Raw genomic sequence first — 54,472 nt, forward strand, 5'->3', positions numbered from 1 at the left:
CGAACAGGACCGTGAAACGACTTTGCGCCGATGATAGTGCTGCAACCAGTGTGAAAGTAGGTCATCGTCAGGCTCTTATTAAAAAACCCTCTGAACTAATCATTCAGAGGGTTTTTGCTTTGCGCGTACGTTTTACACCGCAGCTTGTCCGGACCGGCCGATTCTTAATCAATCTTGGCATGAGAATGCGGCCTGAGTGCGCTGGGAATCTCATGATTATCCAGTCCGCCAGCCGCCAGCCAACGACGGGTTTCGGCTGCCGCGCGGTCTATCAGCATGCCGCACTGGCTGTAGTCGTAAGGCGAGACGTCCAGCGGACATAACGGCGCCACCACGGCTATCGCTGCCTGTGATGCCCAACGCTCCAGATCGGATACCAACTGACGCGCTACCAACAAGTTGAGCGCGCTCATGGCGTGCTCAAGCGCTCCCTTGGGTTGCCGTCGCTCGGCACAACTAAAGCCGGTAGTAAGCACGATGAGGCGCGTCGCGCCAAGTCGTATCGCCGTGGAGATTGGCGTATTGTTGGCCACGCCGCCATCAATCAACATGTTTCCAGCCAGGGAAACTGGTGGGAAAACACCTGGGATCGCTGTGCTCGCCAGCACTGCTTCAACTGCCGGTCCGGAGGAAATAACTATCTCGTTGCCGCTGCTCATCTCAGTAGCGACAACATGTACCGGGAGATCGGCATCTTCCAGCGCACGACTGCCAAAGTGTTCATAAAGAAGAGCGCGCAATTTCGCCGGATTGACCAGGTGTGTGCCTCGGGCAGCGCCAAGGATCGAAAGAATCGACCACGGCATGATCTGTTGGCGGCGGATGCCGCGCCATAAATATTCCAGGCGCATCGTGCCGGCGGTATGCGGTTGATAAGCGAAGAACACGCTGTTGATCGCGCCGGCAGAGGCGCCGACCAGGAAATCCGGATGTATGCCGGAAGCGATCAGTTCTCGCAGCATGCCGGCTTCGATGGCGCCAAGACTCCCTCCACCGGCGAATACAAATGCGGTCTTTTCCATAGTGGCAACCTGCGAACGGCCATCGCTGGTACATGGCAATGTGTATAGCCTACCCCAGCAGGCGTCAATGCGCTAGCAGCCTGAGGTGGGAGGCGTTAGATTCAGATAAAATTGCCGAATCAATTGAAAGAGGATTCTGAAAGCGCACATGTCCGTACCGAACACACCACACGTCATTCTGGTTCCGGCAGTTGAAACGGATTTTGACGAACTCGTCGCATTACGCATAGCTGCCATGCGCGACAGCCTGGAACGCATCGGCCGGTTTGATCCGGTTCGCGCAAGAGAACGATTTCGCGCCAGCTTTTCGGCGATGTATACACGGCATGTGACGGTTGAAGGCCGGCGCGTAGGTTTTGTGGTCGTTAGACCTGCTCAGGATCAACTGCTGCTGGAGAATCTATATATTCGTCCAGGTAACCAGGGGCAGGGAATTGGGGCAGCGGTGCTTGCCCAAGTCTTTAAAGAAGCAGATGCGTTAGCCATGCCGCTACGCGTAGGTGCCCTGAGGGAAAGCGATGCCAATCGTTTCTACCAACGCAATGGTTTTGAATTTCTCGCAGAAGAGGAATGGGACCTTTACTATCTTCGCCCCAGTCGGTGAGTTTGACGTGGCGTGGCGTCTGACGACGATCTGATTGATTAAATCTAGCTCTAACGCAGCGTGAGTTTTAGCGCCGGTTTTTCGCCGTAATCTTCGTAGCGCTCATTGATTGCCGCGATGCAGAATTCCAGTTCTTCGACGATTTCAGGAGCGCGCTGGCGTAGTTTTTCACTGTGCAGTATCTCGATGTTCAGCACTTCGTTTTCTTGCAGACGGAACTTGCTCATTCCATCTTCATCGCGCAGATAGCTGAGGCAGTCTATCCAGGCGCTCATATTGCGGCCATAAAATTCGGGAAAACCGAATACCTCTGCACACTCGGTATGAAAGCTGTCCCAGTCGGTGATGATTTCGCCATTCAGGCGGGCGCTTGGCATAATGGTTTCTCCTGCTTAAATTCCAGATCGTTCGCACAACTTATCATATCTGCAGCGACAATTTGCGCGATTCATTTCACAGTATCCAGATCTTCAGGATCAAACCGGATATCGCACACCCGGCAATCACGTGAATCACGTTCCGCTTGAAGCGGAACAGCGCTATAGCCGCGCCCAATGCGATCAATGCCGATAGCCAGTCAAAGCGGCCGTCAAAGCAGAAAAAAACAGGCTATCAGGTCCGAATATGGCTTTCACGTAGCCGATTGCACTTCTGCTTGGCTCATTGAAATGTCGGATTCGTATAAACATTGTTGAGACGGTGGCAATGGCCACGACCTCAAGCGCATATTAAGTATCTACGCGCATTACAGCATGTTGCGGACATAAAAAACGTCTCTTTTGCGTGGTGCGGGAGACGTGGGTTTTACACAAACTGGTTCTGCAAAGAAAAAAGGATTCCGATTGTGGAATCCTTTTTAATCCGGTGCAGGTTGGCCCTGCCGCCTTATTCGACAGCGCTATGCAACACGCTGTCGGGCAACGGCGCCTTGAACCAGCGTTGGGCATTGACGTTGAGCATGCCGTTTTGTTTGATGCGGCTCAGCATGGTGTTGATCTTACTGAGCAAGGCTGTTTCGTTTTTGTTAACACCGATAAAGCAGGGAGAGTCTTTCAACACTATTTTCAGCTGGGTTGTTTCCACCTGTTCCTTGGTGAAGGCGGAAATCAAGACATTGCCCGCCGCCAGCAACTTGGATTCTCCCTGCAGATAGGATTTCACGGCCTCCGGTTCGGTGTCGAAGCGTTTGATGCTGGCTGACGCCGGTGCAATCTTGCTCAACTCACCGTCTTCGATCGACCCTTTGAGTACGGCGATGGTCTTGCCAGCCAATCCCGCAGCATTCTTGACATCGAGATCCGGTGCACCGAAGACGCCAAGATAAAACGGCGCGTAAGCCTGTGAAAAGTCGATTTGTTTCTGACGTTCCGGATTTTTACCGAGGCTGGAGACCACCAGATCGACATGCCGGTTCAACAGCGCCGGGATACGATCGCCACTAGCCAGCGGCACCATGTCCAGCTTGACGCCCAGTTCCAGCGATATCATCTTGGCGATCGATACATCAAATCCTTCCAGCGTCTTGTATTGATTTGCCGAGCCGAAAGGCGGCGTATCTTTAGGCACCGCAATGCGAATCGCGCGGCGGTTTTGCACATCTTCCAGTGCATCGGCGCGGCTTTCACGTACCGGCAGCAGGGTGCCAGCCAAGGCGATGGAATAGACAAGAATGCATGCAAATACACCGGCGTAACGCTTCACAAGAAGACTCCCAGAATTAATTGAACGAACCCATGCCGATTTTTCAATGGCTCAAGATGCTGCTGCAACGCTTGCTGCGCACAAGATTTTATGTCTGCACAGAAAGTTTGTATACGGAATAATCGGGAATTGTTTCGCGCTGTTTCTTTCCCGCAAATTGACGCGGAAATTACCAGCATGCCGTGTGAAAAGTCATGGAAGATGCGTCAAATCTGACGTGACCCATTGTTTCTTTATCGCATCGGATTGAATCCAGATGCGAGGTTTTGAAGCGCAAAATAAAACGGCCCCCATTTCTGGAGGCCGCATACGCCGGTCATTGATGTTAATGAAATATTGGTGGAGGCGGCGGGAATCGAACCCGCGTCCGCAAATCCTCTACAGACAGTTCTACATACTTAGTGCTGCCATTTGATTTAACCCAGCCGACGCGGACGCACGCGCTTCGTTCAGGCGAGTCACCTAAATTTAACCGTTAGCCAAGTAACCCGACCAACAGCGATTCCCTGTATATGACTCTACTGCTGTTTTACCAGCCCACCCCAGGGACGAGATGGTGTAGAGCTAACCGGTTATTAAGCGGCTAGTGCGTACGAGTTATCGTTTGCAGTTAGATCTATTCCGATTGTATTTACGAGGTAGTCGGTCCTCGGTATGCCCTGCGCTGCTTTGTAACCCACGTCGAAACCAGGTCGCCCCCAAGCAGAATGCTATTGTAGCGTACTTGGGGTTTCCATGTCAGTGCGTTGCCGGCATTGAAAGTAGTGCGGTACAGCCTTATTTCAGTGCGAAATCGACACGGTTCGGCTGGCCCTTGTCCTTGATGCCGTCGGCGGTCAGTTTCGGCGCTATCAGGAAGATGCGTTCCAGTGGGATCTGCCCCTTGGTTTCCAGATACTTGCGGACCGCCTCGGCGCGCCTGGTTGCCAGTGCGCTCAAAGCGTCCTGGGTTACCGCGGTATTGGCGACGATCAGTTTTTCCATGTCCGCGGCCGGCAGCGATTTTGTCAGGCCGATGACGTTGCGCGGCTTGTCGAATTTTTCCGAGCTATATACCTTCCCCATGTATTTCTCTTTATCGGCATCGGTCAGGGCGACATCGTCCGATTGCGCATCGTCGCTTTGGTTGACCGAATCCTTGAGTTTCAACGCTTTCAGCTTGCGGTTGAGGATTTGCTGACGGACGCCCTCGGTATCGCTTTTCGGATCGACCCGGCCGATCAGGTCCAGCTTCAGGGCCGGGCGGTCGGTCAGCGCCTTGGCGATAGTGTCCAGCTTGCTTTGCGTGGTCGCGGTGAGGGTGGCTGAGCCGGGTGCGAACTCAGCGTAGCCGAGTTCGTCGCCGCCGCTGCCGCCGAAGGCCGAACTGATGAGTGCGAATGGCGAGGTGACGGCTTTGACGATCAGATTGACGAAGATGCGGACGATGATGCCGCCTATCGAAAATTCCGGATCGGACAAGGTGCCGGAAATCGGCAGGTTGATGTTGATCTGGCCGTTACGGTCTTTCAGCAGAGCGACCGCCAGCAGCACCGGCAGTTTGGTGGCGGTCGGGCTGTCGATCTTGTCGCCGAAGGTCAGTTGGTCGATGCGGACACTGTTCTGGGCTACCAGCTTGTCGTTCTCGATGTGATAGTTGACGTCCATCGACAGCTTGCCCTTTTCGATGGCATAGCCGGCGTACTTGGCGGCATACGGCGTCAGGCGCGGCAGTTCAACGCCATTGGCGCTGGCCTTGATGTCGAGGAACATCGGTTTGAACAAGGGGTTCAGGGAACCGGAAATGGCTACCGGCGCGTCGTTGTCGATCTTGCCGTTTAGGTCTATCGGCGCTGGCTGCGGCTTGTCGGAGGCGATCGCGCCGACGGTGCCGTTCATGCCGGTCATGTTGGCGGTGTAGTTCGGCTTGACGAAATTATCGGTGTAGTTGATGTTGCCGCCCTTGATGACGACTTGGCCGATCTTGATCATCGGCGCGTTGGGCTTGGGCGCGGCGGGTGCGATCGGCGCCACGGTGGTGCTGCCTTCGGAGGTGGCTTTCGTGGTTTTTTGCGGTGCCGGGCCTGGTTCAGTCGAGGTTAGCGAAGGCGTCGGCGCGCCTGTCGGTGCGTTCTTCGACGCCACGATATCTTGCAAGTTGAGTTTGGCCGACTCCGACAAGATGATGCGCGCATAGAAATCGTTGAGGGCGACTTTTGCCAGAGTAACGTATTGCTGGGCGCCGCCGATACTGGCGTTGATGCCGCTGACGTCAAGCAGTTTCCACTTCAGGAAATCCGCTGAATTTTCCTTGTCGAGCACGCGGAAATTGGCCAGGCGCAGGTTGCCGTTATAACTGGTAGCGAGTTGCTGGCGGCCGCTAGGCGGCGTCAGTAATAATTTGCCTTTGGTGCTGGCCAGGCCAGAGGTCAGCGTCACATTCAGGTAATCGGTGAAATACGGCTGCAGTGCGGCGACCGGCAGATTTTGCGCATCGAGGTCGAGAGCGATGGATTTCATTTGCGCTGCGACGTTGCCGTCGACCGATAATTTGCCGGTTTTATTGAGTTGGCTGCGCAGCGAAATCTTGATCGGCTTATCAAGCTTGCTGGAGATATTGTCGGCGCTCAGATTGAGGCCGTCGGCGCGCAGATTGACTGCTGGCTTCACCGCGTTATCGAGATAAGTCAGACTACTGTCGCTGACGGCAAACTGATTCAGAGTGGCGACCCAGTCCGGTCCGGCTTTCTTGGCGGATGCGCCAGGGGCTGCCTTGCTTGAACTACCCGTAGTGGCGACGAATTGTTGCAGATTGAGTTGACCCTGGGCGTCGCGACGCACATCGCCCTGTATCCCGGCCAGTCGCAATGCATCGGCATTGAAAGTGTGCGCTTCGGTATCGACGCTGGCATTTTCCAGGCTGATTTTCTTGGCGCCGATGCTGCCGCCGGCACTGGTTTTTGCCGCCACTTTGAGGTCATCTACGTCGATGCCTAGCTGATGCAGCCGGACGCGGCTGCCGTCGATTGCGAGCAAGGTGTTGAGCGATAACTGACCGGACAGCACCGCCGCCAGGGAGCGGTTGACATAGGGCTGGTACTGCGCAAGCGACAAGGCATTGATGCTGGCCTTGCCGGCGACGATGCCTTTGGCGGGAGTGATCTGGCCGATGAACTGGATGTGCTGATCGTTTTCCGTGCCGCTTGAAAGTGTCACGGTTGCAGGTTTGGCGTCAGCTGCCAGCGACAGCTGGGTCGCATTCAGCGCCACGTTTTTTACCTGCAGGTTCAGTGTCGGCGATGCGTTGGCTGCATCCAGCCAGTTGACCGTGCCGCCGTGGATACTGAGCTTGGCCAGCGTCATTTGCGGTGGCGGGCTTGCTGTCTTTTTCGGCGCGTCTTTCACAATTTCCTGCTTGGCAGCCGGTGTGCTCAGCGCTGCCCAGTTCAGGTTGCCGTTGGCGTTCAGATTGACCCAGACTTCCGGTTGCTGGATCTCGATCTGATCGAGTGCGGCGCTGCCGGTGAGTACATTGAGTTTGTTGATCTGGGTGTTGATCGCCTGCGCTTTGAGCAGCGGCGCCGCATTCTTGTCGGCCAATGCGACGTCAGCCAGCTTGATCGCACCGGACAGCAAGACTTCGGGCTTGTCCTTGTTACGCAAGAACGACAGATCGAGCTTGGTCGATAATTTGGTGCTTTGAATCGCCAGCGGCAGCGCCACCGGAGAAAACGCCACGAAGCTGGCGACATCAAGCTGGTCGATATCGATCGCCAGAGCGGTCTCCAGGCTGCCGGCGAATGGTTTGCTGCGTCCTTTCAGATCGAACGGCGTGCCGTTGATCTTGGCCGAGACATGCGGCTGCACGAAAGTGTCGACCTTGCTGGGGAAGTTCGATATATAGGGCAGGCCGATGTTGAGCGCTTGTATATCGACCAGCTTGCTGGTTACTTTGTCGTCGAATTTGATGCTGCCGTTTTCGAGCTGGATATTCGACACTGAAAACAGAGCCGGCTTCTCGCTTTTTGGCATCGCCAGGATACGGTCTATGATGTCGGAGAAGTTGTAGCGGCCGATGCCGTCGGCGCTGCTGCGCACGATATGCAGATTGGGATTAACCAGTTTGACTTCATTCAGCACCGGCGCCAGTCGAAACAACGAAGCGGATGAAGCATTGACCAGCAGTGTTTTTGCCGAGAATGCCGCGGTGGTTTTATCCTGCTCATAGAGAGTGAAATCGGATGCCGTGAGCGTCAGGATGAAAGGGTTGAAGGCGATGTTGCCGACGCTTGCCTTGCGGCCGATCTGAGTTTCAATTTGTTGTTCTATCAAGTGTTTGGCGACAGGCGGCACCGCCAGCCAGCTGATGAGCGCCAGCACCAGTAAAGTGACGACCGTGACGCCGGCCCAGCGTATCGCGCGTGGCAGCCATGAGGGACGAGGGATATTTACCATTTTTTTCCTTATGGGCAAGGATGTCGACAATATACCGTCAGACAGTATTGCCCGCTGATTTATTCAATTCTTCGGAACGGCTGGCGGCAGGCTGCCGTGGGACCGATCAATCTTCAGTCATGCGCAAGCGTATGCGCCGATTCTGTACGTGGAAATTACCGTTGCGGCAGCAAGGCCAGCAATTGGAGCGGAGTATCGATCAGGGCGTCTGCTTCCCAGGAACTCGGCGCGCTCTCGCCGCAATAACCCCAGGCTACGGCCACGGTCGCCATGCCGGCTGCACGGCCGGCTTGGATGTCGCGCAGATCGTCGCCCACATACCAGCATTCCCGTGGTTGCAAATTGAGGCGCCGGGCGGCTTCCAGCAGCGGCGCCGGGTGGGGTTTTGCATGGGCGGTGGTATCGCCGGAAATGACGCAATCCGCATCTGCCAGGCCGATTTGTGAAACCAGGGGATCGGTAAACCTGGCCGCCTTATTAGTGACCACGCCCCAGCCTAGATTGCGCTGGCGCAAGTCGTTGAGCAAGGCCGGAATGCCGTCGAACAGGATGCTGTCGACTGCCAGCGCGGCGGCGTAATGATCAAGGAAGCCGACCCGCAATTCTTCATAGTCAGGATCGCCCGGTTTCAGGCCGAAGGCGGCGCCTATCATGCCGCGCGCACCGGCAGAAGTATGCGGCCGCAGTTGTTCGTATGGCGTGCTGCTCAAGCCGCGGTCGTTGCGCAGGCGGTTAAGCGCCGCTGCCAAGTCAGGCGCAGTGTCGGCAAGCGTACCGTCAAGATCGAACAGAATGGCGCGCGGCATCGGCAGGGGCATGGGAATTCCTAAAATACAAAAAATGGCTGGCAATGCGATGTCACAATGCAATGTCTAGCAGAGCGAGGCTTTATCCGGGCCGGGTGCAGGCCATCAGATAGTTGACGCTGGTATCCTGGTTGAGCGAATAGATCTGAGTGAGCGGGTTGTAGTTCATGCCGCGCATGACATCGACCGTCAGTCCGGCGTTGCGGGCGAATTGCGCCAGTTCCGCCGGCGTGATGAACTTGCCGTAGTCATGCGTGCCTTTGGGCAACATGCGCAACAGGTATTCGGCCGCCAGGACCGCCTGCAGATAAGCTTTCAGATTGCGGTTTATGGTGGAGAAAAACACTTGTCCGCCGGGTTTCACCAGCGTGGCGCAGGCGCGCACGATGGAGGCCGGATCTGGTACATGCTCCAGCATCTCCATGCAAGTCACGACATCGAATTGCCCGGCTTCGCGGCTGGCCATTTCCTCAGCGGCAATTTTCTCATAACGGACATGAATGCCCGATTCCAGGCTATGCAGATCGGCCACCTTCAATGCTTTGTCGGACAGATCGATGCCGGCAACGGTAGCGCCTTTCCTAGCCATGGATTCTGCCAGGATGCCGCCGCCGCAGCCGATATCCAGCACATTCCTGCCGGCCAGCGAGGCACGCGAATTGATCCACTCCAGGCGCAAGGGATTGATTTCATGCAGAGGGCGGAATTCGGATTCAGGGTCCCACCACCGGTGAGCCAGGTCGCTGAATTTCTTGAGTTCTGATGGGTCTGCGTTCATAGGCTGAATCATAGCTGGAAAGTACGGTGTTGCGGTTTGTTACCTGATTAAAAACCAGCGCCGAAAGTTTCCAGGTTGCCCGAAGTTTCTTGCGAGGTTTCTTATTTATGCGAAAAAAAACCCCGCCGAGGCGGGGTTTTGATCGAGTTTGAATCGATTACTTGTTTGTACCAACAACTTCGATTTCAACGCGACGGTTTTTAGCGCGGCCAGCAGCGGTCTTGTTATCAGCGACCGGTTGCGACTTGCCTTTACCTTCGGTGTAAACACGGTTAGCTTCGACACCCTTGTGTACCAGGTATGCCTTAACAGCTTCAGCACGACGAACCGACAGTTTTTGGTTGTAAGCAACCGAACCGACCGAGTCAGTATGGCCAACAGCGATGATGACTTCCAGGTTGATTGCGCCCAGTTTCGATGTCAGGTCATCCAGTTTTGCTTTGCCTTCTGGCTTCAGGACAGCTTTGTCGAAGTCAAAGAATGCGTCAGCAGCAAAAGTAACTTTTTGCGAAACTGGAGCTGGTGCTGGAGCAACTGGTGCTGGAGCTGGTGCAACTGGAGCTGGTGCAGCTTGAGCGATTTCGCCGTCGCAACCTGGAACCGAGTCAGCTGGTGTCCAGTAGCCGGTGTGCCAGCACAGACCGTACGGGTCACGTGCGATTACACCACGTGCATCTTGCACGTAGGCACTGTTTGGAGTGTTTGCCTGGATATCTTTGATTTCCTGCGCGGAGGCAGAGAGTGCGACGACTGCGGACGCAGCGAAGACGAGTTTTGCTAATTTATTCATGTTTCTCCTCTCGGTTGAGATATCCGCAGATTAACTGCGCAACTAATATACGACATCAAAAATTGGATAGTACCACGTGGTTCAGGCCGTTACGTGTGGCATTGACCACACGCAATGAACTTGACCACCATTCTGCCACAGGCTTCAAGCGCTAGCGAAGGATGCCAAATGATCCAGCTCACGTTTTGCCTGCTTCGTTGTTTTCATACAACATAGCATTATGAAAACACCACCACGGGCGACATATTACATCGGCGCAAGGAAACTATCTATTTTATTTTAATTTTCTTGCACTTTTATTATGGCTCTGCGATTTGGGCTGAGGCAACTAATGAGTTTTTTACGGTTCAGTTTGTTGCTGCAGCTCAATATCGGCTCGGATGCTCCGGCACCGGCAACCTCGATTTTGTTAGTGACGCCTTTGCTCTTCAAATAACTGGCGATATTGGCGGCGCGTTGCATTGACAATTTTTGGTTATATTTCTCTGAGCCAAGGCGATCGGTATGGCCGGTTACTAATATATAGCCCGCGCCAGCGCAGCCGGTTAATTTAGCAATCACCTGCTGCTCAATACGCTGCTTGGCAGCATTCGTCAGTGTTGCTTTCCCGAAACTGAAATTCTGGTCGCTCGTCAGCGTTACGCTGCCATTGCACTGTGTGCTGACAGTTGCCGGGGCGATTTCATTGCCTGCAATCGTCGGGTTTGCGACCAGAGCCGGTGCGCTGGCTTTCATTACCGGCGCCACCAGGGCGCCGTCGCAACCGGTAACGGCATCGTTCTGCTCCCAATAACCTGAGCGCCAGCACAAACCATCCTGGCTGCGCACAATCGGACCGCGTCCGTCTTGCAAATAAGCACTTTTTTCAGGGTTGGCCTGAACATCGGTGGTTTGGGCAAAACCGGAATTGGACGCAGAGCCGAGAGCCGAGCCTAATAACAGGCAGAGCGCAATTGAATAACGCATGAATTATTTCCTGAGAGAAATGGTGGCGGCGGGATTGTTTTTAAAATCGCCTGATTGCCGGGCAAGGCGGCATTTAAACATATTTTTTTCCGGCAAGCCGGTTTTCGGCCTTGGCACAGAGGATTTCGTCTCGCCTCTGAAAAGCCGGAACAGGCCTCCCCGCGTGCTAAAATCATACGTCTTATTATCAGCGTTCCGAGCAGCATTCGACTAGGCGTCGGTATTGCAACTCTGAATGCTGGTTTATACCGGATATAGATATCTGTGATCGATCAACCCAAGTAAAGACTCGCCGACTCGCTAATGGATCAATTCGCTAAAGAAACAATCCCAATTTCCCTCGAAGAAGAAATGCGCAAGAGCTATCTCGATTACGCGATGAGCGTGATCGTTGGCCGTGCGCTGCCGGATGTGCGTGACGGCCTCAAGCCGGTGCATCGCCGGGTCTTGTTCGCGATGCATGAAATGAACAATGTCTGGAACCGCCCGTTCGTGAAATGCGCGCGCGTGGTCGGGGAGACCATGGGTAAATACCACCCGCACGGCGACGCCTCGATCTACGACACGCTGGTGCGCATGGCGCAACCGTTTTCGCTGCGCTACATGCTGGTCGACGGCCAGGGCAACTTTGGTTCGATCGACGGCGACGGCGCGGCAGCGATGCGTTACACCGAGTGCCGTCTGGACAAGATCGCCGGCGAACTGCTGGCTGATCTGGACAAGGAAACCGTCGATTTCGTGCCGAACTACGACGGTAAGGAAAAAGAACCGTCGGTGCTGCCGACGCGCATCCCCAACCTGCTGATCAACGGTTCGTCCGGGATCGCAGTCGGCATGGCAACCAATATTCCGCCGCACAACCTGACCGAAGTGATCGACGGCGCCTTGCACGTACTGCGCAATGCCGATTGCACGATCGACGAGCTGATTGAAATCATCCCGGCGCCGGATTTTCCGACCGCCGGCATCATCTACGGCGTGTCGGGCGTGCGCGATGGTTATCGCACTGGCCGCGGCCGTGTGGTGATGCGCGCCAAGACGCACTTCGAAGAATTCGGACGTGAAGGCCGCACCGCGATCATCATCGACGAACTGCCGTACCAGGTAAACAAGAAGGCATTATTGGAGCGCATCGCCGAACTGGTGCGCGACAAGAAGCTGGAAGGCATTTCCGATCTGCGCGACGAGTCGGATAAATCCGGCATGCGCGTGGTGATCGAGCTCAAGCGCGGCGAAGTGGCCGAAGTAGTGCTCAACAATCTGTACAAGCAAACGCAGCTGCAAGACACCTTCGGCATGAACATGGTAGCCCTGGTGGACGGCCAGCCAAAACTGCTGAACCTGAAGCAGATGCTGGAGTGCTTCCTGTCGCACCGCCGCGAAGTCGTCACACGCCGTACCGTGTTCGAACTGCGCAAGGCGCGCGAACGCGGTCACGTGCTGGAAGGCCTGGCGGTTGCGCTGGCGAATATCGACGATTTCATCGCCCTCATCAAAGCCGCGCCGACGCCGCCGGTAGCGAAATCCGAGCTGATGGCGCGTGCCTGGGATTCGTCCATGGTGCGCGAAATGCTGGCCCGTACCGGCGATGAAAACATCGGCGGTATCGAGTCCTTCCGTCCAGAGAATCTGCCTAAGCATTACGGTATCCAAAGCGACGGTTTGTACAAACTGTCGGACGACCAAGCGCAGGAAATTCTGCAAATGCGTCTGCAACGCCTGACCGGTCTGGAACAAGACAAGATCGTCAACGAGTACAAAGAGGTGATGGCGCAGATCGCCGACTTGCTGGATATCCTGGCCAAGCCGGAACGCGTTACCGTCATCATCACTGATGAAATGACGGCTGCCAAAAACGAATACGGCATCGGTAACAAGGACGAGCGCCGTTCTCAGATTGAACACAATCCTACCGATCTCGGCACCGAAGACCTGATCACGCCGCAAGACATGGTGGTGACCTTGTCGCATACCGGTTACATGAAGGCGCAACCGGTCTCCGAATACCGCGCGCAAAAACGCGGCGGCCGCGGCAAGCAAGCGATGGCCACCAAGGACGACGACTGGATCGACCAGCTGTTCGTCGGCAATACCCACGATTACATTTTGTGCTTCAGCAATCGCGGCCGTCTGTACTGGCTGAAAATCTGGGAAGTGCCGCAAGGTTCGCGCAATTCGCGCGGCAAGCCTATCGTCAATATGTTCCCGCTGCAGGATGGCGAGAAGATCACCGTGGTGTTGCCGTTGTCAGGCGCCAACCGCAGCTTCCCTGAAGATCGTTACGTCTTCATGTCGACCAGTTTGGGTACGGTCAAGAAGACGCCATTGTCGGATTTCAGCAATCCACGCAAGGCCGGCATTATCGCGGTCGACCTGGATGAGGGCGATTTCCTGATCGGCGCCGCACTGACCGACGGCCAGCATGACGTGATGCTGTTCTCGGATTCCGGCAAGGCCGTGCGCTTCGACGAAAACGATGTGCGTCCGATGGGCCGCACCGCGCGCGGCGTGCGCGGCATGAACCTGGACGACGGTCAGCAGGTAATCGCCCTGCTGGTCGCGGAAAACGAACAGCAATCGGTGCTGACGGCAACTGAAAACGGCTTCGGCAAGCGTACGCCTATCACCGAGTACACCCGCCATGGCCGCGGCACCAAGGGCATGATCGCGATCCAGACCAGCGAGCGCAACGGCAAGGTAGTCGCTGCGACCTTGGTTGAGCCTAGCGATGAAATCATCCTGATCACCACCGGCGGCGTACTGATCCGTACCCGGGTTGCCGAGATCCGCGAAATGGGCCGCGCCACGCAAGGCGTGACGCTGATCGCGGTGGAAGACGGCACCAAGCTGAGCGGTTTGCAGCGCGTGGTTGAGTCTGATGCCGAGGTGGAAGTTGAAATCGAAGCCGAGGCCGATGCTGGCGGCAACACCGAAGAAGGTGGAGCCACCGACGCCGCAGCTGAATAAAGAAGGTGCCAAAAAGTGTTGCGTCCTGGCTTGCAAGCCGGGACGCGCGAGATCCTGGGTTTAAACACTAGTAACAACACCGTAACGCCATCTGTTGGTTCGTAATCAATCTCGGTTTTTTATCTGACGACATTCATCATGCCTATCTATAATTTTTCTGCCGGCCCCGCTGTGTTACCGCAAGAGGTGCTGCAGCAAGCTGCCGCCGAAATGCTGGATTGGGAGGGCAGCGGCATGTCCGTGATGGAAATGAGTCATCGTGGCAAAGAGTTCATGTCGATTCTGGCGGCGGCCCAGCACGATTTCCGCGAGTTGTTTGCAGTCCCCGCCAACTACAAGCTGCTGTTCATGCAAGGCGGCGCGATTGCCGAGAACGCGATTATTCCGCTCAACCTGCTTGGCCGCAAGAGCCAGCCGGCGACCAGCGATTACATCAATACCGGCTCGTGGTCGACCAAGTCGCTGAAGGAAGCGCGGCGCTATGGCAACGTCAATGTCGCCGCTTCTTCCGAGGACAGTCATTTCGCGCAAATTCCCGAGCGCGATAGCTGGCAGTTATCCAAAGATCCGGCTTACGTCCATATCTGCACTAATGAAACCATTGACGGCGTCGAATATCAGTTCACGCCCGACATCGCAGCTGAAACCAATGATGCACCGCTGGTGGCCGACATGTCGTCGCACATCTTGTCGCGCGTGGTGGACGTCTCCAAATACGGCGTGATCTATGGCGGTGCGCAAAAGAATATCGGCCCGGCCGGATTGACTTTGGTGGTGGTGCGCGAAGATTTGCTCGGCTACGCCTTGCCGGCTTGTCCTTCCGCATTCAACTGGAAAATCGTGGCCGACAACGATTCGATGTACAACACGCCGCCGACCTATGCGATCTATATCGCCGGACTGGTGTTCCAATGGCTCAAGAAGCAGGGCGGCGTCGCCGTGATGGAGCAGCGCAATATCGCCAAGGCAGCGCTGCTGTATGACTATCTGGATTCCACCGATTTCTATCGGACCAAAATCGCCAGCAACAGCCGCTCGCGCATGAACGTGCCATTCTTCCTCGCTGATGAAGCGCTGAACGAAGCGTTCCTGGCAGGCGCCAAAGAAAACGGTTTGTTGCAATTGAAGGGGCATAAGTCGGTCGGCGGCATGCGCGCCTCGATCTACAACGCGATGCCTTTGGCCGGCGTACAGGCCTTGGTGGCGTACATGAAAGAATTCGAAAAGCAGCGCGCTTAGCCTTAGCGATGATTTGCTTAGCCAAGTAAGAGAACCAGAGATAGAAACACAGTTAACATGAGCGAAGATAAACTCCTCCCCCTGCGTCAGCAGATCGATGCGATTGATGCCGAAATCCTGGCCTTGTTGAATCGTCGCGCCCAAATTGCGCAGGAAGTCGGGCACGTCAAGGCCGAGACCAATGCGCCGGTGTTCCGCCCTGAGCGCGAGGCGCAAGTCTTGCTCAAGGTTGCCGAGCGCAATCCCGGACCGCTGCAAGGCAGCGATGTGCAAACCATTTTCCGTGAAGTGATGTCGGCCTGCCGCGCTCTTGAAAAGCGAGTCACGGTAGCCTATCTTGGTCCGGCCGGCACTTTTAGCGAGCAGGCGGTGTACCAGCAATTCGGCCATGCGGTGGAAGGCCTGGCTTGTGTGTCGATCGATGAAGTGTTCCGCGCGGCAGAAGCCGGCACTGCGGATTTCGGCGTGGTGCCGATCGAAAATTCATCCGAAGGCGTGATCAATCGCACTCTCGATTTACTGTTGCAGACCACGCTCAATATCAGTGGCGAAGTATCAATCCCGGTGCATCACAGCCTGATGAGCAAGGATGGCAGCATGGACGCTGTCACCCGCATTTGCGCGCACTCGCAAGCGCTGGCGCAATGCAACGCCTGGCTCAACCAGCATTACCCGAACATTGAACGGCAGGCGGTCGCTTCCAATGCCGAAGCGGCGCGCATGGCCAGCGAAAATGTCACGGTGGCCGGGATTGCCGGCGAGATCGCCGCGGAAAAATACGGTTTGCAAATTGTCAGCGCCCATATCCAGGACGATCCGCACAATCGCACCCGCTTTGCCGTAATCGGCCGCTTGAAAAACGGCGCCAGCGGCAAGGACCAGACTTCGCTGGTGTTGTCGGTAGCGAACAAGGCTGGCGCGGTATACAAGTTGCTGGCGCCGCTCGCCAAGCACGGCGTGTCGATGACGCGTTTCGAGTCGCGGCCTGCGCGCATGGGCGCGTGGGAATATTATTTCTATGTCGACGTCGAGGGCCATGCGGACGACGACAAGGTCGCCAAGGCGCTGGCGGAATTGCAACAGAACGCCGCGTTCTACAAGCTGCTGGGATCGTATCCTCGCAGTTTTTAAGCAGGCATCTACATCAATATTTCGCAATATTTGATTTTAATAATTTGTTCTGAAAGCAGACAATGTCAATTAAATTTGGTCCAGAATATGTGCGTGCTATCGCCCCATATCAAGGCGGCAAGCCGATTGCAGAAGTGGCGCGCGAGTTCGGCCTGGACGAAGCCAAGATCATCAAGCTGGCGTCCAACGAAAATCCGCTAGGCATGCCGGAATCCGCCCAGCTGGCAATGCAAAAGGCGGTGGCCGATATCGGCCGTTATCCGGATGCCAACGGCTTTGAGTTGAAAGCAGCAATCACCGCCAAGTACGATGTGCCGGCGGAGTGGATTACGCTTGGCAACGGCAGCAACGATATTCTCGAATTGGCTACCCACGCTTTCGTGCAAGCGGGGCAAGCCGCCATGTATGCGGAATACTCTTTTGTGGTGTATGCGCTGGCTACCCAAGCTGTCGGCGCCCGCGCCATCGTGGTCAAGGCTAAGGATTACGGCCACGACCTGGAGGCGATGGCAGCCGCCATCACCGACGATACCAAGCTGATTTTCATCGCCAATCCGAATAATCCTACCGGCAGCTTCGTACCGGCTGCTGAGCTTGAGGCTTTCCTGGCCCGGGTGCCGGCGCAGATCGTGGTGGTGCTGGATGAAGCTTACAACGAATACCTGCCGCCGGAACTGCAATACGAATCGATTGCCTGGGTCCGCAAATATCCTAACTTGCTGGTTTCGCGCACCATGTCGAAAGCTTACGGTCTGGCCGGCTTGCGCATTGGCTTCGGCATCGCCCAGCCGGCGATCACCGATTTGCTGAACCGGATTCGCCAGCCGTTTAACGTCAATTCCTTGGCGCAGGCAGCCGCCGTGGCCGCCTTGAACGATACGGCTTTTCTGCAGCGTAGCGCACAGCTGAATCGTGACGGCTATAAGCAGCTGACACAGACCTTCGACGAAATGGGTTTGGAATATGTGCCGTCGTTCGGTAATTTCGTGATGGTCAAAGTCGGCGAGGATGAAGCTGCCGGCGCTCGGGTCAATCTGGCGTTGTTGAAGCAGGGCATCATTGTGCGGCCAGTCGCCAACTACGGCCTGCCGCAGTGGCTGCGAGTCACCATCGGTTTGCCAAATGAAAACGCGGCCTTCATCGATGCGCTGAAAAAGCTGCTGAGCTGACGTTAACTCTGGTTTCGATTAATTTTTATTAAAGCGTCATTCGTGTTCAAGAAAATCGCAATATTCGGCGTAGGACTGATCGGCGGTTCTTTTGCCCTGGCGTTGAAAAAGGCCGACGCGGTGGAACAGCTGGTCGGAGTCGGCCGTCAGCTCTCGACCTTGCAGCGCGCCCGGGAATTGGGAATTATCGACAGCATCGCCAGCACCGTGGCCGACGCCGTCGCCGGCGCTGACCTGATCCTGATCGCGGCGCCGGTGGCGCAGACCGGCGCTATCCTGGCCGGCATCCGGCCGCATCTGCAGGCAGGCACTATCGTTACCGACGCCGGCAGCACCAAATCCGATGTGGTGCAAGCAGCGCGTGCAGCGCTGGGCGACAAGATTGCCCAGTTTGTGCCAGGGCATCCGATCGCCGGCCGTGAGCAGAATGGCCCCGAAGCGGCGTTGGCCGATCTGTATGTCGGCAAGAAAGTGGTGCTGGCGCCGTTGCCGGAAAATGCCGAGCAGGATGTCGCCAGGGTCGCCGCCGCATGGCAGCAGTGCGGCGCGTTGATACATCGTCTGTCGCCGCAGCAGCATGATGCCGTGTTTGCCGCGGTCAGCCATTTGCCGCATGTGCTGGCGTATGCATTGGTGGACGATATTGCCAACAAACCGCATGCCGCTTCGCTATTTCAATACGCCGCCAGCGGCTTTCGCGATTTCACGCGGATCGCCGGATCATCGCCGGAAATGTGGCGCGATATTTCATTGGCAAACCAGAGCGCCTTGTTGAGTGAACTAGATGCTTATCTGCTGCAACTGACGCGCTTGCGCGGCTTGCTGGCTGCCGGCGACGGCCCTGCGCTGGAAGCCATCTATAGCAATGCGCAACAGGCCAGGCACAACTGGATCAGCACCATCGAGGCGGCGGAACAACAGAATAAGGAAGGTGGCGATTAATGAGTACGCAACGCAAGCAACATTATCCCAAGTACATCGATTTGCATCCGGTAGCGAGGGTGCAAGGGGCAGTCCGGCTGCCCGGCTCCAAGAGTATTTCCAACCGCACCTTGTTGCTGGCGGCGCTGGCCAACGGCAGCACGCAGATTCTTGATTTGCTGGCATCCGACGATACGCTGGTCATGCTGATGGCGCTCAAACAATTGGGCGTGGTCTGGGAGCAGGCGGAAGGTACCCAGACTTATACGGTGCAGGGCAGCGGCGGCAGTTTTCCGGTGCATCAGGCCGATCTGTTCATGGGCAATGCCGGCACCGCAATTCGTCCGCTGACCGCAGCCTTGGCGGCAATGGGCGGCGACTATACCTTGCATGGCGTGGCGCGCATGCACGAGCGGCCGATCGGCGATCTGGTCGACGCCTTGAATGCCGTCGGTACCCGGATCGCCTATACCGGCGTTGCCGGTTATCCGCCATTGCATATCCAGCGCGGCCAGTTGCATAGCCAGCGCATGCAGGTGCGTGGCAACGTATCGAGCCAGTTCCTGACCGCCTTGTTGATGGCTGCGCCATTGATGGCCAAGCACGATGCCGTCACGATCGAGGTGATCGGCGAATTGATTTCCAAGCCTTACATTGAAATTACCCTGAACCTGATGCAGCGTTTCGGCGTGACAGTCGAGCGCGATGGCTGGCAATCGTTCACGGTCGTCGCCGGCCAGCAATACCAAAGCCCCAAGATCATCCATGTCGAAGGCGATGCTTCGTCGGCCTCCTATTTCCTGGCGGCCGGCGCGATTGCGGGCGGCCCGTTGCGGGTCGAAGGCGTTGGCAAAAACAGCATCCAGGGCGATGTCCGTTTTGTCGAAGCCTTGCAACAGATGGGGGCCACCATCACGCTGGGCGACAACTGGATTGAAGCGTCCTCAAGCGGTGTGTTAAAAGCCATCGACGCCGACTTCAACCATATTCCGGATGCTGCGATGACAATCGCGGTCGCGGCGCTCTACGCCGACGGCCCCAGCACCTTGCGCAATATCGCCAGCTGGCGCGTCAAGGAAACCGACCGGCTCAGCGCCATGGCGACCGAGTTGCGCAAACTGGGCGCGATCATCGAAGAGGGCAGCGACTACCTGCGCGTGACGCCGCCGTCGCAACTGCAAGCGGCGACTATCGATACCTATGACGACCATCGCATGGCGATGTGTTTTTCGCTGGCTTCGCTGGATGGCGCTGCGTTGCGCGGCACTACGGTGCGCATCAATGATCCGCAATGCGTCGCCAAAACCTTCCCCGATTATTTCACCGTGTTCGCGCAAATCGCCGAGCAGACTGTAGGGTAGCGGGCCGCGCATGAATTTGACACTTGCCGATGTGCGCGACGTGTTGCACCAGGCAACCTATGATCGCGGTCAGGAATACGTCCGCCAGCGGCGCGTGCTGGCCGTTGAGCAGGATGGCGACGTTCTCAACGCAAGGGTTCAGGGTAGCGGCAGCAACATCTATCAACAGGAAATCACGCTGTCCGTATTTCGCGATACGCCGGACATCGATAGCGTCTGTTCCTGCCCGGTCGGATCCAATTGCAAGCACGTGGCGGCGGCCTTGATTGAATATCTGCAGCGGCCGTCCACGGATCAGCTGGCGGTCCCTGTCGACGAGCTCTCATTGCCGCAACCGGCCGCTCCGGCAAAGCCTGCACTCGCACCAAAATCCAATCTGACGCCAGTGCTGGCACGGCCGATGGAGGCCTGGCTGACACGGGTTGAAAGCGAAATCGCAGTGGCCGGATCGGCTCCGGCGCAGCCGTCCGGATTGCGCCAGAAAGCTGCCACGCACCAGGTATTGTTTGTACTGTCCGCTGCGTATAACGGCAAGAAAGCCGTGCTGCATTTATGCAAGGCGCAGCAGCGTCCGAACGGCCAGTTTCTGTCAGCGCAGCCGGCCACTGATGTGCCGCGCTTGCTGTCGGACCCCGCCGTATTCGTGCGCCCGGAAGATCGTGATCTGATTGGCTTGTTCGTTGCCCAAAATGACGGCAACCATGCGCAGCATGCGGCCTGTGAATTGAGCGGCAAACTTGGCGCGCAATTGCTGCGTGCTTTATTGCAGCAGCAGCGTTTGCTGTGGGCCAATTCCCTGGCCGACCTGGCCAAGGGCACCGCCTATCCTTTGCAGCTTGCCGCTACGCGTTGCGCCAGCCTGGCTTGGCATGAAGCGGTGGACGACAGCCGCGACGCTGCGCGCGACAGGTGGCAACTGGGCTGGCAATTCGAAGCGGAGCCAGAGGCCGACGCCGAGATCAAATCCAGCTACACACGGAAAAATCTCGATTACCTGCTGCCGACCGAGCCGCCCTGGTACGTGGATAATCTGTCGTGTGGAGAGCTGCTGCTGCCGCATCTCGACACCAGGATTTCCAGCAAGGCGCTCAACGATCTGGTGATACAAGCCCCTTTGCTGGATCCAGATGACCGCTTGACTGTCGCCCAGCAATTGCTGAGCCAGGGTTTGAACGATGTAATCCCGTTCCCGCCGCAAGTGCCGCAGACGATTCGCAAGAATATTGCGCCGCAGCCCTTGCTGGTCCTGGGAAGTTTGCCCAGCGTTAGCAATCCGCTGATGCAGGATTTCGCCGAACTGCATTTTCGCTACGACGGTGAAATCGTCTCGACCCAGTTTACGCCGGCGCTGAGCCGCAACACGCCGGCCGGTATCGAACAGATCGTGCGGAACCAGGAAGCCGAGAGCGCTTTCAAGCAGGCATTGATGATGCTCGGCATGCAGCCTCTGCAGGGTACGCAACATCCCCTGGCGATGATGCCCGGCATGTTCATGCAGCCGGACCAGGCATCGTGGTTGCGCTTTGCCAAAGAGGGTTTGCCAAGCCTGGCAGCGCAAGGCTGGCAGATCGATAAGCGTGCCGAATACCGTTTCGATGTGGTCGCGGTCGAAGACTGGTATGCCGAGATTGACGAGGCAGTCGATCAACCAGCCAACACGTCGTTCGATCTTGAGTTAGGGATCGTGGTCAATCATCAGCGCGTGCCCTTGCTGCCTTTGCTGGTCGATCTGATCCGCCAGGCTCCTCAGGATTTCGATCCGCGCAACATGGCTCAGCGCGACGATCAGGACGAGTTGCTGGTGCGCCTGTCCGACGGCGTTCATGTTGCCATGCCCTGGGGCCGGATCAAGCCGATCCTGAACACCTTGGGTGAGCTGTATTTCGCGGAAAAATCGGATGGCCCGGTGCGTTTGTCTGCGCTCGACGCCGCCCGCCTCGCGGAGCTGGATGCCGGCGCCAAGTTGCGCTGGGTAGGCGGCGATCGCCTGCGCAGCATGGGGCAGAAACTCCACACGTTTGGCGGCGTCAGGAAGATTGCCGCACCGGCTGGACTGCAAGCGACATTGCGCGATTATCAGCTGGACGGCCTGGCGTGGATGCAGTTTCTGCGCGAATACGACCTGGCTGGCGTCCTGGCCGACGATATGGGTTTGGGCAAGACGGTACAGACCCTGGCGCATATCCTGGTTGAAAAACAAAGTGGGCGCCTGACTGCGCCGGCGCTGGTGATCGCGCCCACCAGCCTGATGGATAACTGGCAGCAGGAAGCGGTGCGTTTCGCGCCCGAACTGCGTGTGCTGGTGCTGCAGGGAAAGCAGCGGCTGGAACAGTTCGAGCAGATCGCCCAGTTCGACCTGGTGCTGACCACGTATGCCCTGCTGCCGCGCGATGAAGAGCGCTGGCGCCAGCATGTCTTTCATTTACTGATTCTGGATGAAGCGCATTACATCAAGAATCCTCGTTCCAAGGTGGCGCAAAGCGCGGCCTTGCTGAACGCACGCCATCGCCTCTGCCTCACCGGCACGCCGGTGGAAAATCATCTGGGCGAGTTGTGGGCGCAATTTCATTTCTTGCTGCCGGGTTTGCTTGGCGATGAAAAAACCTTCAACCGCGATTTCCGGCAGCCGATCGAAAAACAGGGTGACGCTACCCGACGCACACTGTTAAGTCGCCGCATCAAGCCCTTCCTGCTGCGCAGAACCAAAGACAAGGTGGCCAAGGAGCTGCCGCCGAAAACCGAGATGCTGCGCTCCGTGGCACTGAGCGGGGCGCAACGCGACCTGTATGAAAACGTCCGTCTGGTGATGGATAAAAAGGTGCGCGAAGAAGTCGCCAAGAAAGGCGTCGCGCGCAGCCATATCGTGATCCTCGAAGCCTTGCTGAAATTGCGCCAGGCTTGCTGCGATCCGCGTTTGCTCAAGACCGATCTGCCCGAAGCAGAGGCGGAAGAAGGGAAAGAGGCGGCCGAGGTGCCGTCAGCCAAGTTGCTGGAACTATTGGAAATGGTGGACGAGTTGCGCCAGGAAGACAGGCGGATTCTGGTGTTTTCGCAATTTACCAGTATGCTGACGCTGATTGCCGCCGAACTGCGGCAGCGCGATATCGGCTATGCCTTGCTGACCGGCGCCACGCTGGATCGGGCCGAGGCGGTGCGCAGCTTCCAGGAAGGCGAAGTGCCGGTGTTCCTGATCAGCCTGAAGGCCGGCGGCGTCGGCCTCAACCTGACCGCGGCGGATACCGTAATTCACTACGATCCATGGTGGAATCCAGCGGCGGAAAGCCAGGCTACCGACAGAGCCTGGCGCATCGGCCAGGACAAGCCGGTATTCGTGTACAAGCTGATTGCCAAAGGCACGGTAGAGGAAAGCATCCAGTTGCTGCAGCAGAAGAAAGCCGATCTGGCGCGGGCCATGCTGTCTCCCGAAGGTGAAACCCAGAATATCGGTTTGACGCAAGACGATTTACAGGCAATTTTTGCCCCCTTGTCCGAGTGACGGCTGCGTTTCATGCTGGCAATAATTTTCAATAATAACCATCGAATGCTCCTATGCCTAATCCCCACATCCCTGTTATCACGATCGATGGCCCAACGGCGTCCGGCAAAGGCACGGTGGCGCAGAGGGTTGCGCAGCACCTGGGTTTTCATTATCTCGACTCCGGCGCCCTGTATCGGCTGACGGCCTTGTCCGTGATACGGCGCGATACGCCGCTGGACGATGAACATGCCTTGGCCAAGGCTGCCGAGCATTTGCATTGCCATTTCAACGGCGCCCATATTTTCCTGGCGAACGAGGATGTATCGAATGCTATCCGGGCCGAAGAAGTCGGTAATCTAGCCTCGAAAATTGCCGCCATACCAACAGTCAGGCAAGCATTGTTCGGCCTGCAGTTAAGCTTTCGGCAACATCCTGGGCTGGTCGCCGATGGCCGTGACATGGGCACGGTGATTTTCCCGCACGCCGGTTTGAAAGTATTTTTGACCGCCAGCGTCGAGGCCAGAGCCGAACGGCGCTATAAGCAATTGATTGACAAGGGTTTTTCTGCTAATATGGAAGACCTCTCAAAGGATTTGGCGGAGCGTGATGCGCGCGATAGCAACCGCAGCTCGGCGCCGTTAAAGGCCGCGGAAGGGGCGTATTTGCTGGATACTTCTGCAATGACTGCCGATCAGGCGGTCGAACAAGTACTCCGTTGGTACGCTGCTACCAAGCCAATCTGAATGAAGTCGTGAGGGGTGTTTAAGTCTCAGGCATTAATTAATACGTTTTTTATTAATATTTTTATTAATACGTTTTTGCAGTACCTTGGTGTTCGGTCTGACGCAAAGTCTGGCCGGACGTTGAAAAACCTAACCCTTTATTGACCGCATCCTAGTAAATACCTTGCGCGGCAATACTGGCCAACTAGTCAAAACTATGTCCATCACTGTTCTGTCCCCTGCATCTGCCGGCGCTAATGAATTCGCCGCGCTGTTTGAAGAATCGCTGTCACGTCAAGACATGCGTTCTGGTGAAGTGATTTCTGCTGAAGTCGTGCGCCTTGACCATAACTTCGTTATCGTCAACGCTGGCCTCAAGTCGGAAGCCTTCATTCCAATTGAAGAATTTAAAAATGACAACGGCGAACTCGAAGTAGCTGTCGGCGATTTCATCTCGGTCGCTATCGAATCGCTGGAAAACGGTTTCGGCGACACCATCCTGTCGCGCGACAAGGCCAAGCGTCTGGCATCGTGGCTCTCGCTGGAAAAAGCGATGGAGTCCGGCGAGATCGTGACAGGTACTGTCAATGGCAAGGTCAAGGGCGGCCTGACCGTTCTGACCAACGGCATCCGTGCCTTCCTGCCGGGTTCGCTGGTCGACACCCGTCCGGTCAAGGACACTACGCCGTTCGAAGGCAAGACCATGGAATTCAAGGTCATCAAGCTCGATCGCAAGCGTAACAACGTTGTGCTGTCGCGTCGTGCAGTTATCGAAGCGTCGATGGGCGAAGAGCGCCAAAAGCTGATGGAAACCTTGAAAGAAGGCACCATCGTTACCGGTGTCGTCAAGAACATCACCGACTACGGCGCATTCGTGGATCTGGGCGGCATCGACGGCCTGTTGCACATCACCGATCTGGCATGGCGTCGTGTGCGTCACCCGTCGGAAGTGCTCACAGTCGGTCAAGAGATCACTGCCAAGGTTCTGAAGTACGATCAAGAAAAGAATCGCGTTTCGCTGGGCGTCAAGCAACTGGGCGACGATCCTTGGACCGGTCTGTCACGTCGTTACCCGCAAAGCACACGCCTATTCGGTAAAGTCACCAACCTCACCGACTACGGCGCATTCGTTGAAGTCGAACAAGGCATCGAAGGCCTGGTTCACGTTTCCGAAATGGACTGGACCAACAAGAACGTGGCGCCAAACAAGGTCGTTCAATTGGGCGATGAAGTTGAAGTCATGGTTCTGGAAATCGACGAAGACCGTCGCCGTATCAGCCTGGGCATGAAGCAATGCAAGGCTAATCCTTGGGACGATTTCGCTGTTACCCACAAGAAGGGCGACAAAGTCAAGGGCGCGATCAAATCGATCACCGACTTCGGTGTGTTCATCGGCCTGGCCGGCAACATCGACGGTCTGGTGCATCTGTCCGATCTGTCCTGGACTGAAACCGGCGAAGAAGCCGTGCGTCGCTTCAAGAAGGGTGACGAGCTGGAAGCCATCGTGCTGGCAATCGACGTTGAGCGCGAGCGCGTTTCCCTGGGCGTCAAGCAACTTGAAGGCGATCCATTCAACAACTTCGCTGCAATGAACGACAAGGGCGCACTGGTTTCCGGTACCGTCAAGTCGGTTGAGCCTAAGGGCGCAGTGATCCAGTTGTCGGACGAAGTCGAAGGCTACCTGCGCGCTTCCGAAATCTCCCGCGATCGCGTGGAAGATGCCGGTACGCACCTGAAGGTTGGCGATACTGTCGAAACCATGGTCATCAACATTGACCGCAAGGCTCGCAGCATCCAGCTGTCGATCAAGGCGAAAGACAATGTTGAAACCCAAGAAGCAATGCAAAAGCTGTCTTCGGACTCCAATGCTGCTTCCGGCACGACCAGCCTGGGCGCACTGTTAAAAGCAAAACTCGATAACAAGAACTAAGCAATAACTAAGTGAGCGAGTCAAGCTAATGACAAAGTCGGAGCTGATTGCCCGCTTGGCCGAGCGTTATCCGCAGCTGGTAGCTAAAGATGCGGATTACGCGGTGAAAACCATACTCGATGCGATGACGGATGCCTTGGCAACCGGCCAGCGTATCGAGATTCGTGGGTTTGGCAGTTTTGCGCTGAATCGGCGGCCGCCGCGGATCGGACGCAATCCCAAGTCCGGCGACAAAGTGATGGTGCCCGAAAAACGGGTGCCGCATTTCAAGCCTGGCAAGGAATTGCGCGAACGGGTCGATGCGATGGTCGGGCAACCGATTCAAGAAGACTGAGTTGTAGTTGCTGAGTTAGTGTTAGTGCGTGAGCAAAATCGAAACGGCATCTTCGGATGCCGTTTTTTTTCACGTACAATTTCGCATCGTTTAAAGTTATATTGTTTGTGTATTAGTTGTGAATTTGTAAAAATGGCAAGAGTAAAGCCAGCCAACTGCAAAGTAGCTCGCCTGCTACCCACTATTACTCAATCGCACGGAAAGGCATCATGAAAATTATTTCCCGAATTCTTTCGATCTTGCTCTTTATTGTATTTTTCGGATTCGCTTTGCAAAACAAAGGTAACGTCGATCTCCAGTTCTTCCCTGGCACGACCATGCAAGGGCCGTTGGTATTGTTTCTGCTGGGTTTCTTTGTTTTTGGCGCGATCCTTGGCGTGCTGGCGATGGCACCATCCGTATTCCGTCACCGCCGCAACGCCGCAAAGACAAAAAAAGCGCTGACTTCCATGCAAAAAGAGCAGGAAGCACAACGGCTGGCCGAGTCACAAGCACCGCAACCGGACAGCATCAAGAATATATAATGCCGCTAAGTATCAAATTGAGTGAGCCGTTGTCATTGCAACGGCAGCTTCGATTTGCCGGCATTTTTACACCTGGGTTTTAGCTAAGGCTCAGGTCACGCATAAAGCACAGCCCGTATGGAATTTGAAATTTGGTGGTTACTCGGTATCCCGGTCTTTTTTGGATTAGGCTGGATCGCCGCACGGGTCGATATCAATCAGCTGATATCCGAGTCACGCAGTTTGCCCCGTGGTTATTTCAAGGGGTTGAATTTCCTGCTCAATGAGCAGCCGGACAAGGCCATCGATGCCTTTATCGAAATCGTCAAGCTTGATCCTGAAACCGCCGAGCTGCATTTCGCACTAGGCAACCTGTTCCGCCGCCGCGGCGAAACCGAGCGCGCCATCCGGGTGCACCAGAACTTGCTGGCGCGTCCCGATCTGGCGCAAGAACATCGCCTGCACGCTCAATATGAACTGGGGCAGGATTACCTGAAAGCCGGTTTGCTGGATCGCGCCGAAGAGAGTTTCAATTTACTCGCCGGCAGCCAATACGGCGCGCAAGCAGGGCGCGCCTTGCTGGAAATTTATCAGCGCGAAAAAGAATGGCTGCGGGCGATCGAGGCGGCCCAGACCTTGCAGCAATCGGGCGCCGGCGGCCGGCAAAAGGAAATCGCGCAGTTTTATTGCGAGCTGGCGCAAGATGAATTGGTGGACGGTCACCCCGAAGCCGCCATGTCCTTGCTAGAAAAAGCCTTAAGCAATGACCGCAACAGCGTGCGCGCCACCATGTTGCTGGGCGACGTGCATCTGGCGCAGGGCGACGTTGAGGCGGCCTTGCAGGTTTGGCGCCGGGTCGAGCAGCAAAGCGTGCCGCATGTGGCGCTGGTGGCGCAGCGTCTGATGGATGGCTATCGCGCTGTTGGGCGGCCGCATGAAGGCGTCAGCTTGCTGCGCTCTTATCTGGCCGAAGCATCTTCCATCGATCTGCTGGAAGTGGTGTTCAAGGCGGTGCTGGAGCTGGATGGCGTGGAAGCCACCAATCAGCTGGTGAGCGATGAGCTGCGGCGTACGCCGACCTTGCTCGGGCTGGATAAACTGCTGGAAGCGCGCCTGATGAAAATAACGCCGGAAATGCATACCGAGCTGTCGGTAGTCAAGAACCTGGTGCATGGCTATACCCAGAAACTGGCGCGCTACCAGTGTAGTCACTGTGGTTTCAAGGCGCGCCAATTCTATTGGCAATGCCCTGGTTGCAGCCGATGGGAAACCTATCCGCCGCGTCGTACTGAAGAGTTGAATGTAATGAATTAAATCGGCTGGCCCGTAATGAAAATGGCAGTCGCATGGCGATTGCCGGGGTCAGCGTAGCGCTTTCACGGAATAACATGAAAATTACTATTATCGGTACCGGTTATGTCGGTTTGGTCACTGGAGCTTGCCTGGCCGAATTGGGCAACGATGTATTTTGCCTGGACCTCGATCAACGCAAGATCGCCTTGCTGAATGGCGGCGGCATACCGATCCACGAACCGGGCCTGGCTGAGATCGTCAGCCGTAACCGTGCAGCCGGACGCCTGCATTTCTCCACCGACATCGCCGCCAGCGTGGCGCACGGCCAGGTGCAGTTTATTGCGGTGGGTACGCCGCCGGATGAAGACGGCTCCGCCGATCTGCAATACGTGTTGGCCGCGGCGCGCAACATCGGTAAATACATGAACGGCTTCAAGGTGATTGTCGACAAGTCGACGGTGCCAGTAGGTACTGCCGACAAAGTGACGGCAGCGATCCAGGCCGAACTGGGCGCACGCCAGTTGAGCTGCGAGGCGCTGCAATTTTCCGTCGTCTCCAATCCGGAGTTCTTGAAAGAGGGCGCCGCAGTTGAAGACTTCATGCGCCCCGACCGCATCGTCATCGGTTGCGACGAGAGCGCCTCAGGCCAGCAGGCACAAGCGCTGATGAAGCAGTTGTACCTGCCATTCAATCGTAACCACGAACGTACTTTCTGGATGGATGTGCGTTCCGCCGAATTCACCAAATACGCAGCGAACGCCATGCTGGCGACCCGCATTTCATTCATGAACGAGTTGGCCAATCTGGCCGACAAGGTAGGCGCCGACATCGAAGCCGTGCGCCACGGTATCGGCTCCGATCCACGCATAGGCTACAGCTTCCTGTATGCCGGCTGCGGTTATGGCGGTTCCTGTTTCCCCAAGGATGTGCAGGCGCTGGAGCGGACCGCGCGCGACTATGGGCAGGAATTGCTGATCTTGCGCGCAGTGGAACAAGTCAATAACAACCAGAAGCATGTGCTGGGCCAAAAGATTACCGAGCGTTTTGGCGTAGACTTGAGCGGTAAGCATTTTGCTTTATGGGGCCTGGCTTTCAAACCGAATACCGATGACATGCGAGAAGCTTCATCGCGCGTGCTGTTGGGTGAACTGATCGGGCGCGGCGCCACGGTGGCGGTGCATGACCCGGTTGCGATGACGGAGGCGCAGCGTGTGCTGGAGCTGGATTTTGCCGCAACCCCCGGCGCTTTTGAGCGCATACGGTTCTGCGAAAATCAGACCGATGCCTTGCAAAATGCCGATGCACTGATGATCGTTACGGAATGGAAGACCTTCCGCAGTCCCGACTTCGATCAGCTTAAGACGCTGCTGAAAGCACCGATAGTGTTCGACGGCCGCAATTTGTATGAACCGGAAGTGATGCGCGAGCTCGGTTTCGAATATTACGGTATCGGCCGTTCGATGCTGGCGCGTGGATAAGACGATGAGTAAACCTGCCTACAAGCTGCCTGCTTCATTTGAAAATGTCCGGATCCTGGTGGTCGGCGACGTCATGCTGGATCGTTACTGGTTCGGCGAAGTCAGCCGGATTTCGCCGGAAGCGCCGGTGCCCGTGGTCCGTATTGAACGGCGCGAAGAACGTCTGGGCGGCGCCGCCAACGTGGCGCGCAATATCGCCACTCTGGGCGGCGGCGCCGGTTTGCTGGGGGTGGTGGGCCAGGACGAAGCCGGCGACACCGTCGACAGCATGCTGAGCGAGATGGGGGTCAACAGTTTCCTGACCAGAGATCAGACCATCTCGACCATCATCAAGTTGCGCGTGATAGGCCGCCAGCAGCAATTGCTGCGCATCGATTTTGAAGAGGCGCCGACCGATGCCGTGCTGCGCGATAAACTGACGCGTTTCAATACCTTGCTGCCGCAATATCAGGTGATAGTCTTGTCCGACTACGCCAAAGGCAGCCTGGTCAACGTGGCGGACATGATTGCCGCTGCCAGGCAAGCCGGGAAATGCATTCTGGTCGATCCCAAGGGCGACGATTTCTCGCGCTATGTCGGCGCCACCGTCCTGACGCCGAACAAGTCGGAGATGATCCGCATCGTCGGCAGCTGGAAGAACGAAGAAGAGCTGACTGCGAAGGCGCAGAAATTGCGCACCTCCCTGCAACTCGATGCGCTGCTGTTGACGCGCTCGGAAGAGGGAATGAGTTTGTATACCGAGAAGGAAATCAGGCATTTCCCAGCCATGGCGCGCGAGGTATATGACGTCTCCGGCGCCGGCGATACCGTGATTGCCACGCTGGCAGTGATGCTGGGTGCGGGTTTGCCAATTGCCGACGCCGTCGCGCTGGCGAATCGCGCCGGCGGCATTGTGGTCGGCAAACTCGGTACGGCAACCGTCAGCCGCGACGAGTTGCTAGGATAGTGCTTCTTCATTTGCGCAGCATCGCCCTGAGCTAAGTCAACTCTTGTTTGTGGTGTAAACGTCAATTTTCCATGTATCCGTGACTATAATCAACCAGACGTTTTCGCGTCTGGCTGATCGCTTCAGTCACCAACACATTCATGGGAGAAAGACGAAATGCTGAAAAAATTATTGCTGATAGTTTGCATGTTGATGGCCACCGTCAGTTTTGCTCAGGTCGATGTCAATAAGGGTGATCCGGCTGCCTTGGGCAGTATCAAGGGTATCGGCCCCGCCACCGCCAAGCGTATTGTCGATGAACGCAGCAAAGGCGGCAATTTCAAAGACTGGACCGATTTCGAAAGCCGCGTATCAGGCATAGGCGAGAAAAAATCCGTCAAGTTGTCGCAAGCCGGTTTGCTGGTAAACGGCAAGCCGAAGAGCGGGGAGGCAGCAACGCCCACCAAAACTGCCGCCAAGAGCAAATAGGAGGTCCATCCAATCCCGGTGGATAAAATGCGTAGTGAGTTTGCCTGGCCCCGTCTTTGATTCCGGGGCTTTTTCTTTTCTGGGAGGGCTTGTGAGCCAGCCAAGTAGCGTAAGCATCCGGTTTGTCAGGCTTTCATACGCGTAGCAAAGTCTCATATTAAAATGGACTCTTTGCACAAGACGCTTGATCACACTATGCCTTATCTGACTATCGAAGACACAATCGGCAATACGCCTCTGGTACAACTCAAACGTATCCCCGGCAGCGACGCCAAGCAGCGAAATAACATTATCCTGGGCAAGATGGAGGGCAATAATCCCGCCGGATCGGTGAAAGACCGGCCGGCATTGTCGATGATCAAACGCGCTGAGGAGCGTGGCCGGATAAAGCCCGGCGACACCTTGATTGAGGCAACCAGCGGCAACACCGGCATTGCGCTGGCGATGGTGGCGGCCATGCGCGGCTACAAGATGGTGCTGCTGATGCCGGAAAACCTGAGCGAAGAACGGCGTCAAAGCATGGCGGCGTATGGCGCCAAGATCATTCTGACGCCCAAGACCGGCGGTATGGAATATGCGCGCGACTTGGCTGAAAAGATGCAGAAAGATGGCGAGGGGCTAATTCTCGACCAGTTTGCCAATCCGGATAATACGCTGGCGCACTACGAAACCACCGGCCCGGAAATCTGGCGCGACACTGAAGGACGCATCACCCATTTTGTGAGTGCAATGGGCACTACCGGCACCATCATGGGTGTTTCTACTTATCTGAAGGAACAGAATCAGGCCATTCGCATTATCGGCGCACAACCGGAGGAAGGTTCGCAAATCCCGGGCATCAGAAAATGGCCGGAAGCCTATCTGCCAAAAATATTCGATCGTTCGAGAGTGGACCAGATTGAGTCAGTCAGTCAGGCCGCGTCCGAACATATGGCGCGCAGACTGGCGAGTGAAGAGGGGATTTTCTGCGGGATATCCGCAGCGGGAGCTTGCGAGATAGCGTTAAGGATCTCGCAGCAAGTAGAAAACGCGACGATTGTTTTCGTCGTTTGCGATCGGGGCGACCGCTACTTGTCTACCGGCGTCTTCCCTGCCTAAAGCAAGGCGCTTCAGGCAGGGGCGGGGGCGATATGCCGATTACTTCAGCTTTTCGGCTTCGATCTTGCTCTTTGGCTTGAATTGCTTGTCGCTGATACGGAATTTCTCGCGACGATCGCCCATCAAGGCGCGCAACTCACGAATCGTCAGATCGCTGACTTCATGCATACGAATCAGCAGCGAGGCGCCAACCGGCAAGCGACGATGACGGATTTTGCTGATGACCGGTGGCGCCACTTCGAGTGAGCGCGAGAGTGCCGCATCATTTTTCAAATGCAACTTGTCGATCAACGAATCAAGCAGGTGATTTGGGTCATAGGTCACCTGTTCATCGAGCTTGTTGCTGGTAGGTGCGTCTGGGGTAGTGTTAATAGTCATAATCAATTGATTCCGTTATCCTAGTTGATATATGGGAAGTGTTTGTGCAATTTGTACCGAACTATTACCAAATGCACCTCCCAGTTTTATTGGCGAAACTATATGTTTCGTATTTTATACTGATTTTGAGCACATATTTATCATAAAGAAACTCCCTATCTTTTTCTTCATGGAACAGCTGATACTGCTAAGTATATTGCACAGCATCTTGTACATTTGATCGGTAATAAACAACCTACCTCTGTTTAGTGACCAAATATACAAATAAGTTGCACAAGCTCAATTTAAAATTTTCTTATTACGATGTCTATTACTATTTAGTAACTTTCCGTAAAAATTGCAAGGAACACCATTTTTACAACATTTTATCGTTAATAAAGTAACAATTCAAATTGTTTTCTTTCCTATCCCTCCCTAAGTACTTTTTGCCAGCCGTCTAAACCCAATTGTTGCAGTGTCTGCATGTTCTTATTAAATATCTCGGCAGCGTCCGGGAACGCATCGACCGCACGCTCGACGCTGATTTCGCGTAACAGGTGCAAAGTCGGATAGGGCGCGCGATTCGTGTAATTGCTGATGTCGTCTACCTCAGTGCCGGCGAATTGATAGTCCGGGTGAAAGCTGGCAACCTGAATCTCGCCGCTCAGTTCAAGTTCATCGACTGCCGCATCGGCGACATCAAGAAAATCGTTGTAATCCAAAAAATCACGTAGTGCGTCAGGATGGATCAGCAAAGTAGTGTCGGTTGTCTCCGGATCAGCCTGTTGCAGAAATTTCAGCTCTTTCACCAGGTCCGCCAACAATTCTTCCGGCGTCTGCGCGGTGCTGACAACGTAGCGTATCTGATCCTTCATATACACCGCCTTGGCAAACGGGCAAAGATTGAGCCCGATGACGGCACGCTCCAGCCACAATTTTGTGTGAGCGATTACTTCGCTGGAGAATGGCGATATGGTTGTTGATGAAGCGCTTGATGAAACAGTTTTCATTGGATGGGCAGCAATACTTTGCAAGTTGTTAAGATCAGTATAAGGGCGAACCTGGCAACATCAAGTCTTGCCGGCGCGCCGCATCATATATGTGCACCAATCGTGCTCCAATCGGGTTATTCTTCCGATCCCGTGATTGCGACACACCGGGTTTGATTCAACTATATATAACAATAGGCGTTATGGCCCTTAAAGCAACTATTTTCAAAGCCGATCTGCAAATTGCAGATATGGACCGTCATTATTATCAGGAACATGCACTGACTTTGGCGCGTCATCCCTCGGAAACCGACGAACGCATGATGGTGCGCCTGTTGGCGTTCGCCCGTCACGCATCGGCTGCGCTGGTATTCGGCAAAGGCCTGTCGGATGCCGAGGAACCCGATTTGTGGGCCAAGGATCTGACCGGCGCTATCGATCTCTGGATTGAAGTCGGCCAGCCCGATGAAAAACGCATTCTCAAAGCCTGCGGAAGAGCCGCGCAGGTGGTGGTGTACAGCTACAGCAGCACCAGCCACATCTGGTGGAATCAGATCAGCAGCAAGGTGGCGCGTGCCCGTAATCTGACCGTCATCAATATCGCCGCCGCCAGCAGCGAGGCCCTGACCCGCTTCGCCCAGCGCAACATGCAACTGCAATGCACCATCCAGGATGGGCAGATCTGGCTGACCGCGAACGGTCAGACCGTCGAAGTCGAACTTAGCGTCAGCAATCCCTGATTTATTGTTGAGCGCGGTTCACCCGCACTGCACGTCCCAGATCCACCACTGACATCGCGTAAAAGAAACTGCGGTTGTATTGCGTGATGGCGAAGAAGTTATCGGTGCCCAGCCAGTATTCGGTCGGGTCCTGGCCGTTTTGCAAATCGATCAGGCCGAATCGGATATCATTCGGCGGCACCACGCCGGGCACCACGCCGGCGGCCGTCAATTCATCCAGCGAATATTTGGCTTCCAGGCCCTGCCCGATAAATGCCTGCCAGCGGTTTTCGGCGCTGGTGTCGGTCGACAAGGTTGCCGGGAAGACGATGGGCATGCCGGTTTTCCAGCCGTGTTCGGCCAGGTAATGGGCAACGCTGCCAATCGCATCGACCGGTGAATTGCGCAGATCGACTTTACCCTTGCCGTCAAAATCCACCCCGTACTGGCGTATGCTGCTCGGCATGAACTGCGGCCAGCCGATGGCGCCTGCATATGAGCCCAACAGAGTAAATGGATCTATGCCCGATTCCCTGGCATACAGCAGGGTGTTCTCCAGCTCGCCGCGGAAAAAAGTCATACGTGCTTCGCGCGTGGGCGTATTCGGATAATAAAATGCCAGCGTGGTGATGGCGTCCATCACGCGGAAGTCGCCGACATTGCGGCCGTACACGGTTTCGACGCCGATGATGCCGACGATGATTTCCGCCGGCACGCCATATTGCGCCTCGGCGCGGCTCAAGGCATCGGCATAGGCATTCCAGAAATCGACGCCGGCCTGGATCCGCACCGGTTCGACGAATCGGGCGCGGTAGGCCGCCCAATTCTTGGGTTTGCTGGCCGGGGCCGGTTTCATCAGTTGGATCGCGCGCTCGACATAGCGCACCTGGTTGAACATGGCGACCAGTGCGTTTCTATCGAAGCCATGTTTCTCGACCATCTGATCGATGAAAGCCGAGACCTCTTTCCATTCGGCGAAATTGGCGAACTCGCCGTCGTCGGCATTGCTGCTGGCTTTGCGGATTTTTGCCGCGCTGGCTTTGCCGGGGCTGCTTTGCTGGGCCAGCAGGTTGGGGCTGATCGAGATTGCCAGTGCGATAGCGCAAAGCTGGGCGGCAGTACGGAGAGCGGAAGTTGATTTTATCGACATTGGGAAAGCAGTAATTTTAGTTGTGCCATTAAAGGCGCAGGCGGTTTATTGTCAGGCCCGTAGCCGGCGCCATACTGCAGCGCCCCGTACAAAGCCATAAAGCGCTGGACCGCCACTTTGACAGAGGGCGAGAGCGGCGAATCACTGGCGCATAAGCGGCGGCCGTAGGTGCGCGGTCCTTCATGCTTGTTGCGCGCCATGCCACGCCGCGCCATCTGCGCGCACAGCGCGGAGTATACCGTATCGAGTGGCTTGGTCTTGTTTCGCGCCAGCAGCAAAGGCAAGGTGACGCTGCCGGCTGCCACCGTGCCGACGGTCAGCATCAGGAAGATCAGGGCGCGCCAGTCCAGCTGATCAAATCCCAGGCTATGCATCAGGCCCATTTGCCGTGCCGGCGTGTAATTCAAAACCCATTGATTCCAGCCGTTGCCCAACGCTTCCCAATTGGCGCGCAGCAGCGCCACCGAGTCGTTCAAGCCCGACCACCAGTTAGCCTGGCCGGCAGCGCCTCCTAGCAGATTGCCGAAGAAAGAGCGCGGCAGCAAATGGCTGAGCTGGGTTTCGATCCGGTTCGGCGCCACCGCCGCCGTGGGATCGGCTCTGACCCAGCCGCGTGGCGGCAACCAGACTTCCGCCCAGGCGTGGGCGTCTGATTGGCGCACCGTCATCATATCGTCGACCGGGTTGATTTCGCCGCCCTGATAACCGGTCACCACGCGCGCCGGAATGCCTGCCGCACGCATCAGCACCACGAACGAGCTGGCGTAGTGTTCGCAAAAGCCGGCGCGGCTGGAAAACAGGAAATCGTCGACGCTATCTTTGCCCAGTAGCGGCGGCTCCAGCGTATAGCTGAATTTTTCGTGGCGAAAGAAGCTCAGTACCGCATTCACGAGCGCCGTGTCGTTCGGCCATTTGCTGCGCAGGCTGGCGGCGAACTCCAGCGTGCGTGGATTGAAATCATGCGGCAATGCCAGCGCCTGCTGCATACCGCTTGGTGTGATCTGGTCGAACGTCGCAGGCCTGAGATTCGACATGACGTCGTAGCGTACGCGCTCGTCGATTGCACGCGCTGCGCGTAGCTGATGGTCCGCAGTCAATCGTACCGCGATGTTATCCAGGGTCGGCGCCAGTTGCGGCGTTTCCAGCGCAAACAGCCAGCGCTGGCCATTCGCCTCCATCGTGATTTGCTGGCGTACCGTGGCTCCCGGATTGGGAGCGCTGACTGCCTGAATACCATGTTCGGTATCGACTGTAGAGCGGCTTGCCGGTCCTTGAGTCCAGGTGCGGCCATCGAAATCGTTCAGCACTGCGCCGCGCCAATACAACTTGGCCGGGGCAGGCGGCGCATCGAAGAATTTGACGCGGAACGCAATCTCATCTGACAAGGCCAGTTGCGCGATATTCCCAGGCGCCATGCTGTCCGACAAACCTGTGCGGCCGCCGTGGGCATCGCCAGGCAAGCCCCACAACGGGCCTTGAATCCGCGGAAACAGCAGGAACAGGATCAGCGTCAGCGGCAGCGCCATGGCCAGTATCGTGGCGCCCAGGCGCAGCCGCTGTTTGAGCGGCGGCACCGCACCGGTATATTGAAACGATAGCTGTGCTGTCAGTATCAGCAGCAGGGTGGCGATCATCCACAACAAGCACTGCATGGTTTGAGAATAGAAGAAAGTGGTGAGCAGTAAAAAGAAACTCAACAGCAGCACCACGAATAAATCCCGTCGGGCGCGCATTTCCAGCAATTTAAATGTCAGCAGCAGCGCCAGCATGGCGACCCCGGCGTCGCGTCCGAATAAGGTGCGGTAGTCGATATAGACCGCCGCCATGGCAAGCGCCGCCAGCGGCAGCAACAGCCACAGTGGCGGCAGGCGCTGGCCGCGCAAGGTGATCCAGGCGCGCCATAGCAGCAGCCCGCCGCAGATCAGGGAAGTCCACCAGGACAGATGCAGAAAATGCGGCAGCAGCACCATGGCGCAAGCGCTGAGCAGCAGCAAGGTGTCGCTCTTGTCGCGCGGCAGGGTGTGCATATACGTGCTTGAGACGCGGAACAAGGGTTTGCTCTCAAGCTCGGCCCTGAGCTGTTGCATGGGCTTGCTGTTCATGGCGGCCCCTGATATAGCGCTAGCGCGCGCAGGCAGGCGCGCTGATGGGCAGGCCCGAGCGCCGCGCCATAGACGCTGTCGCCGAGGCGGAAAGCATACGGCAGCTGGCGCGCTTCGGCCTCTAATATCCAGCGCGTCATGCGCGAGAGTTTGGCTTCGAGCGGCATGTCGTAAGGCAGGGCGGCAAAATCGATCGATAAATCGCTGACTGCGCCGCCTTCGAACTGCTTGGTGATCAGCTTGGCGTCGAGCTCGGTATCCAGCCTGGCGATCTGGCGCCAAGCCAGATGCTTGAGCGAGTCGCCGCTCTGGTAGGTTCTTATTCCAGCAAAATCCTGGTGGCCGGCAACGCCGTTGCCGTCGCTTCTTTCTATCGGCGCCAGCGGCAGCGGCGGGCTTGTTATCGATGCTTCCGGCTGCGGGTAGACCAAGGCTTTGCTGTCCGGTTGCCAGTAACTCCAGGCCCGCAGCAAACCAAGCGGAAAGCGGGTCCGCAAACGTATCCTCGGAGCCGGCTGCCAGCCGCGGTGGGTGGTGGTCATCGCCAATGTCAGGTGGCTGGCGCCATGGGCCGAGACATCCATCGCGCGCTCTATGGCGGGCAGGCCGGACCCGATGAAGCCGAGCCAGATCGCGTACCGGGCATGCTTGCGGCGGTTCGTCAGATGCAACTCGAACAGCGCGTCTTCGCCGGCAAATACCGCTGCCACCTTGCCGGCCGTCAGATGCAGATAAGCCAGATTACGGAACGTCAGATGCATGTCGATGACAGCGCAGGCAGCCAGCAGAAAGGTCAAACCAAAGCCGAGGCTCAGGTTGTAATTGATCGAGCATAAAAACAGCAATACCAGCACGACGGCAAAGGCCAGCCCGGGCCGGCTCGGCACGATGAATACACGCCGCTGGGTCAGCACCACCTCTCCCGGTTCGGCCTCGCGCAGCTGAAACAGGGAGCGCTCCAGCCAATCTCGGAATCGTTTGCGGAGGGAGGTCAGCATGGGGGCGGGTGCAGACAAGTAGTCACGAAAGAATGTTTTAAACCGCGACCGACTTCATCAACTGCAAAACCAGATCGCGCGCACCAAGGGCGCTGCCGGTGTGCGCCTTGAGCGGGCGCAGCCGATGCGCCGTGACCGGCACCAGTACCGCCTGGATATCTTCGGGGATGACGTGATTGCGGCCCTCCAGAGCCGCCCAGGCCCGCGCCGCCTGCAACAGCGCAATCGCGGCGCGTGGACTCATGCCTTCCGCAAACAAGCCGTTTTGGCGCGAAGCATGGGCCAACGCCTGTATGTAATCGATCAACGAAGACGAGGTGTGGATTTGCTTCAATGCCTGTCTGGCTTCGATCAATTCAGCCGCTTGCATCACCGGCGCGATCGATTTCAGCAGGACGCGGCGATCTTCCCCCATCAGCAACGCGCGCTCGGCGGCGGCATCCGGATAGCCGAGCGACAAGCACATCAGAAAGCGGTCCAGCTGCGATTCCGGCAAAGCGAAAGTGCCGACCTGATGCGCCGGATTCTGGGTCGCGATGACAAAGAACGGTTCCGGCAGATCGCGCGTCACGCCTTCGGCAGTGACCTGGCGTTCTTCCATCGCTTCCAGCAGCGCCGACTGGGTTTTGGGCGTGGCCCGGTTGATTTCATCGGCCAGCAGCACCTGGGTGAACACCGGTCCCGGGTGAAACACAAAGCTGCTTTTCTCGCGATCGAAAACTGAAATCCCCACCACGTCGGCCGGCAGCAGATCACTGGTGAATTGCAACCGGTTGAAGTGCAGCCCCAAGGAAATGGCGAGTGCATGCGCCAGGGTAGTCTTGCCGACCCCGGGCACATCCTCAATCAAGAGATGGCCGCCCGCCAGCAGGCATACCAATGCCTGGCGGATCTGATGATCCTTGCCGACGACGATCTGACCGACTTGCTGGGCAACTGCGTGGATTTTTGCGAACATGGGTTTGTTTGATGAGGGCAGCATGGCGGAGAGAGAATCATACAAACTTCCCCGCAGTTATCCTAGTTCCTTAAAGTGAAATATGATGGTTTTTTCAGGACTGTCGGATTTCAGGGAATTGATCGCGACGGATTCCACGGATCTGCTCATTCATTTTTCAGTTCTTGGGTACACTAGCGTAGTGCTGCGCATCATTCCCGGCAAGACTTTTGGCGAGATCAATTGACTACTGCTTTTTATACCCATCCCGATTGCAAGCTGCACGACATGGGCGCCGGGCATCCGGAATCGCCGGCCAGGCTGCAGGCGATCGAAGACCAGCTGATTGCCAGCCGCATCGACCAGTTGCTGGATTACCGCAGTGCGCCGCTGGCGCAAGAGAGCGATCTTGCGCAGGTGCACGGCGCAGCCATGATTGCTTTGATCAAAGAGCACAGTCTGGCCCTGGCCGGCAAGGGCGGCCGCTATCCGCTCGATCCCGACACTTCAATCAATGGCTATAGCTGGCAAGCGGCGCTGCGCGCTGCAGGGATGGCGCTGGCCGCGACCGACGCCGTGCTGGCGGGGGAGATCAACAACGCGTTTTGCGCGGTGCGTCCGCCCGGGCATCATGCAACCTCAAGCGCTCCCATGGGGTTTTGCCTGTTCAACAACATTGCACTAGCCGCCCGCCACGCGCTGGAAGCACATGGGCTGGAACGGGTGGCGATTGTCGATTTCGATGTGCATCATGGCAATGGCACTGAAGAGATTTTTGCGCATGATCCGCGGGTGCTGATGGTGAGTTTTTTCCAGCACCCTTTTTATCCGTTCAGCGGCGCCGAGGCGGAAGGGGGCAATGCGGTCAATGTTCCGGTGCCGGCCTATAGCGACGGCAAGATAGTGCGGCAGCTGGTGACGGAGCAATGGCTGCCGGCGCTGAACGCGCACCGCCCGCAGATGATCTTCGTTTCTGCCGGTTTTGATGCGCATAGAGAAGACGATATGGCGCAGATGGGCTTGGTCGAGGCCGACTACACCTGGCTTACCCGGCAAATCATGGAGGTCGCTGCGCAGCATGCGCAGGGCCGTATCGTCAGTTGCCTGGAGGGCGGCTACAACCTGTCGGCGCTGGGGCGCAGCGTGGTTGCGCATATGAAAGTATTGGCCGAACTCGAATAATCGTGCTGCCGCAGGGCGCGACGAAGCGCCGAAAGCTCCGGGCGATGGCCGTTTACTATCCGGCATCATGTGGTGTGCGGCGTCAGGGTTGGGGTAGAACCGAAATAAGTCCGTACAATAGCGGTTTATTTTAGTCAGACAAGACAACGCATGTCCATACAATGGTTCCCCGGTCATATGAACGCCGCCCGCAAGAAGGCGGCGGAAGCTATGGAGAAGGTCGATCTCGTGATCGAGGTGCTCGACGGCCGTTTGCCGCAAGCCAGTTGCAATCCCATGATCGAACAGCTGCGCCTGTTTCGTCAGCGTCCCTGCCTGAAAATCCTGAACAAAAGCGATCTGGCCGATCCGGCCGTGACCCAGGCCTGGATTGCCTACTACAACAGCCAGAAAAACGTACACGCGGTGGCACTCAGCTGCAAGAAGCCTTCAGATGTCGCCAAGATACCGGGTTTGTGCCTGACGCTGGCGCCGCACCGCGGCACGCCGTTAAAGCCGTTGCGCATGATGATCATGGGAATTCCTAACGTCGGTAAATCGACGCTGATGAACGCCTTGCTGAAGCGCCGTGTGGCGGCCGTAGGCGACGAGCCGGCCGTGACCAAGGTGCAGCAGCGTCTGTACCTGGGCAACAATATGGTGCTGATCGACACCCCTGGCATGTTGTGGCCCAAGATTGCCCATCCGAGCGACGGCCTGATGCTGGCTGCCAGCCACGCCATAGGCACCAACGCATTGATCGAAGAAGAGGTCGCCACATTTCTGGCCGATGAGCTGCTGATTCGCTACGCACCTTTGCTGGCTGCGCGTTATGGCATCAAGACGGATGGCATTGACGGCGTCAGCGTGATCGAAGGCGTGGCGGTGCGGCGGGGTTTTCGTCTCAAGGGCGGCGATCTTGATCTGGAGAAAGCTGCGCACACCCTGTTGCAAGATTATCGCACCGGCGCGCTTGGCCGCATCAGCCTGGAAACGCCGCAAACGCGCGCCGCACTGCTGGCGCGCCACCAGGAAGAAATGGCGCAGCGCCAAGCTGAAGCAGAGGCGGAAAGCGACGGTCAGGACGATATCAGATAGCCCATTTCAGCTCCGCAAGAAACCCGCAATGACCATGTTGTTGCGGGTTTTTTATCACCTGGAGTTGATTGGCGCGTCGCCATGGAAACAGTAGTTTGATTGTTTAATTGGTAATCAACTTTACATTTCCATTTGCATCGTTACGTCTAGCCATGAAATAAGCCGAACTGTTTTTCAAGCAAGCTCACGTCACTGCGAATCCTCACTTTTAGCGGCCCCCTGGGACTTCCGTGCTTCAACGGAGCTCTGTCCCATTCCTAGGCAGAATTGCAATTACAGCTATACAAAATATCACTTTCCATGTGGCATCCGCCATGCGCTGTAGTGATTGTCCAATTTTCGCCTGGAAACTCCTTTGGTTGTTACATGATTAATGCAAAGAAACATATTTATCATTTCCATGTGGAAATAAATTGATCGGATTGCTCTCCTTGGAAGATTTCGATTTTAAGAATGCAAATTACTGTTAATTATTTATATTCCCACATGGAAATTTGTTGTTTTTGATATTTACAATTCGTATAACTTGATAAAGCCAATATATATAAGGGGTTAAGCCATGTTTTTGCAGAAAATTCTTAAGAAAATCAGCGGTAAAGCTGGATTGGTTTGAAAAAAAATGATCGTCATATACAAATTTATTCGTTGTTTATTGGCGACTTTGGGGAACTTATTTTGATGACATAAATATTAATTGAAATTAACATTTGGCTCGTTTCTATAATTTACGAATTTTTACATCTATTGATGCGTGAGTTGAGGTAGTGAGCGAATCGTTAAGCTTCTAGATGCGAGTCCACGCGGTGTATAAATTGCAATATTTTGATTTCGGCCAAACGCCTTGATGGGTTTAACGAAATGCTGGCGTGGATTTAGTAGTGTTTATGCGGCGGGATGGTAGCGAAGAAGAACTTAAAGCGTCAACGAGTGTTGCATAAATCTAAAAATTGTTAACTATAAAGAGGCAAGAGCGGGGTCATATTCCGCCTGCCTTGCGAAATATCAGGCTCCAAATTTTTCAATCGATCTGAGGCAAGTATCCAAGTCACTTGAACTTCCCGTCTTTGATGCGATGAAGCTGAATTCTTTTTGATCATAGAACATCAAATTTTCAGGGTGAGAAGATGAATGAATTGCATCAAACGGTCCCGGTTAAAGCACCGATCGATGGGGCTGAACAACTCTTGCGCAGCAAGTTCGGCTCAGCACCTGACAAGCGATTCTGGCAGGCCATAGGGCGCCAGATCGATCACTCCGGTCTGCCTCGCGGCGAGTTTGCCGGCGCGACCTTTGTGTCCGGCCATGCCAAAGCGCGCGCCGGGCGAAAAGTAGCATTGATCGGCGGGGCAAACCTCGGGCGGGAATCGGTTCCCAGTACGGTCCTTTAGAGGCTACGGCCAAATAATGCTTTGCCGACATCCGCTTGGCTGTCCTTAGTTATTCCCCAATTTTTTCCATGTGATCTTGCTTGCGCAATCGGTCTGATTCCAAGTCGCAAGCCTCATTACATTTTGAATAGAGTCATTCATGAATAAGATTTACCGCACCGTCTACAGTGAAGTACTTGGCGCCTGGGTCGCTGTCTCCGAAAATACGGCGGCGCGCGGTAAGCGTAGTAGCTCAAAAGTGGCCGCCGCAATAGTGGCTGCCGGAGCCATTGCGCCGTTGTTCTTGTTTGCGCCGAATTATGTGTTTGCACAAACGACGCCAGAAGCGGCGTGTACTTCAGGCAGTGGCGGCACCATGTACCTTGCCGATGCTACTTGCGTTAACTACGTTAACAACACCAGAATTTACCTTAACAGTTTGTCGACATCCACATCGACGACAGTAGGCAGTTTGTCGACGAGCCTGAGCACCACCAATAGCAACGTAACATCACTGTCGATCTCTACTTCGACCGGTATCAGCACGTCACGAGTGGCGGAATCCTCTTTGTCCACCGGGTTGAGTACGACTAACAGCAATGTAACGTCACTGTCGACTTCAACTTCCACCGGCATCACATCGCTGTCGACCGGCCTGAGCACGACAAACAGCAACGTGACATCGTTGTCTACCGGTTTGAGCACAACGAACAGTAACGTGACTTCGTTGTCGACGGGCTTGAGCACAACCAACAGTAACGTGAGTTCGTTGTCCTCTGGCCTGAGCTCCGCCAACAGCAGCGTTTCGTCGCTCTCGACCTCTACTTCGACTGGCATCAGCACATCGCGGGTGGCGGAAGCCTCCTTGTCGACTGGCCTAAGCACCACCAACAGCAATGTGACTTCGCTGTCCACTGGACTGAGCTCCGCCAACAGCAGCGTGTCTTCGCTGTCGACCGGTCTGAGCACCACCAACAGCAATGTGGCATCGTTGTCGACCTCGGCTTCAACCGGCATCACATCGCTGTCGACCGGCCTGAGCACGACCAACAGCAACGTGACATCTCTCTCAACAGGTCTGAGCACAACCAACAGCAGTGTGGCATCGTTGTCGACCTCGGTGTCGACTGGCATCACTTCGTTGTCGACCGGCCTGAGCACCACCAATAGCAACGTGACATCGTTGTCGGCTTCGGCTTCAACCGGCATCACATCGCTGTCGACCGGTCTGAGCACCACCAACAGCAACGTAACATCTCTCTCAACAGGTCTGAGCACAACCAACAGCAACGTGACTTCGCTCTCGACTTCTGCTTCGACTGGTCTTAGTGCGACGAATAGCAACGTGACTTCGTTGTCCACCGGATTGAGCACCACCAACAGTAACGTGTCGTCGTTGTCGACCTCGGCATCGACGGGCATCACCTCGCTGTCAACCGGTCTGAACACGACCAACAGCAATGTGACATCGTTGTCGACCTCGGCATCGACGGGCATCACCTCGCTGTCAACCGGTCTGAGCACGACCAACAGCAATGTGACATCGTTGTCGACCTCGGCATCGACTGGCATCACTTCGCTGTCGACCGGTTTGAGCACCACCAATAGCAATGTGACCTCGCTGTCGGCTTCGACTTCGACGGGCATCAGCACATCAAGAGTGGCGGAAACTTCCTTGTCCACCGGTTTGAGCACAACCAACAGCAACGTGGCATCGTTGTCGACATCGGCATCGACGGGTATTACTTCGCTGTCGACTGGTTTGAGCACGACCAACAGCAACGTATCGTCGCTGTCGACTTCGGCATCGACCGGCCTGAGCACAGCCAATAGCAACGTGACCTCGTTGTCGACCTCGGCATCGACTGGCATCGCCTCGCTATCGACCGGTCTGAGCACCACCAACAGCAATGTGGCATCGTTGTCGACCTCGACGTCGACTGGCATCACTTCGCTGTCGACCGGCTTGAGCACGACCAATAGTAACGTGAGCTCGCTGTCGACCTCGGCATCGACTGGCATCACATCGCTGTCGACCGGCCTGAGCACGACAAACAGCAACGTGAACTCGCTGTCGACCTCGGCATCGACTGGCATCACATCGCTGTCGACCGGCTTGAGCACAACCAACAGCAACGTAACATCTCTCTCAGCAGGTCTGAGCACTACCAACAGCAACGTGACATCGTTATCGACCTCGGCATCAACTGGCATCACATCACTGTCGACCGGCCTGAGCACGACAAACAGCAACGTGACCTCGTTGTCCACCGGTTTGAGCACAACCAACAGCAACGTGACTTCGCTGTCCACCGGCCTGAGCTCCGTCAACAGCAGCGTGTCTTCGCTATCGACCTCAACCTCGACGGGTCTGAGCACGACCAACAGCAACGTGGCATCGTTGTCGACTTCGACTTCCACCGGCATCACTTCACTGTCAACCGGTCTGAGCACGACCAACAGCAATGTGACATCGTTGTCGACCTCGGCATCGACCGGTATTACTTCGCTGTCGACCGGCCTGAGCAGCACCAATAGCAACATGACCTCGTTGTCGACTTCAACTTCGGCAGGCATCAGCACATCAAGAGTGGCGGAAACCTCCTTGTCGACAGGTCTGAGCACAACCAACAGTAATGTATCGTCGCTGTCGACTTCAACCTCGACAGGCTTGAGCACGGCTAGCAGCAACGTGACTTCGCTGTCCACCGGACTGAGCTCCGCCAACAGCAGCGTGACTTCGCTCTCGACTTCTGCTTCGACTGGTCTTAGTGCGACGAATAGCAACGTGACTTCGTTGTCCACCGGATTGAGCACCACCAACAGTAACGTGTCGTCGTTGTCGACTTCAACCTCGACGGGTTTGAGTGCGGCCAACAGCAACGTGACCTCATTGTCGACATCGACTTCGACCGGTATCACTTCGCTGTCGACCGGCTTGAGTACCACCAACAGCAACGTAACATCTCTCTCAACAGGTCTGAGCACGACCAACAGCAACGTGTCGTCGTTGTCAACCTCGGCGTCGACTGGCATCACATCGCTGTCGACTGGCTTGAGCACTACCAACAGCAATGTGACATTGTTGTCGACCTCGGCTTCTACCGGCATTACTTCGCTGTCGACCGGCCTGAGCACAACCAATAGCAACGTGAGCTCGCTGTCGACCGGCTTGAGCACGACCAACAGCAGCGTGACCTCGTTGTCGACCTCGGCTTCCACCGGCATTACTTCGCTGTCGACCGGTCTGAGCACCGCCAACAGCAACGTGACATCGTTGTCGACCTCGGCATCGACGGGCATCACCTCGCTGTCGACTGGCCTGAGCACGACCAACAGCAACGTAACATCTCTCTCAACAGGTCTGAGCACGACCAATAGCAACGTGACCTCGTTGTCGGCTTCGGCATCGACCGGCATCACTTCGCTGTCGACCGGCTTGAGCACGACCAACAGCAGCGTGACCTCGTTGTCGACCTCGGCTTCCACCGGCATTACTTCGCTGTCGACCGGTCTGAGCACAGCCAACAGCAACGTGACTTCGCTGTCGACCTCGGCATCGACTGGCATCACCTCGCTGTCGACCGGCTTGAGTACCACCAACAGCAACCTAACATCTCTCTCAACAGGTCTGAGCACCACCAACAGCAACGTGTCGTCGTTGTCGACCTCGGCATCGACGGGCATCACTTCGTTGTCGACTGGTCTGAGCACGACCAACAGCAACGTGACCTCGTTGTCGACCTCGGCTTCCACCGGCATTACTTCGCTGTCGACCGGTCTGAGCACAGCCAACAGCAACGTGACTTCGCTGTCGACCTCGGCATCGACTGGCATCACCTCGCTGTCGACCGGCTTGAGTACCACCAACAGCAACGTAACATCTCTCTCAACAGGTCTGAGCACCACCAACAGCAACGTGTCGTCGTTGTCGACCTCGGCATCGACTGGCATCACTTCGCTGTCGACTGGCCTGAGCACGACCAACAGCAACGTGACTTCGCTCTCGACTTCTGCTTCGACTGGTCTTAGTGCGACGAATAGCAACGTGACTTCGTTGTCCACCGGATTGAGCACCACCAATAGCAATGTGACCTCGCTGTCGGCTTCGACTTCGACGGGCATCAGCACATCAAGAGTGGCGGAAACCTCCTTGTCCACCGGTCTGAGCACAACCAATAGCAACGTGGCATCGTTGTCGACCTCGGCATCGACTGGCATCAGTACCAACGCTAGCAATATTGGTTCATTGTCTACCGGCCTGAGCACGACCAATAGCAACGTGACCTCGTTGTCGGCTTCAGCATCGACTGGCATCACCTCGCTGTCGACCGGATTGAGCACCACCAACAGTAACGTGACATCGTTGTCGACCTCGGCGTCGACCGGCATCACCTCGCTGTCGACCGGCCTGAGCACAGCCAACAGCAACGTGACCTCGTTGTCGACCTCGGCATCGACGAGCATCACCTCGCTGTCGACCGGCCTGAGCACGACCAACAGCAACGTGTCGTCGTTGTCGACCTCGGCGTCGACCGGCATCACTTCGGTGTCGACCGGCTTGAGCACCACCAACAGCAATGTGACATCGTTGTCGACATCTACCTCAACGGGTTTGAGCACGACCAACAGTAATGTGTCGTCGTTATCTACATCCACTTCTACGGGCTTGAGCACAGCAACGAGCGGTATCAGCTCGCTGTCTACCGGGTTGAGTTCGACCAACAGCAATGTGACATCGTTGTCAACGTCGGCCTCGACTGGCATCAGCACCAACGCCAGCAACATTGGCTCGTTGTCGACCGGCTTGAGCACGACCAATAGCAGCGTTTCATCGTTATCGACTTCAGCTTCGACCGGTCTGAGCACTGCCAATAGCAATGTCACGTCGCTGTCGACTTCAGCTTCAACTGGTATCAGTACCAACGCCAGCAACCTCGGCTCGTTGTCCACCGGTTTGAGCACGACCAACAGCAACGTGGCATCGCTGTCTACCGGTCTGAGTACAACCAACAGCAGCGTTTCGTCGTTATCGAGTTCGACGTCAACCGGCCTGAGCATTGCCAGCAGCAATGTGGCTTCATTGTCGTCCGGTCTGAGCACGACCAATAGCAGTGTGTCGTCGTTGTCGACTTCCACCTCGACCGGCATCAGCACCAACGCCAGCAATATTGGTTCATTGTCGACCGGCCTGAGCACGACCAACAGCAGCGTGACTTCGTTGTCGACTTCAACCTCGACTGGTTTGAGCACGACCAACAGCAACGTGGCATCGCTGTCGACCGGTCTGAGTACAACAAACAGTAGCGTTTCGTCGTTATCGAGTTCGACGTCAACCGGTCTGAGCACTGCCAGCAGCAATGTGACTTCATTGTCGTCCGGTCTGAGCACGACCAACAGCAGCGTGACTTCGTTGTCGACGTCGGCATCGACCGGCATCACCTCGCTATCGACCGGCCTGAGCACCACCAACAGCAGTGTGTCGTCGTTGTCGACTTCCACCTCGACCGGCATCAGCACCAACGCCAGCAATATTGGTTCATTGTCGACTGGCCTGAGCACCACCAACAGCAACGTGGTATCGCTGTCTACCGGCCTGAGTACGAGCAACAGCAGCGTGACTTCGTTATCGACGTCGGCATCGACCGGCATCACCTCGCTATCGACCGGCCTGAGCACCACCAACAGCAGTGTGTCGTCGTTGTCGACGTCAACTTCGACCGGCATCAGCACCAATGCCAGCAACATCGGCTCGTTGTCGACTGGCCTGAGCACGACCAATAGCAGCGTGACGTCGTTATCGACATCGGCTTCGACCGGTATTACATCGTTGTCCACCGGTTTGAGCACGACCAACAGCAACGTGGCATCGCTGTCGACCGGTCTGAGTACAACAAACAGTAGCGTTTCGTCGTTATCGAGTTCGACATCGACCGGTCTGAGCACTGCTAATAGCAATGTCACATCGCTGTCGACTTCAACTTCGACCGGCATCAGTACCAATGCCAGCAATATCGACTCGTTGTCGACCGGCTTGAGCACAACGAATAGCAACGTATCGTCGCTGTCGACCTCAGCTTCGACCGGCATCAGCACCAACGCCAGCAATATCGGCTCGTTGTCTACCGGCCTGAGTACGACCAACAGCAGCGTGACTTCGTTGTCGACGTCGGCATCGACTGGCATCACCTCGCTGTCAACCGGTCTGAGCACTGCCAGCAGCAATGTGACTTCATTGTCTACCGGCCTGAGCACGACCAACAGCAGCGTTTCGTCATTATCGGCTTCGACATCGACCGGTCTGAGCACTGCTAATAGCAATGTCACATCGCTGTCGACGTCGACCTCAACCGGCATCACTTCGCTGTCAACCGGTCTGAGCACTGCCAGCAGCAATGTGACTTCATTGTCGTCCGGCCTGAGCACGACCAACAGCAGCGTGTCATCATTGTCGACTTCAACTTCGACCGGCATTAGCACCAATGCCAGCAACATCAGCTCGTTGTCGACTGGCTTGAGCACAACGAATAGCAGTGTCGATTCGCTGTCGACATCGACCTCAACCGGCATCACGTCGTTGTCAACCGGTCTGAGCACGACCAATAGCAATGTGTCGTCGCTGTCGACATCGGCCTCGACCGGCATCACATCGTTGTCAAGCGGCCTGAGCACTGCCAGCAGCAATGTGACTTCATTGTCGTCCGGCCTGAGTACGACCAACAGCAGCGTTTCGTCATTATCGACTTCGACATCGACCGGTCTGAGTACGACGAACAGTAATGTATCGTCGCTGTCGACATCGACATCGACCGGCATCAGCACCAACGCCAGCAACATCAGCTCATTGTCGACTGGCTTGAGTACGACGAATAGCAGTGTCGATTCGCTGTCGACGTCGACCTCAACCGGCGTCACTTCGCTGTCAACCGGTCTGAGCACCACCAACAGCAGCGTGTCGTCGCTGTCGACCTCAGCTTCGACTGGCATCAGCACCAACGCCAGCAACATTGGTTCGTTGTCGACTGGTTTGAGCACGGCCAACAGCAGCGTTTCGTCATTGTCAACATCGACATCGACCGGCATCAGCACCAACGCCAGTAACATCGGCTTGTTGTCTACCGGCCTGAGTACGACCAACAGCAATGTATCGTCGCTGTCGACTTCCACTTCGACCGGTATCAGCACCAACGCCAGCAACATTGGTTCGTTGTCGACTGGTTTGAGCACGGCCAACAGCAGCGTTTCGTCATTATCGACTTCGACATCGACCGGTCTGAGTACAACGAACAGTAATGTATCGTCGCTGTCGACTTCGACTTCGACCGGTATCAGCACCAACACCAGTAACATCGGTTCGTTGTCGACTGGCTTGAGTACGACGAATAGCAGTGTCGATTCGCTGTCGACGTCGACCTCAACCGGCATCACATCGTTGTCAACCGGTCTTAGCACCACCAACAGTAATGTGTCGTCGCTGTCGACTTCGACATCGACCGGCATCAGTACCAACGCCAGCAACATCGGTTCGTTGTCGACTGGTTTGAGCACGACGAATAGCAGTGTCGATTCGCTGTCGACATCGACCTCAACCGGCGTTACTTCGCTGTCAACCGGTCTGAGCACAACCAACAGCAGCGTGTCGTCGCTGTCGACCTCAGCTTCGACTGGCATCAGTACCAACGCCAGCAACATCGGTTCGTTGTCTACTGGCCTGAGCACGACCAACAGCAGTGTGTCGTCGTTGTCGACTGGTCTGAGCACGACCAATAGCAATGTATCGTCGCTGTCGACCTCGACTTCGACTGGCATCAGTACCAACGCCAGCAATATCGGCTCGTTGTCTACCGGCCTGAGTACGACCAACAGCAGCGTGACTTCGTTGTCGACGTCGGCATCGACTGGCATCACCTCGCTGTCGAGCGGCCTGAGCACAACGAATAGCAATGTCGATTCGCTGTCGACATCGACCTCAACCGGCATCACTTCGCTGTCGACCGGTCTGAGCACGACCAATAGCAATGTATCGTCGCTGTCGACCTCAGCTTCGACTGGCATCAGTACCAACACCAGCAACATCGGCTCGTTGTCGACTGGTCTGAGTACGACCAATAGCAATGTATCGTCGCTGTCGACCTCGACTTCGACTGGCATCAGCACCAACGCCAGCAATATTAGCTCGTTGTCGACTGGCTTGAGCACAACGAATAGCAATGTCGATTCGCTGTCGACGTCGACCTCAACCGGCGTCACTTCGCTGTCAACCGGTCTGAGCACAACCAACAGCAGCGTGACTTCGTTGTCGACGTCGGCATCGACTGGCATCACCTCGCTGTCCACCGGTCTGAGCACTGCTAATAGCAATGTCACATCGCTGTCGACTTCCACTTCGACTGGCATCAGCACCAATGCCAGCAATATCGGCTCGTTGTCGACTGGTTTGAGCACGACCAACAGCAATGTATCGTCACTGTCGACCTCAGCTTCGACTGGCATCAGTACCAACGCTAGCAATCTTGGTTCATTGTCTACCGGCCTGAGCACTACCAACAGCAGTGTTTCGTCGCTGTCGACCTCGACTTCGACTGGCATCAGCACCAACGCCAGCAACATCAGCTCGTTGTCGACCGGCTTGAGCACAACGAATAGCAATGTCGATTCACTGTCGACGTCGACCTCAACCGGCGTCACTTCGCTGTCAACCGGTCTGAGCACAACCAACAGCAGCATGTCATCATTGTCGACTTCAACCTCGACTGGCCTGAGCACGACCAATAGCAATGTATCGTCGCTGTCGACATCCACCTCGACTGGCATCAGCACCAATGCCAGCAACATTGGTTCGTTGTCGACTGGTTTGAGCACGACCAACAGCAGCGTGTCATCGCTGTCGACCGGCTTGAGCACAACGAATAGCAATGTCAATTCGCTGTCGACGTCGACCTCAACCGGCATCACTTCGCTGTCGACTGGCCTGAGCACCACCAACAGCAGCGTGTCGTCGCTGTCGACCTCAGCTTCGACTGGCATCAGCACCAACGCCAGCAATATCGGCTCGTTGTCGACTGGTCTGAGTACGACCAACAGCAATGTATCGTCGCTGTCGACCTCGACTTCGACCGGCATAAGCACCAACGCCAGTAATATCGGCTCGTTGTCGACCGGCTTGAGCACGACCAACAGCAGTGTGTCATCGTTGTCGACCTCAGCTTCGACTGGCATCAGCACCAACGCCAGCAATATCGGCTCGTTGTCGACTGGTCTGAGCACAGCGAATAGCAATGTGGATTCCTTGTCGACATCGACATCGACTGGCATTACTTCGCTGTCTACTGGTCTGAGCACAACCAACAGCAATGTGTCGTCGCTGTCGACTTCAACCTCAACTGGCATCACGTCGTTGTCTACCGGTTTGAGCACAACCAACAGTAACGTGACTTCGTTGTCGACATCGGCATCGACGGGCATCACCTCGCTGTCAACCGGTCTGAGCACAACCAACAGCAGCGTGTCGTCGTTGTCGACATCGGCTTCGACCGGAATTACTTCGCTGTCGACCGGTTTGAGCACGACTAACAGCAACGTGACATCGTTATCGACATCGACTTCGACCGGAATCACTTCGTTGTCTACCGGCCTGAGCGCGACCAACAGCAACGTGTCGTCGCTGTCGACTTCAACTTCAACCGGCATCATCTCACTGTCAACCGGCCTGAGCACGACAACCAGCAACATCGGTTCCTTGTCGACCGGTCTGAGCTCTACCAATAGCAACGTTTCCTCGTTGTCGAGCAGCTTGCAGGGCTCCGGAGTTGCCAACTACTTGAAGGCGGATGGCAAGCTGGACGGTTCGGATAATGCGGTAGTCAGCAAGGGTTCGAATTCGGTATCCATCGGCGCGAATTCGATCAATGAAACAGTGGCTGGCACGGCACGTAACAATGTGGTGTCGGTGGGTTCGGCTAACCGCGAGCGGCAGATCATCAACGTCGCAGCCGGTACGCAGAATACCGATGCAGTCAACCTCAGCCAGCTGAATTCGCTGTCGACCGCCACTTCATCCAGTCTGTCGTCTGTCAACAGCAGCGTAAATTCTCTGTCGACTTCCACTTCAACAGGCATCGGTTCGTTATCGACCGGTCTGTCGAGCGCCAATAGCAGCGTGAGTTCTCTGTCGAGCGGGCTATCGAGCAATACTTCGAACGTCAGTTCCTTGTCGACTGGCTTGTCTACGACCAATGGCAACGTGAGTTCATTGTCGACCTCCACCTCGACCGGCATCGCTTCGTTGTCAACGGGCTTGTCGTCCCTATCGACCGGCTTGAGCCAGGTGACTTCGCTCTCAACCGGCCTGCGCGGCATCGCCAACGGTACGGCTTCGTTGTCGACGTCGCTGACGGCGCTGGTGGATGCATCCACTAACGCGGCGGCCAACGGCGCCACGCTCGGCGGCACTACGATCGGCGGCTCCAATGGCAATGGCACGGTGCAGACCCGCGGCACCACCGGCACCGCTGTTGTTAACGTGGTGGCGGCGACCTGCAGCAGCGTCAATGGGGTGGACGCTAGCGCCTCCGGTTTGTGCGCGCAAGCGACCAAGGATGGCGCAACGGCTTTGGGTTCGAACGCACAAGCGACCGATACCAACACCACGGCAGTCGGCTTCCGTGCCCTGGCATCACAAGCAGGCTCGGTGGCGATTGGCTACAACGCCAGGGCGACAGGCGATCCGACGGTAGCGATTGGTAACAACGCGCTGGCCTCGGGCAATGACGCGGTGGCGATGGGAGCCGGGGCGCAAGCTACGGCGAGCCGCTCGGTGGCGCTGGGAGCATATTCGGTGGCGGACCAGGCCAATACGGTGTCGGTGGGTTCTGCCGGCAGCGAACGCCGGATCACCAATGTGGCGCCTGGGGTCAACCTGACTGATGCGGTCAATGTCCAGCAATTGAACAATGTGCAGAACCAGATTGGCGACATCAAACGTATCGCTTACTCGGGTATCGCGATGAGCATGGCGTTGTCGGGAGCGGTGATGCCGCCTTTGGAAGCGGGCGAAAAAGGTGTAGGCGTAGGCATGGGTTCTTACCAGGGTTACGGCGCATTGGCTTTGCAATTCAAATCCATCAGCAAGACTGGCAATAGCGCCTGGGGCGCCGGGGTAAGCACTACAGGCAACAACACCGGCTTCAGCGTTGGTTACGGCTTCAAGTGGAAATAAATAGCTTTCCCAAAGCTTGAGAGCGCTGCTCTCAATTGAGCGGAAAACTCAAACGCAATGGCTTCGCAAGAATGCCGTTGCGTTTTTTTTAGAGCACGTGAAATAGGTCGGTGTCCAGTCCTAAAATAGGTTGACAGGTTTTATTGCAACACAAACGCTCGATGCACCGCATCGGGCGTTTTGTATTTCAGGGCCGTATGCGGCCGTTCCCGGTTGTAGATCCGAACGGATTGCGCC

General features: G+C 56.1%; 37 protein-coding genes, 1 other RNA gene and 1 pseudogene. 23 read left to right on the forward strand and 16 right to left on the reverse strand.

The window, feature by feature from the left end; translation table 11 throughout:
• Window positions 1-164 precede the first annotated feature (164 nt).
• Window positions 165-1,022 carry a patatin-like phospholipase family protein gene (locus tag KHU33_RS11560; protein WP_211463000.1) on the reverse strand — a complete coding sequence of 286 codons (858 nt, stop codon included), beginning with the start codon at window positions 1,020-1,022 and terminating at the stop codon, window positions 165-167.
• A gap of 148 nt (window positions 1,023-1,170) precedes the next feature.
• Here KHU33_RS11560 and KHU33_RS11565 point away from each other — a divergent pair, with 148 nt between their 5' ends.
• Window positions 1,171-1,626 (forward strand): GNAT family N-acetyltransferase, encoded by a 456-nt coding sequence (locus KHU33_RS11565; protein WP_211463001.1) that lies wholly within the window; start codon window positions 1,171-1,173, stop codon window positions 1,624-1,626.
• A 50-nt stretch (window positions 1,627-1,676) separates the two neighbouring features.
• Here the strand turns inward: KHU33_RS11565 and KHU33_RS11570 are convergent, their stop codons facing one another.
• The 8 genes from KHU33_RS11570 to KHU33_RS11605 form a co-directional block, all read right to left on the reverse strand.
• Window positions 1,677-2,003 (reverse strand): barstar family protein, encoded by a 327-nt coding sequence (locus KHU33_RS11570; protein WP_211463002.1) that lies wholly within the window; start codon window positions 2,001-2,003, stop codon window positions 1,677-1,679.
• A gap of 508 nt (window positions 2,004-2,511) precedes the next feature.
• Window positions 2,512-3,327 carry a transporter substrate-binding domain-containing protein gene (locus KHU33_RS11575; RefSeq protein WP_211463003.1) on the reverse strand — a complete coding sequence of 272 codons (816 nt, stop codon included), beginning with the start codon at window positions 3,325-3,327 and terminating at the stop codon, window positions 2,512-2,514.
• A gap of 337 nt (window positions 3,328-3,664) precedes the next feature.
• Window positions 3,665-4,027: a transfer-messenger RNA gene (gene ssrA / locus KHU33_RS11580) on the reverse strand.
• 77 nt (window positions 4,028-4,104) lie between these two features.
• Entirely contained in the window at window positions 4,105-7,761 is a 3,657-nt protein-coding gene (locus KHU33_RS11585) for a DUF748 domain-containing protein (protein WP_211463004.1), read from the reverse strand.
• Window positions 7,762-7,916: 155 nt separating this feature from the next.
• On the reverse strand, window positions 7,917-8,579 hold the full coding sequence (locus KHU33_RS11590) for an HAD family hydrolase (protein WP_211463005.1): 663 nt from the start codon (window positions 8,577-8,579) through the stop codon (window positions 7,917-7,919).
• 70 nt (window positions 8,580-8,649) lie between these two features.
• Window positions 8,650-9,345 (reverse strand): bifunctional 2-polyprenyl-6-hydroxyphenol methylase/3-demethylubiquinol 3-O-methyltransferase UbiG, encoded by a 696-nt coding sequence (gene ubiG / locus KHU33_RS11595; protein WP_211463006.1) that lies wholly within the window; start codon window positions 9,343-9,345, stop codon window positions 8,650-8,652.
• A 157-nt stretch (window positions 9,346-9,502) separates the two neighbouring features.
• Window positions 9,503-10,135: an outer membrane protein OmpA gene (gene ompA, locus KHU33_RS11600; protein ID WP_211463007.1), complete on the reverse strand. Its 633-nt coding sequence runs from the start codon at window positions 10,133-10,135 to the stop codon at window positions 9,503-9,505.
• Between the two features lie 279 nt (window positions 10,136-10,414).
• On the reverse strand, window positions 10,415-11,101 hold the full coding sequence (locus KHU33_RS11605; protein WP_211463008.1) for an OmpA family protein: 687 nt from the start codon (window positions 11,099-11,101) through the stop codon (window positions 10,415-10,417).
• A 303-nt stretch (window positions 11,102-11,404) separates the two neighbouring features.
• Between KHU33_RS11605 and gyrA the strand changes: the two genes are divergently transcribed.
• The 16 genes from gyrA to cysM all read left to right on the forward strand — a co-directional run bounded on the left by gyrA (window position 11,405) and on the right by cysM (window position 32,139).
• A complete protein-coding gene (gene gyrA, locus KHU33_RS11610; RefSeq protein WP_211463009.1) occupies window positions 11,405-14,068 on the forward strand; it encodes a DNA gyrase subunit A in 2,664 nt (887 codons plus the stop codon).
• A 138-nt stretch (window positions 14,069-14,206) separates the two neighbouring features.
• Complete coding sequence (gene serC / locus KHU33_RS11615) at window positions 14,207-15,307, forward strand: 3-phosphoserine/phosphohydroxythreonine transaminase (protein ID WP_211463010.1); 1,101 nt, start codon at window positions 14,207-14,209, stop codon at window positions 15,305-15,307.
• Window positions 15,308-15,364: 57 nt separating this feature from the next.
• Window positions 15,365-16,438, forward strand: coding sequence for a prephenate dehydratase (pheA, locus tag KHU33_RS11620; RefSeq protein WP_211463011.1), 1,074 nt, complete (start codon window positions 15,365-15,367; stop codon window positions 16,436-16,438).
• Between the two features lie 62 nt (window positions 16,439-16,500).
• A complete protein-coding gene (gene hisC / locus KHU33_RS11625; protein ID WP_211463012.1) occupies window positions 16,501-17,607 on the forward strand; it encodes a histidinol-phosphate transaminase in 1,107 nt (368 codons plus the stop codon).
• Window positions 17,608-17,649: 42 nt separating this feature from the next.
• Window positions 17,650-18,549 (forward strand): prephenate dehydrogenase, encoded by a 900-nt coding sequence (locus KHU33_RS11630; protein WP_211463013.1) that lies wholly within the window; start codon window positions 17,650-17,652, stop codon window positions 18,547-18,549.
• Window positions 18,549-19,889 carry a 3-phosphoshikimate 1-carboxyvinyltransferase gene (aroA, locus tag KHU33_RS11635; RefSeq protein ID WP_211463014.1) on the forward strand — a complete coding sequence of 447 codons (1,341 nt, stop codon included), beginning with the start codon at window positions 18,549-18,551 and terminating at the stop codon, window positions 19,887-19,889. The genes KHU33_RS11630 and aroA overlap by 1 nt, the downstream gene beginning before the upstream one ends.
• A 10-nt stretch (window positions 19,890-19,899) precedes the next feature.
• Entirely contained in the window at window positions 19,900-23,385 is a 3,486-nt protein-coding gene (locus KHU33_RS11640; protein ID WP_211463015.1) for a DEAD/DEAH box helicase, read from the forward strand.
• Window positions 23,386-23,438: 53 nt separating this feature from the next.
• A complete protein-coding gene (gene cmk, locus KHU33_RS11645; protein ID WP_211463016.1) occupies window positions 23,439-24,110 on the forward strand; it encodes a (d)CMP kinase in 672 nt (223 codons plus the stop codon).
• 196 nt (window positions 24,111-24,306) lie between these two features.
• Window positions 24,307-26,019, forward strand: coding sequence for a 30S ribosomal protein S1 (rpsA, locus tag KHU33_RS11650; RefSeq protein ID WP_061534471.1), 1,713 nt, complete (start codon window positions 24,307-24,309; stop codon window positions 26,017-26,019).
• Window positions 26,020-26,047: 28 nt separating this feature from the next.
• Window positions 26,048-26,353, forward strand: coding sequence for an integration host factor subunit beta (locus KHU33_RS11655; RefSeq protein ID WP_092359917.1), 306 nt, complete (start codon window positions 26,048-26,050; stop codon window positions 26,351-26,353).
• A 209-nt stretch (window positions 26,354-26,562) separates the two neighbouring features.
• Window positions 26,563-26,877 (forward strand): LapA family protein, encoded by a 315-nt coding sequence (locus KHU33_RS11660; RefSeq protein WP_211463017.1) that lies wholly within the window; start codon window positions 26,563-26,565, stop codon window positions 26,875-26,877.
• 117 nt (window positions 26,878-26,994) lie between these two features.
• On the forward strand, window positions 26,995-28,170 hold the full coding sequence (gene lapB, locus KHU33_RS11665; protein ID WP_092400420.1) for a lipopolysaccharide assembly protein LapB: 1,176 nt from the start codon (window positions 26,995-26,997) through the stop codon (window positions 28,168-28,170).
• Between the two features lie 74 nt (window positions 28,171-28,244).
• On the forward strand, window positions 28,245-29,627 hold the full coding sequence (locus KHU33_RS11670) for a UDP-glucose dehydrogenase family protein (RefSeq protein WP_211463018.1): 1,383 nt from the start codon (window positions 28,245-28,247) through the stop codon (window positions 29,625-29,627).
• Window positions 29,628-29,631: 4 nt separating this feature from the next.
• Window positions 29,632-30,573: a D-glycero-beta-D-manno-heptose-7-phosphate kinase gene (rfaE1, locus tag KHU33_RS11675; protein WP_211463019.1), complete on the forward strand. Its 942-nt coding sequence runs from the start codon at window positions 29,632-29,634 to the stop codon at window positions 30,571-30,573.
• 156 nt (window positions 30,574-30,729) lie between these two features.
• Window positions 30,730-31,041: a ComEA family DNA-binding protein gene (locus KHU33_RS11680; RefSeq protein ID WP_211463020.1), complete on the forward strand. Its 312-nt coding sequence runs from the start codon at window positions 30,730-30,732 to the stop codon at window positions 31,039-31,041.
• A 195-nt stretch (window positions 31,042-31,236) separates the two neighbouring features.
• A complete protein-coding gene (cysM, locus tag KHU33_RS11685) occupies window positions 31,237-32,139 on the forward strand; it encodes a cysteine synthase CysM (protein WP_211463021.1) in 903 nt (300 codons plus the stop codon).
• Between the two features lie 39 nt (window positions 32,140-32,178).
• Here the strand turns inward: cysM and KHU33_RS11690 are convergent, their stop codons facing one another.
• Complete coding sequence (locus KHU33_RS11690; RefSeq protein ID WP_211463022.1) at window positions 32,179-32,517, reverse strand: hypothetical protein; 339 nt, start codon at window positions 32,515-32,517, stop codon at window positions 32,179-32,181.
• Between the two features lie 404 nt (window positions 32,518-32,921).
• Window positions 32,922-33,506 (reverse strand): DUF1415 domain-containing protein, encoded by a 585-nt coding sequence (locus KHU33_RS11695; protein WP_211463023.1) that lies wholly within the window; start codon window positions 33,504-33,506, stop codon window positions 32,922-32,924.
• 182 nt (window positions 33,507-33,688) lie between these two features.
• Here KHU33_RS11695 and KHU33_RS11700 point away from each other — a divergent pair, with 182 nt between their 5' ends.
• Window positions 33,689-34,225, forward strand: a complete 537-nt coding sequence (locus KHU33_RS11700) for a YaeQ family protein (RefSeq protein WP_211463024.1) — start codon at window positions 33,689-33,691, stop codon at window positions 34,223-34,225.
• A 1-nt stretch (window position 34,226) separates the two neighbouring features.
• On the opposite strand, the gene mltB is transcribed toward KHU33_RS11700, so the two are convergent.
• The 4 genes from mltB to KHU33_RS11720 are packed head-to-tail and all read right to left on the reverse strand — an operon-like array spanning window position 34,227 to window position 39,412.
• On the reverse strand, window positions 34,227-35,354 hold the full coding sequence (mltB, locus tag KHU33_RS11705) for a lytic murein transglycosylase B (RefSeq protein WP_211463025.1): 1,128 nt from the start codon (window positions 35,352-35,354) through the stop codon (window positions 34,227-34,229).
• On the reverse strand, window positions 35,345-37,456 hold the full coding sequence (locus tag KHU33_RS11710) for a transglutaminase family protein (protein ID WP_211463026.1): 2,112 nt from the start codon (window positions 37,454-37,456) through the stop codon (window positions 35,345-35,347). Before KHU33_RS11710 ends, mltB begins: the two co-directional genes overlap by 10 nt.
• Entirely contained in the window at window positions 37,453-38,454 is a 1,002-nt protein-coding gene (locus tag KHU33_RS11715) for a DUF58 domain-containing protein (RefSeq protein WP_211463027.1), read from the reverse strand. The genes KHU33_RS11710 and KHU33_RS11715 overlap by 4 nt, the downstream gene beginning before the upstream one ends.
• 37 nt (window positions 38,455-38,491) lie before the next feature.
• The gene (locus tag KHU33_RS11720) at window positions 38,492-39,412 is read right to left on the reverse strand and encodes an AAA family ATPase (RefSeq protein WP_211463028.1); all 921 of its coding nucleotides are present in this window, start codon (window positions 39,410-39,412) and stop codon (window positions 38,492-38,494) included.
• 222 nt (window positions 39,413-39,634) lie between these two features.
• Here KHU33_RS11720 and KHU33_RS11725 point away from each other — a divergent pair, with 222 nt between their 5' ends.
• The 5 genes and pseudogenes from KHU33_RS11725 (at window position 39,635) to KHU33_RS26860 (ending at window position 54,235) form a co-directional block, all read left to right on the forward strand.
• Window positions 39,635-40,573 (forward strand): histone deacetylase family protein, encoded by a 939-nt coding sequence (locus tag KHU33_RS11725; RefSeq protein ID WP_211463029.1) that lies wholly within the window; start codon window positions 39,635-39,637, stop codon window positions 40,571-40,573.
• 150 nt (window positions 40,574-40,723) lie between these two features.
• Entirely contained in the window at window positions 40,724-41,650 is a 927-nt protein-coding gene (gene ylqF / locus KHU33_RS11730) for a ribosome biogenesis GTPase YlqF (RefSeq protein WP_211463030.1), read from the forward strand.
• Window positions 41,651-42,774: 1,124 nt separating this feature from the next.
• Window positions 42,775-43,038 carry a hypothetical protein gene (locus tag KHU33_RS11735; RefSeq protein ID WP_211463031.1) on the forward strand — a complete coding sequence of 88 codons (264 nt, stop codon included), beginning with the start codon at window positions 42,775-42,777 and terminating at the stop codon, window positions 43,036-43,038.
• A gap of 139 nt (window positions 43,039-43,177) precedes the next feature.
• Window positions 43,178-43,309 (forward strand): annotated as a pseudogene (locus KHU33_RS26960) (ESPR domain-containing protein); the annotation flags it as partial.
• Between the two features lie 84 nt (window positions 43,310-43,393).
• Window positions 43,394-54,235: a YadA-like family protein gene (locus tag KHU33_RS26860; protein WP_456236950.1), complete on the forward strand. Its 10,842-nt coding sequence runs from the start codon at window positions 43,394-43,396 to the stop codon at window positions 54,233-54,235.
• Between the two features lie 140 nt (window positions 54,236-54,375).
• On the opposite strand, the gene KHU33_RS11745 is transcribed toward KHU33_RS26860, so the two are convergent.
• A partial coding sequence (locus tag KHU33_RS11745) for an integrase core domain-containing protein (protein ID WP_211462952.1) occupies window positions 54,376-54,472 on the reverse strand: 97 nt, incomplete at its 5' end.

Origin of the sequence: Collimonas silvisoli (assembly GCF_018305005.1) — a bacterium.
Taxonomy (GTDB): Bacteria; Pseudomonadota; Gammaproteobacteria; order Burkholderiales; family Burkholderiaceae_D; genus Collimonas; species Collimonas silvisoli.

Excerpts from the sequence above, each read along its gene's own strand:
- KHU33_RS11560 (WP_211463000.1), bottom strand. The coding sequence starts at position 1,022 with ATGGAAAAGACCGCATTTGTATTCGCCGGTGGAGGGAGTCTTGGCGCC.
- rfaE1 (WP_211463019.1), top strand. The coding sequence starts at position 29,632 with ATGAGTAAACCTGCCTACAAGCTGCCTGCTTCATTTGAAAATGTCCGG.
- cysM (WP_211463021.1), top strand. The coding sequence starts at position 31,237 with ATGCCTTATCTGACTATCGAAGACACAATCGGCAATACGCCTCTGGTA.
- KHU33_RS26860 (WP_456236950.1), top strand. The coding sequence starts at position 43,394 with ATGTACCTTGCCGATGCTACTTGCGTTAACTACGTTAACAACACCAGA.
- pheA (WP_211463011.1), top strand. The coding sequence starts at position 15,365 with ATGAGCGAAGATAAACTCCTCCCCCTGCGTCAGCAGATCGATGCGATT.
- KHU33_RS11700 (WP_211463024.1), top strand. The coding sequence starts at position 33,689 with ATGGCCCTTAAAGCAACTATTTTCAAAGCCGATCTGCAAATTGCAGAT.
- KHU33_RS11710 (WP_211463026.1), bottom strand. The coding sequence starts at position 37,456 with ATGAACAGCAAGCCCATGCAACAGCTCAGGGCCGAGCTTGAGAGCAAA.
- lapB (WP_092400420.1), top strand. The coding sequence starts at position 26,995 with ATGGAATTTGAAATTTGGTGGTTACTCGGTATCCCGGTCTTTTTTGGA.
- KHU33_RS11660 (WP_211463017.1), top strand. The coding sequence starts at position 26,563 with ATGAAAATTATTTCCCGAATTCTTTCGATCTTGCTCTTTATTGTATTT.
- ompA (WP_211463007.1), bottom strand. The coding sequence starts at position 10,135 with ATGAATAAATTAGCAAAACTCGTCTTCGCTGCGTCCGCAGTCGTCGCA.
- aroA (WP_211463014.1), top strand. The coding sequence starts at position 18,549 with ATGAGTACGCAACGCAAGCAACATTATCCCAAGTACATCGATTTGCAT.
- hisC (WP_211463012.1), top strand. The coding sequence starts at position 16,501 with ATGTCAATTAAATTTGGTCCAGAATATGTGCGTGCTATCGCCCCATAT.
- KHU33_RS11570 (WP_211463002.1), bottom strand. The coding sequence starts at position 2,003 with ATGCCAAGCGCCCGCCTGAATGGCGAAATCATCACCGACTGGGACAGC.
- KHU33_RS11680 (WP_211463020.1), top strand. The coding sequence starts at position 30,730 with ATGCTGAAAAAATTATTGCTGATAGTTTGCATGTTGATGGCCACCGTC.
- gyrA (WP_211463009.1), top strand. The coding sequence starts at position 11,405 with ATGGATCAATTCGCTAAAGAAACAATCCCAATTTCCCTCGAAGAAGAA.
- cmk (WP_211463016.1), top strand. The coding sequence starts at position 23,439 with ATGCCTAATCCCCACATCCCTGTTATCACGATCGATGGCCCAACGGCG.
- KHU33_RS11690 (WP_211463022.1), bottom strand. The coding sequence starts at position 32,517 with ATGACTATTAACACTACCCCAGACGCACCTACCAGCAACAAGCTCGAT.
- KHU33_RS11590 (WP_211463005.1), bottom strand. The coding sequence starts at position 8,579 with ATGCCCCTGCCGATGCCGCGCGCCATTCTGTTCGATCTTGACGGTACG.
- KHU33_RS11715 (WP_211463027.1), bottom strand. The coding sequence starts at position 38,454 with ATGCTGACCTCCCTCCGCAAACGATTCCGAGATTGGCTGGAGCGCTCC.
- KHU33_RS11655 (WP_092359917.1), top strand. The coding sequence starts at position 26,048 with ATGACAAAGTCGGAGCTGATTGCCCGCTTGGCCGAGCGTTATCCGCAG.
- KHU33_RS11670 (WP_211463018.1), top strand. The coding sequence starts at position 28,245 with ATGAAAATTACTATTATCGGTACCGGTTATGTCGGTTTGGTCACTGGA.
- ubiG (WP_211463006.1), bottom strand. The coding sequence starts at position 9,345 with ATGAACGCAGACCCATCAGAACTCAAGAAATTCAGCGACCTGGCTCAC.
- KHU33_RS11640 (WP_211463015.1), top strand. The coding sequence starts at position 19,900 with ATGAATTTGACACTTGCCGATGTGCGCGACGTGTTGCACCAGGCAACC.
- KHU33_RS11735 (WP_211463031.1), top strand. The coding sequence starts at position 42,775 with ATGAATGAATTGCATCAAACGGTCCCGGTTAAAGCACCGATCGATGGG.
- KHU33_RS11565 (WP_211463001.1), top strand. The coding sequence starts at position 1,171 with ATGTCCGTACCGAACACACCACACGTCATTCTGGTTCCGGCAGTTGAA.
- KHU33_RS11585 (WP_211463004.1), bottom strand. The coding sequence starts at position 7,761 with ATGGTAAATATCCCTCGTCCCTCATGGCTGCCACGCGCGATACGCTGG.
- rpsA (WP_061534471.1), top strand. The coding sequence starts at position 24,307 with ATGTCCATCACTGTTCTGTCCCCTGCATCTGCCGGCGCTAATGAATTC.
- KHU33_RS11695 (WP_211463023.1), bottom strand. The coding sequence starts at position 33,506 with ATGAAAACTGTTTCATCAAGCGCTTCATCAACAACCATATCGCCATTC.
- serC (WP_211463010.1), top strand. The coding sequence starts at position 14,207 with ATGCCTATCTATAATTTTTCTGCCGGCCCCGCTGTGTTACCGCAAGAG.
- mltB (WP_211463025.1), bottom strand. The coding sequence starts at position 35,354 with ATGTCGATAAAATCAACTTCCGCTCTCCGTACTGCCGCCCAGCTTTGC.
- KHU33_RS11720 (WP_211463028.1), bottom strand. The coding sequence starts at position 39,412 with ATGTTCGCAAAAATCCACGCAGTTGCCCAGCAAGTCGGTCAGATCGTC.
- ylqF (WP_211463030.1), top strand. The coding sequence starts at position 40,724 with ATGTCCATACAATGGTTCCCCGGTCATATGAACGCCGCCCGCAAGAAG.
- KHU33_RS11605 (WP_211463008.1), bottom strand. The coding sequence starts at position 11,101 with ATGCGTTATTCAATTGCGCTCTGCCTGTTATTAGGCTCGGCTCTCGGC.